Here is a 57,671-nt window from a genome sequence, read left to right as displayed (position 1 = left end):
CAATCATAGACTTGGACTTGATGATTGTTTAATGCTAAAAGATACTCACTTAAGAACAATAAGTAATTTAGAAGAGTTTATAAAAAAAGCAAGAAAAAGAATTTCTTGGGTTACAAAAATTGAAATAGAGTGTGAAACTTTTGACCAAGTAAAAGAAGCTATGCATGCTGGTGGTGATATAATAATGTGTGATAATATGAATATTGAACAAATAAAAGAAGTTGTAGAATTTAGAAATGCAAATTATCCTCATATTTTACTAGAAGCTAGTGGAAATATAAATTTAAGAACAATAAAAGAATATGCAACAACAGGTGTTGATGCAATTAGTAGTGGAAGTATTATTCACCAATCAACTTGGCTTGATTTTTCAATGAAATTTGATTAAAAGAAGTTTGATTAACTTTTTGTTAGTAAGTTTTTGTTAGATTTAAATTTGTTTAGAAAGGAGAAGGATGAAAAAAGATTTTATAATAAGTAATAAAGTTGATATGTCAGAATATACAAAAGCTTTAGAACTTATAGAAAAAAGTAGATATATTTTGATTATTACTCATGTAAATCCTGATCCTGATTCTATAGGTTCTGCATTGGCTTTATCAAATTTGTTTTATGAAAATAAGATAAAACATAAAGTTTATAATATAAGTTCAGATTTACCACAAAATCTTGATTTTATTCCAAGATTTGAAAAAATAACAGATCAATTACCTGCATTTTTTGATTTAGCAATTAGTGTTGATTGTGGAACTTATAAACGATTAGGCTTTGAATTAGATTCGTCAATTCCGCTTATAAATTTTGATCATCACAAATCAAATAATAGTTTTGGTGTAGTAAATATAGTTGATCCTCTCAAAAGTTCAACAGCAGAGTTAGTATATGAATTTTTTAAACATAATGGATTGTATATTACAAAAAATTCTGCAACTGCATTATATGTAGGAATTTATGATGATACTTTAGCTTTTTCTTTAAATAGATGTGATGAAATTACATTTGAAAAGATTAATTTTTTAGTTGAATGTGGAGCAAGTCCTTCTGAAATAGCAAATAAGCTATTAAGAAGAGATTCTTTGGCAAAATATAGAATTATTCCTAAAGTATTAGATAGTCTAGAATTATATAAAGAGGGAGAAGTTGCTTCTATCATTGCAAAAGAAGAATGGTTTAAAGAGACAGGAGCCCATAATAGAGATTGTGAAGATGCTCTTGATATGGTGATGAGTATAGCAATTGTAAGAATAGCTTTTTTTGTAAGAATAGTAAATGGAGTATCAAGAGTATCTTTGCGTTCTAAAGGTAAAATTGATGTATCTGCAATTGCTTCTCATTTTGATGGTGGTGGGCATTTTAATGCTGCTGGATGTACGTTGGATCTACTTGATGTTGAAAAAGCGAAAGAAATAGTTTTAAAGGAAATTCTTGAAATTTACAAATAATAAAAATAGTATTAAAGGATTATGGGTTTATATAGTTCTATTTGTATTAGTTGCGATAGTTGGTTTTTTATTTTTATCTCCTACTTTTGAGAGAAATGCACCAAAAATAACTGCGGAAGATGAAATTTATTGGAATTTACAAAAACCAATAAAAATAAATATATCAGATGATTATGGTATTAAATCTTATGAAGTATTATTTGTTGATGGTGACAAACAAGTTAGGCTAGATACTAAAGTATTAAAAGATGAAAATGGTTCAATAGATTTAGAAATTACTCCACCTGTTTTTGATGAATTTTATAAACCAACAAGCGGAAGTTTACAAATCCAAGCTTTTGATACAAGTAAGTGGAATTTCTTTAGAGGAAATGAATCAATTAAAAAATCAAAAATAATTATTGATAAAAGAAGTCCTATTGCAAATGTTGTAACAAATTCATATTTATTAAGACAAGGTGGTAGTGGAGTTATTGTTGTCGAAATTAATGATGAAAACTTAAAAGATTATTATATAACATTTAACGATGAAGAAATTTTTGAATTATTCCCTTTTTATAAGAAAGGTTTTTATATTTCTATTATTACTTGGCCAATTGATATAAAAGAATTTAAAAGGGTAAATTTAGTTGCAGTTGATATGGCAAATAATAAAACAGTTACTAAAGTTCCATTTTATATTAAAAGTTTTAAAGAAAAAATCGATGATATAAAAGTATCTGATGAATTTGTAAATAATGTTAGTAAACATGTTTTAGAAAATAGTAATATGACTGTTCCTTCTGATACGATTGAGGCATTTGTAAAAACAAATAAAGAATTAAGAGAAAAGAATGTTAAAACTATAAAAGATGTAGTTAGAAAAAATTTAGCAAATAGTGGAAAAATACCATTTGATGTAAAAACTTTTGTAAGAATGCCAAATGCAGCTACATTTGCACAATTTGGAGAAAGAAGACATTATTATTATAATGAACAAAAAATTGATGAAGCTTGGCATTTAGGAATGGATTGGGCAAGTGTTAAAAGAGCTGATGTAAATGTAACAAATCCAGGAAAAGTTATTTTTAAAGATTATTTAGGAATTTACGGTGATTCAATTATTGTTGATCATGGATTAGGACTAGCTACTTTATATGCTCATACAAGTAGTCAAAATGTTGAAGTGAATGATGAGGTAAAAACAGGACAACTTATAGCTAAAACTGGTTCAACTGGAGCTGTTTTTGGAGATCACTTGCATTTTGGAATTTTAGTTCAAGGTATAGAAGCAAATCCAAATGAATGGCTTGATAATGATTGGATAAAAGTAAATCTTACAAAAACAATGAATGATGCAATTAAAATAATAAATGGAAGCAGTAAATGAAACAAAGAACAATAGCAAAAAGTGTTGAAATTGTAGGAATAGGTCTTCATAAAGGTGTTCCTGTAAAAATGAGACTAGAACCTCTTGATAGTAATATGGGAATAGTTTTTTATAGAGTTGATGCAGGAGTTACTATTCCATTAAAAAAAGAGTTTGTTGTTGATACAAAAATGGCTACTGTTATTGGTAAAGATGGAGTTGTAATTTCAACAATTGAACATTTATTATCTGCTGTTTATGCTTATGGAATTGATAATTTAAGAGTTGTTGTTGATAATGATGAAGTTCCTGTTCTAGATGGAAGTTCATCAGGTTATTGTATGCTAATTGAAGAAGCTGGAATAAAAGAGTTAGATAAATCAAAAAAAGCTATAAAAATCAAAAAACTAGTTGAAGTTACAACTCCTGATGGGAAAAAAGTTTGTTTAAAACCATCTGATAGAATAGTATATGATTTTGAAATAAATTTTGAGCATCCAGCAATTGGAAAACAAAAATTTCATTTTGATTATTCAATTGCAGAATATAAGGAAAATATAAGTCGAGCAAGAACATTTGGATTTTTGCACGAAGTTCAATATTTGAGAAGTATTGGATTAGCTCAAGGTGGATCAATGGAAAATGCAATTGTACTTGACCAAACAAAAGTTTTAAATCCAGAAGGATTAAGATTTGATGATGAATTTGTTAGACATAAAATTTTAGATGCAATAGGAGATATGGCTCTTTTAGAATACACACTTGTTGGTGAATATGATGCAATTGCAGGAAGTCATCATTTAAATCATTTACTTACAAAAAAACTTTACGAAGATGAATCAAATTATGAAATTATTGATTTAGAAGAAGCTAGTAGTGAAGCTGTTGTGTTTGAAATGGCTTATTCAAAAGTAGAGAATTAAAACTTGATTGAAGTGTTAGTTATTACAATATCAAATCCATTGTTAATAGGTATTTATGAAAATAAAAAATTGATAAAAGATTATAAACTTGATGGTAAAACTTCTGATTTGCTACCTAACTTATTTAAAAATCTCTTAAATGACTTTGATATCCAGAAAATTATTTATGTAAATTCACCTGGTTCTTTTATGTCAATTAAAGTTGCATATATATTTTTAAAAACAATATGTATTTCAAAAAATATTGAATTTAATGCTATTGAAGGTTTTGAGTTTAATAATAATTCCCCAATTAAAGCTTTAGGTAAAAAATACTTTATTAGAGTAGAAAATAAAATTAAAGTAGATTTTTTAGAAAAAGATTGTATAATCCACGACTTTGAATTACCAATGGGTATAGAAAAATACAATTTTAAAGAAGAAACACTGCCAATATATAATTTACCAGCAGTTTAAGAAGGAAATGGATGAAAGTAAGCGTTCCAGCTACTAGTGCAAATTTAGGACCAGGATTTGATTGTTTAGGTCTAGCAATTTCTATGAAAAATCAAGTTATAATTAGACCATCTAAATTTCATAGTGTATCTTTAAAAGGAGAGGGTGCTAACAATCCAGCCTTGAAAGATAACAATATGTTTATCTCTATTTTTAATGATTTTTATCATAACTTATCACATAAAAAAAGACACTTTAGATTTGAATTTCAAAATGAAATTCCTTTATCAAGAGGTTTAGGAAGTTCATCTGCAGTTATTGTTTCTGCAATTGCAAGTGCTTATGCAATTGAAGGAATAAAACTTGAAAAAGATAAACTACTAAATCTTGCACTTGCCTATGAAAGCCATCCTGATAATATTACACCAGCTGTAATGGGTGGATTTAATGTTGCATGTGTACAAGAAAATGAAGTAAAATACATTAATAAAGCTATACCAAAAACTTTAAAAGCAGTAATTGTTGTCCCAAATAGAGCAATTTCAACTCAAATGTCAAGAAAAACATTGCCTTTTAAATATTCTAAAGAAGATACTGTTTTCAATATTTCTCATTCCTCTTTATTAACTGCAGCTTTTATGGCAGAAGATTGGGAAATGTTGAAATACGCATCAAATGACCAAATCCATCAAAAATATAGAATGAAACAAATGCCTGAACTTTTTGACGTACAAAAAACTGCACTTAAAGAAGGTGCTTTAATGAGTACATTATCTGGTTCTGGGTCAACATTATTTTCGATGACTTATTCTGATGATAGTAAAAATTTAGAAAAAGCATTAAAACTTAAATTTCCTCATTTCAGAGTATTCACTGTTGATTTTGATAATGTTGGAGTGAGAATAGAAATTTGATTATTTTTGATATTAAGTATAATTTGGGTATAATAATTGGCTAGTTTGAAAAAAATCTTAAGAACATGCATAATATGTAAGGCTAAGTTCGAACAAAAAGAGCTATTAAGATTAAAATGTGAAGATAAAAAATTGTCTCTGTATGACAATAAAGGTAGAAGTTTTTATATTTGTAGTGAATGTAAAGTAAATTTACAATTAGATATAAATGGAAAAGATTATAAAAAATTTGAAAAATCACTTTGTAAAGAGTGTAAAAATAAAGATAAGTATGTCACACAACTTAAGGAGATGCTAAGAGATGTCAGATAAAGTAAGAGTTTATGAAATTGCAGAAGAAGCGGGAGCAAGTAGCCAAGATGTTATTGCAAAAGCTAAAGATTTAGGAATAGAACTAAAATCACCGCAAAGTGCAGTATCATTTGAAGATGCTGAAGAAATTGCAACCTATATAATGACAGGAAAAAGTTCAAAAATTTCTAATAAACCAGCTTCAAAAGAAAAAAAAGTAATTAAAAAAGAAGAAAAGATAGAAGAAGATAAAAAACTAGAAAAAATAGTTGAAAAAGAAGAAAATGTTGAACTTATAGAAAAAAAAGAGAATGAAGTTAGAAAAAAACCTGAATTAAAAAAAGTAATAATCTCTAAGCCTGTTTCAAAAACTCCTTTAAGAACTCAAGATGAGATGGAAAAACCTGACGTAAATCCTGATAATGCAAATAAAATTATACCTAAAAGAAGAGGTTTAGTAATTATTAAAAAGAAAAAGCCAAAAGAAAATGTAGAAATTAAAACTTCTTTTGATGCAGAAACTCAACCAAAAAAACAAATGAAATCTTTAAGTGAAATTTTAGGTGGAAATGAAGAAGATGAAAAATTCAATAATGACAACTCTTTAAGTGCAGAAGAATTAAGAAAAGCTAAAAATAAAAAAGAAAAAAAGAAAACTATTGTAAAACCTCAAGATCATGGGAAAAAACTTGATGTAAATAGAGAATATTCAGATGATTTTGTAAGTTCTGATGATTCTTTACTTGGAGAAGAAGTAGTTTTACTTGATATGGACTTAGGTGATTCATTTAAAATTTTTGATGAACCAAAACCACAAAATCCTGCAAAACAATCAAGAAGTTCAAGACCTGCAGCATTTGGAAATACTCCACAAGGTTTAAAACGAGGAAAAAGAAAGAAAAGAATTTCAAGAACACAAGAAATTGCAGAAATTAAAGAAGTAACTATTCCTGAAGATATTAGAGTTTATGAATTTGCAGAAGCTTGTGGTAAATCACCAGCTGAAGTTATTACAGTACTATTTAGTTTAGGAATGATGGTTACAAAAAATGACTTTTTAAAACAAGATGAGTTAGAAATTCTTGGTGAAGAATTTGGAATAGAAGTAACTGTAAAAGATGCTTTGGAAGATGTTAATTATGTTGAAGATTACTTAGGTGAAGATATAGATGAAGGTTCATATGTAACAAGACCTCCTGTTGTAACAATTATGGGTCACGTTGATCATGGTAAAACATCTTTATTAGATAAAATAAGAAGTTCTAAAATAGCTGCTGCAGAAGCAGGTGGAATTACACAACATATTACTTCTTATACTGTTACTAAAAATGGACAAAAAATTACTTTTGTTGATACTCCAGGTCACGCAGCTTTCTCTGCGATGAGAGCAAGAGGAGCTAATGTAACAGATATTATTATTATTGTTGTAGCTGCTGATGATGGTGTTAAAACACAAACAGAAGAAGTTATTTCTCATGCAAAAGCTAGTGGTTGTCCAATTATTGTTGCAATGAATAAAATGGATAAAGAGACTGCTAATCCAGATATGGTAAAAGCTCAAATGGCAGAGCATGATTTAACACCTGTAGATTGGGGTGGAGATACAGAATTTATTGGTGTATCTGCAAAAACTGGAGCAGGTATTGATGAATTATTAGAAAATATTTTAATTCAAGCTGAACTACTTGAACTTAAAGCAGATCCAACTGCTAAAGCAAAAGCTACTGTAATTGAGTCTTCTTTAGAAAAAGGAAGAGGTCCTGTTGCAAATATTATTGTTCAAAATGGTACCCTAAGAATTGGTGATAATATTGTTTGTGATACTACATTTGGAAGAGTTAAAGCAATTACTGATGATAGTGGAAGAGCTGTTAAAGAGTTAGGGCTTTCAGAAACAGGAACGGTTTTAGGACTTAATGAAGTTCCAACAACTGGTTCATTTATGGTTGCAATGGATTCAGATAAAGAAGTTAGAGATATAGCAACAACAAGAGCTGAACATGCACGAGCAAAAGAACTATCAAAATCTACTAAAGTATCATTAGAAGAAATGAGTGGATTAATTGCTGAAGGGAAAATAAAACAATTACCAGTTATTATAAAAGCAGATGTTGGTGGTTCTTTAGAAGCTATAAAAGGATCATTAGAAAAAATTGCAAATGATGAAGTAAAAGTAAAAGTAATTCATGCAGCTGTTGGTGGAATTACTGAATCAGATTTAGTTTTAGCTGGTGCAAGTGACGGTTGTATAATATTAGGATTTAATGTAAGACCAACTGGTTCAGTTAAAGCAAAAGCAAAAGCAGATGGAATTACTATTAATACTTATTCTATTATTTATGATTTAATTGATGATATTAAAGATGCATTATCTGGTATGATGAGTGCAGTTATTAGAGAAGAAAATACTGGACAAGCAGAAGTTAGAGATACATTTGTTGTTCCAAAAATTGGAACAGTAGCAGGATGTTTAGTAACGGATGGTAAAGTAATTCGTGGTGGGCATGCAAGAATCATTAGAGATGGTGTTGTAACATATACAGGGAAAATTTCATCATTAAAAAGATTTAAAGATGATGTTAAAGAAGTTGCAAATGGTTATGAATGTGGTATTATGTTTGAAAAATTCAATGATATAAAAGTTGGAGATTTTATCGAAACATTCATCCAAATCGAAGAAAAAGTATCTGTAGATAATTAATGAAAAGTATTAATTTACAAAGAACAGAATCTTTACTTATGGAGTTGATTCCAGAAGCTTTATCAAATTTGGCAGATGCTAGGATAAATTCACTTCCTATAACAGGAATCAATTGCAAAAACGGAAAATATGATGCAATTGTATATTTTGATGGTTCTGACTATGATAAAAATGAAATAAAAGAAATTATATCATCTTTAATAAAAGCTAATGGAAGATTAAAAACACATATATTAGCAAGTACAGGTTGGTATAAATGTCCAAATTTTACATTTGTTAATGATACATCTTTGGAAAAATCAAAACATATAGAAGATTTATTTGCCCAAATTAGAAAAACAACAAAGAGTGAAGAATAATGAATTTAGAAGAATCAATAAAATTAGCAGTTGAAAGTTTAGGCGCAAACTTGTATGACATAACAACTGCAAGAGAACATGATAAAAATATTTTTAGAGTTTCTGTTACAGCTGATGGTGGGATTAGTTTAGATAAATGTGCTGAAATTTCTAGAATGATTTCTCCAATATTAGATGTAAATGAACCAATGAATGGAGAATATGTTTTAGAAGTAAGTTCTCCAGGAATAGAAAGAAAGTTAAAAAAGAAAGAACATTTTATTGCATCAGTTGGTGAGAAAGTTAAAATAAAAGATTTTTCAACTGAGGTTTATAAAGGGGAATTGATTTTTGCAGATGATGAAAAAATCATAATTAAAACTGAATTTGGCGAAGATGAATTAACATATGACTCTATATTAGCAGCTGCTACTTATTTTGAATGGTAAAATTAGAAGAGTCATCTTTTCTAATTTTAACAACTAATTAAAACTACTTAATATATACTACTTTCCAAATTTAAATTAAAGCGAATATTATAATGAAAATAGATGATAATTTTTATATGAAATTAGCAATTGATGAGGCATGGAAATATCAACTTTTAACTTATCCTAATCCTGCTGTTGGTTGCGTAATTGTTAAAGATGGAAGATTACTTGCAATTGAAGCTCATAAAGAAGCTGGCATGCCACATGCAGAAATTAATGCACTTAAATCAGCATATTTAATTGAAAATCCAAACTCAATATTAAAAACAAAAAATAATTCACAAGAAATCCATAATTTTCTTATAGAAAATCACGATGGTTATTTTAATGATTGTGAAATTTTCGTAACACTTGAACCTTGCAATCACATTGGAAAAACTCCATCTTGTGCAAATTTATTAAAAGTATTGAAACCAAAAAGAGTAATTATTGGACATGAAGATATAAATAAAATTGCGTCAGGGGGCATACAAACGTTAGAAAGTGCTAATATTGAAGTTAGTCTAAGATGTATGGAAAAAGAAGCATATAATCTTTTATATCCATTTATAAAATGGAGTAATGGAACATTTATTTTTTATAAAATGGCACAAACTTTAAATGGTTGTATAGATGGTACTATATCATCAAAGATGAGCCAATTATATGTACATACATTAAGAGATAAAGTAGACCTTATGCTTATTGGCGGAAATACTGTAAGAATTGATAAGCCAACTCTTGATGCGAGATATATAGGTGGACGGGCACCGGATATTATGATTTATAGTAAGAATAAAATATTTGATAATGCTATACCATTATTCAAAGTAGCTAATAGAGAAGTATTTATAAGTGATGATTTATTTAAATTACTTGATTACAAATTTGTTATGGTAGAAGGTGTCTATAAATTAATGAATATATTAAAAGAGAAGATTGATTATATTGTACTTATTGTTAGTCCAAAAATTAGAAATGGAATTAATGCTTTAAATGAAATTGATATAAATTTTGAGATAGTACATGAAAATTATCTTGGAGAAGAAAAAATTATATATTTAAAAAGAAAATAGTAGCAAAGCTACTATTTTACTTTTTCTAAGTATTCACCTGTTCTAGTGTCAACTTTGATAATATCACCTTCTAAAATATGGAAAGGAATTTGTACAACGGCACCCGATTCTAATGTTGCTGGTTTTCTTCCACCTTGAGAATCACCTTTAAAGTTTGGTGGTGTTTCTACAATTTTAAGTTCAACAACCATAGGAGGTTCAACAGTGATCGCTTTACCATTATAATACATCATATCAACATTCATTCCATCGATAATCCAATCAAATGCTTCACCAACTTGTTCATATGTTAAACCTTCTTGTTCATAAGAAGTTGTATCCATAAATTGTAATAATTCACCATCATCATATAAAAATTGCATTTGTTTTTGTTGTAAGTTAGGCACTTCACATTTATCACCTGCATGAAAAGTTTTTTCAATAACTTTTCCATTTAAAAATGATTTTATTTTACATCTAACAAATGCAGCACCTTTTCCTGGTTTTACATGTTGGTATTCTGTAATTTTATAAGGAACTCCATCAACTTCGATCTTTAATCCCTTTTTTAATTCACTCATTCCAATCGCCATATTCTCTCCTTAAATTTCGGCATAAGCAACAGCAATTGCTGCTTCTAAATTATCAAGTTTTTTTAATATATCTGAATTTGGTTTTTCATCTAAAAGTATTACAGCTAATGCACCATCTTTACCTCTTGATAATCTAAAGTCAGCAATATTAATATTATTATCACCAAGAATTCTACCAACTTCACCAATAACACCTGGTACATCGTTATTTCTCATGATAATCATTTTACCTTTTGGTTCAATATCTAATTGGAATCCACTTAATTCAACAATTCTTTGAACATCATCATTAAATACAGTTCCAGAGATTGTTTTTACGCCAGTTGGCGTTGTAATTTTAATTGAAACTTTGTTTTGATAGCCACTTAAATTTGATAATTCAGACATTGTTAATTCAATGCCTTTTTCTTTTGCAATAAAATTTGCATTAACATAATTTACTTCGCTTCCAGAACTAACAGCTAAAACACCTACTGTTGCAAATGTTTGTAAAGAGTCTAAATATTCAGAAATTTTACCTTCAGCTGAAATATTGATTGATCTAATTTCACTTTTACTAATTTGTGCTAATAAAAATGCCATTTTTTGTGTTAATTCAATATATGGTTTTACAAATGAAGGAATTTTACTTTCATCTATTGGTAAATTTAAAGCATTTGGATATGCAATTCCACGTGCAGATTCTATAGCATTATTTGCAGCTTGAATAGAAATCTCTTTTTGAGATTCTTTTGTATTTGCACCTAAGTGAGCAGTTACAGTTATATTTGGTAAATCTAGTAAAGGATTATTTATTGCAGGTTCTTTTTTAAATACATCGATTCCAGCCATTGCAATTTTTCCAGATTTTAGGTTCTCATATAATGCTTCTTCGTTATATAATCCACCTCTAGCACAATTTATTAAAATTACACCATCTTTCATTTTAGCAATTTCTTCAAAACTAATCATATCGATAGTTTCTTTATTTTTTGGAGTATGAATTGTAATAATATCACAAGCTAAAATATCATCAAAATTAGTTGTATATTTGATACCTAAATCAGTTGCTTTAGTTGAAGGAATATATGGATCGTATGTTACAACATCCATTTCAAATGATTTAGCTCTTAATGCAACTCTATGTCCAATGTTACCAAAACCGATAACTCCTAATTTTTTTCCATAAAGTTCATTTCCATACCAATCTTCTCTTTTCCAAACTCTATCATTTTTTAATTGATTATGAGCATATGGAAATTTTCTCATACAAGATAACATATGAGTCATTGTTAATTCTACTGCTGCAATTGTGTTTGCAGTAGGAACATTCATTGCAATAATTCCTCTTTTACTACATCCATCAATATCAACATTATCATATCCAACACCAGCTCTAATAATAGCTTTCAAATTTGTTGCTGCATTTAAAAATTTTTCATCTACATCAGTTGAAGATCTTGTGATTGCTACATGAGCATCTTTTATAATATTTAACAGCTCTGTTTTATCTATATCTGCTGCATATACATAATTTACATCTTCAGTATTTTGAAGTATTTGTAAACCAGCCTCATGTATATGGTCACAAACTACTATTGTATGTTTACTCATTTAAATAATCCCTATTATTTCATTTGATCTTTTAAAATATCACCTAAAGTCATAGATGAATCATCATTAACAGATTTTAAAACTTCTCTTTCTTGTTGTTGCTCTAATCTTTTTACTGATAATCTAACTCTATTTTTTTTAGTATCAATATTTACAATAACAGCTTCAACTTCGTCACCATTTTTAATATCATCAGGATTTAATGGTCCAAAATCTTCATTTCTAATTAATCCATCAAGATTATTTTCTAATTTTATAAAAATACCAAAATCTTTTGTATCTTTAACAGTTCCTTTTACAATATCACCAATTTTATATGTATCTTGGAATCTTTTTGCTGGAGAATCAGCTATTTCTTTTACTGATAATGAAATGTTTTCTTTTTCTTTATCAATTTTGATAATTTTTACTTCAACTTCATCACCTTTTTTAAAGATAGTTTTACATTTAGCATTTGGCTCCCAAGAAGCTTCTTCATTATGTAATAAACCATCAACTTCACCAATTGAAACAAAAGCTCCAAAATCAGTTAAAGTTGCAATTTTACCTTTAATTACATCTCCAACTTTGTGCTCATTAGTAAATTTAGTGAAAGGTTTTTCTTGTAAATTTTTTAGTGATACTCTTAATCTTTTTTGCTCAACATTTAATTCAATAACTTCAACATTGATTTCTTCACCAATTGTTAAAAGTTCTTTTGGATTTTTTAAGTTTTTATTCCATGAAATTTCAGAAATATGTAATAATCCTTCAATATCATTTCCTAAATCAACGAATGCACCATAAGATTCAAAGTTAGAAACAGTTACAGTAATTGTATCACCAACTTCTAATTCATCTTTTATTTCTTCCCAAGGATTAGACAGTGCAGCTTTAATTGATAATGATAAGTGTTGTTTTGCTTTGTCATAAGATAAAACTACAACAGAAACTTCATCACCTTCATTGTAGTAATTTGCAGGATTAACAGGACCTTTATAAGAAATTTCATTGTAGTTTACTAAACCATCAATTCCACCTAAATCAACAAACATTCCATAAGAAGTAATTTTCTTAATGATACCATTTACAGGTTCTTTATTTTCTAAAATTTCTGAAACTTTATTGTCTTTTACAGCTTTTGATTCTTCTATTAATTTTTTTCTTGATACAATAATTGAATTTTGAGCTTTATTTACCTTGATAACTTTAGCTTTTACAGTTTTTCCAATTGCACCTTGTGCTTTTAGATAAGATTGTGCCATAGGCATGAAATATTCACAACCATCAGCATCTTCAATTATAAAACCACCTCTTTGTTTAACAGAAATGATTTTACCTTCGATTGTTACATCTTCAAAATCTTCACCATGAGCTTTTACAAAAGCATCAAATTTTTCTTTTTGTAAAACTTTTTTATGTGAAATACTTGGTCTTTCCCCTCTATTTCCCATTAACATAACAGGGATAGTGTCTCCAACTTTATATTTTATTTCACCACCAATTGTAATTTCTGAAATAGCTAATTGACCTTCAATTTTTTGACCAACATCAACTAAAACTCTTTCATTAGTAATTTCAACAATTACACCATCAACCACAGAATTATTTTCTGCATTCTCAAAAGACTCATTTAGCATTTGCTCAAAATCAAAGTCTTCACCTAAATCAATATCTTCGATACCCATTTTATTCCTTCATATTTACCAGTTTTATTAAATGGGAAGATTATACAGAAAATTGACTTAAAACTCTTATTTGAATGATTTTATTTTATCTACAACTTGTTGAATAATCCAGTCAGGAGTACTTGCACCCGCTGTTATACCACACAATTTTTTATTTTCAAACCATGAATTATCTATTTCTATTTCATTTTCAATTAAATATGAATCAGGGCAATTTTCTATACAAATAGAGTGTAATTGTTTTGTATTTGATGAATTTTTACCACCTATTACAATCATAATATCTACTTCTTTTGATAGTTCTCTTGCTGCATCTTGATTTTCAAATGTTGCATCACAAATTGTATTAAATACTCTAACTTCTTTATTTTTTAGAATCAGTGCATTTACAATTTCAAGATATTTTTCTTTTTTTTTCGTTGTTTGTGCAATAGTTGCAATTTTATTATTTTTAAATACAATTTTATCTAAGTCTGAAGTTTCAAGTACAATATGAACATCTTCTTGGTCTTCTCCATATGATTGAACACCTTTTACTTCAGGATGATCAGCATCTCCAAAAATAAGAATAGAATATCCTTCTCTTGACATTTTTTTTACTATTTGTTGAGGAGTAGTTACAAATGGACAAGTAGCATTTATAACTTTAGCATTTAGTTTTCTTAAATTTTTTAAATCATTTTTTGGAATACCATGTGTCCTAATAATAACTGTATCATTCTCTTTTACATCATTTAAATTTGTGTATAAACCAACATTAAAATCATTTTTTAATCTATTTATTTCATCTTGATTATGAATTAATGGTCCCATTGTTGAAGAATTTTTGTAATCTTCTGCAATTTTTATGGCTCTTTTTACACCAAAACAAAATCCATAATTAGATGCTAATTTTATTTCCATTATTTACCTTATTTATATAACGAATCTACAATCTCTTTAAAATTTGGAAAAGAAGTTTCTATACATTGAGTATCTTCAATATCCATATCACAATTTAATCCAGCAATTGCAAAACTCATTGCAATTCTATGGTCACCATGAGAATTTATTACAGCTTTTTTCATAGTTCCACCAATAATTTCATAACCATCTTCAAATTCTGTATATTTAACACCACAAAGTTTCAGATTATTCACAACACTAGAAATTCTATCGCTTTCTTTTACTCTTAATTCTTTTGCATTTGAAACTTTTGATTTTCCATTTGCTAAACTCATTGCAATTGAAAGAGCAGGTAATTCATCAATTAACCAAGAAATATTTTCACTAACTTCAACTCCATTTAATTCATTATTAATAACTTCAATATCACCTATTGGTTCATAAATATTTTCTTTTTCAATAAAATTAACTATAACACCCATTCTTTTTAAGACTTCATAAGCTTCAATTCTTGTTGGATTCAATGTTACATTTTTTATTAAAACTCTTGCATTTTTTGTAATTGCTGCTGAAACTGCAAAGAAAAATGCTGAACTAGGGTCAGTTGGAACAGTAATATTTAAAGGTTTTAAATGACCTGTTAGTGGATGAATGTTAATAAATCCTTCAGAATCATTTTCTAAAGTTGCACCCATACCTTTTAGCATTCTTTCTGTGTGGTCACGTGTAAGTTCATTTTCTTTATATCTTGAAATACCATTTGCTCTTAAAGCTGCAAGTATCATTGCTGATTTTACTTGAGCAGAATCTACTGGTGAGTGATAAGTAAATGGTTGAAGTTTTTTTACTCCTCTTATAAATAAAGGAGCTTTATTTCCATTTTCTCTTCCATCAATTAATGCACCAATACTTCTTAAAGGATCAGCTACTCTTTTCATTGGTCTATTTCTTAAATATTTATCACCTGTTAGTGTAAATGCTCCATCAACACTAGCTAATAAACCACAAAAAAGTCTCATTGCAGTTCCAGAGTTTCCACAATCTAAAACATCTGATGGCTCAGTTAATGTTTGTGTTGGAGTTATTTCAACATAACTTCCATCTCTTTTTATTTTTGCACCAAGTTGTTCTACAATACTTAAAGTATTTAAAGTATCTTCGGCTGTTAAATAATTCTTAATATAAGAAGTTTGAGAAGAAAAAAGTGAAAACATCGCACATCTGTGAGATATTGATTTATCACTTGCGATAGAATCTATTTCTATATTAAATGGTTTTGTTAATTTTTTTATACTAAATTTTTCCACTCTTTTCCTTTTTTATTATCTTAATCCGATTGACAATTTCTCATTTAAAACTTTTAAAATCGAATTCATTGTTGTTGTGATATCTTCTTCTTCCATTGTTTTTTCATCATTTTGTAAAACAAATCTAATTGTTAAGCTTTCATTTTCACCTAGTTTTTCATCATTATAAATATCAATTAAATTAAATTGTTTGATATTTTTATCATTTAATGAATCAATTACTTTTTTAATCTCTTTGTATTCTAATGATTTAGGTGTAATAATACTTAAATCTTTTTTTGATGATTGGAATTTTGAATATGAAGTTGTTTTAATAATGTCATTTTTGATTGCTTCAAAATCAATCTCTGCAATAAAAGTGTCACTTAAATCATAATCTTCACAAACACTTGGATGTAATTTTGAAATAAATCCTACAATTTTTCCATCAATTAAAACATTTGCATTTTGATATGGATGAATAAAAGAATTATCTATTGAAATCATCGCTTCTAAATCAAATTTTCCAATTGTATTTAATATTTTTTTTGCAAATGAAAAGAAATCAATATTTTTAGGTTTTCCAGCATTTGAAAAATCTTCAAGTTCAGCTGAACCTGTTTGGATAAATGAGATTTTTTTGCTTTCTTGTCTATTTTCATCAAAAACTGTTCCTATTTCAAAAAATGCAGTTGAACGTGCTCCAATTTTAAAATTATTTGCACAAGCTTCAACAAGATTTAAAAGTATAGTTGTTCTAAATGTATTTAACTCTTTTACAATTGGATTGATTAAATCTAATTCATCTCTTACAGTTTTAAATTTATATTTTTCTAAATTTTCTTTTGAAGAAAAAACATAAGTTAATGTTTCAAAGAAACCATTCTCAATAGCTTTAAATCTTAATTTATTTTTTTTGATTAAATCATTTGATGTTTTATTTACTCTATTTACTTCATCAATTTGTAGTGGTTTTGAAATAATATTATCAATACCAATTATTCTAACTATTTCTTCCGTAATATCTGCAATATTTTTTATATCATGTCTATAATAAGGAACTTTTACAACTAAAATATTATCAATTGTATCTTTTACTTCAAATCCTAAAGAAACTAAAATTTTTTCTATATCAATTTTACTTATTTCTTGACCAATAATTGAATTAACTTTTTTAATACTTACATCTAAAGTTAATTTTTCTTTATCTTCTATAAAAGTTTCACTTCCTCTATAAATCAAAGCTCCTGATTTTGAAATAAGGCTAGATAAATAGTCAATTCCAAAATCAATATTGGGTTCACTTCCTCTTGAAGCTTTATAATAAACTTCTCCAGTTTTTACTTTGTTTTCAAAAACTTTTTTTGATATTAATTCTGGATTTACATAAGAAGCTTCAATAATAAAATCTGTATCATTTTGATCAATATCATTATGTTCAACACATATTTTACTCAAGGATTCTATTCCATAAACAGTATCAAATCCCTTTTCATCTTTTTTTATATTTAAAATACTTAAATTATTATTTTTTAAAGTTTTTTCTTTTGAGTAGGCATTTAATATCACACCTGTTGAATGTGTAACATAAGTTAAAACATTTTTAATTTCATTATTATCTTGATATTTTCCAATAATCGCAGTTCTAAATTTATATAATAAATTTAATTTAAAATTTGAAAAATCAACAGCTTTAAATGATAAAGATGAATCAATATTACTGTCACATTCTATTTCAAAAACTTGACCAATTCCTAATTCATTATAATTTATTTGTTTATCAATTTCTAATAAAGGGATGTTATAATAAGCACTTAATTCTCTAGCAATTCCATAAATACTTAAACAATCTCCTCTGTTTGCTGTTAATCCAATCTCTATTACTGAATCGTTTAATTTCGAGTATTCTTTTAGCTCTTTTCCAAGAATTAATTCTCCAATTGAATTATCCAAAACTAAAATTCCATCATTGATTTTAGGAAGATTAAGTTCAGTAGATGAACAAATCATACCATTTGATTCAACACCTCTTAATTTTGCTTCTTTAATAATAAAGTTATTTCCTAAATCACATCCAACAGTTGCAACTGGAACAAATTGATCTACATCTACATTTTTTGCACCACAAACAATTTGTACAGTTCTATCACCTAAATCAACTTGACAAATATTTAGTTTATCTGCATCAGGATGCTTAACTTTTTCTAAAACTTTTCCAACAACAACTTTTTCTGCAACTGAAAAATTTTCTACACTATCAACTTCAAGACCAATAGAGTTTAATGTTTTACAAATTTCATCTGATGAAATTTTAGAAATATCAATAAATTCTTCTAACCAACTTTTTGTAATAATCATTTGAATTGTCCTAATAATCTTGTATCACTTTCAAATAGTGATCTTAAATCTCCAATATTGTGAATTAGCATTGCAAATCTTTCTATACCTAATCCAAAAGCATAACCTGATTTATTTTCATAGCCAACAGCTTTGAAAACATTTTCATCGACAACACCACATCCTAATACTTCAAGCCAACCTGTATGTGAACAAACTCTACAACCTTCTCCTTTACAAAATACACAAGAAATATCAACTTCTGCACTTGGTTCTGTAAATGGGAAAAATGAAGGTCTAAATCTAACTTCAACATCTCCAAACATATGCTGTAAAAATTCAACTAAAACATGCTTTAAATTTGCAAATGAAACTTTATCTGCTTCATCTACAACTAACGCTTCAATTTGATGAAACATTGGTGTATGTGTAATATCAAAATCTCTTCTAAATACAGTTCCTGGCGCAATCATTCTAATAGGAGTTTTTTGGCTTAACATTGTTCTAATTTGTACAGGAGAAGTATGAGTTCTTAATAATGTGTAATCTTTATTATAAAATGTATCTTGCATATCTCTAGCTGGATGATATTTAGGTAAATTTAAAGCTTCAAAATTATGAAAATCATCTTCAACTAAAGGACCTTCTTCTACTGCAAAATTTAAATTTTGAAAATATCTAATTATTCTATCCATAGTTTCAACAACAGGATGAGTTGCTCCACAAGATAATTCATTATTAAATCTTGTTACATCAATTTTTTCTTTTTCTAATTTTTTATTTAAAGCTTCTTTTTCTAAAACAATTTTTTTTGTTTCTAAAGCTTCAGTTATTAGGCTTTTTTGTTTATTTAAATTTTCTGCAAAAATTTTTTTTTCTTCGTTTGGTACACTTTTCATTTTAGCAAATTCTAAAGTTAAAATACCTTTTTTACCTAAAGTATCAATTCTTAAATTTTCTAACTCTTCAAGTGAAGCTGCATTGGCAATTTTTTCAATCCACTGTGTCACTTTTTTCTCCCTAAATATATAAATAATTATTGTTGATTTAAATTATTTGTATCTGTATTTTTGGGATTATACTTAAAGATTTATTAGAGTTTGGTTATAATATTTTACTATTTAATTTCAAGGAAAAAGAATGTGTATATTCTGTAAAATTGTAAAAGGTGAAATACCAAATCAGACTATTTTAGAAGATGAAAATTTTTTAGCATTTAATGATATTAATCCAACAAGAAAAATTCATGTTTTAATTATTCCAAAAGAACATTACGATTCATTTGACGTTATTCCCCCAAATATTATGTCTGGTATGACTGAATTTATCCAAAAAGTTGCTTTAAAACTAGATGTAAAAGAGAGTGGTTATAGATTAATTACAAATATTGGTAAAGATGGTGGACAAGAAGTACATCATTTACATTTTCATTTAATTGGAGGAGAGCCAGTTGGAAGGCTTGTAAGAGATAGACAAGATATGTAATTCTTGTCTATGTTATTTTTCTTCTTGAAAAGAACCTAAGTTCATTATTTTTTCATATTTTTTTTGAGATCTTTGCGCTGGAGTTAATTTTTGTAATTCTTCTAAAGAAGTTAAAAAATACTCTTTTAGAGCTAATATTGCTTCATCTTTTTGTCTATGTGCACCGATTAGTGGTTCATTTATAACATCATCAATTAAATTTAAATCTTTTAGATTTTCTGCTGTTATCTTTAGTGCATTTGCTGCTGTTTCAACTTTTGCAGGATCATTCCATAAAATTGCACTACAACCTTCTGGTGAAATAACTGCATATACTGAATATCTCATCATTGCAAGTTTATCTGCAACTGATATTGCTAATGCTCCTCCTGAACCACCTTCTCCTATTACAACAGAAATAGTTGGTGTAGTTAAGTCAGCAAATTCATAAAGATTTTTAGCAATTGCTTCACTTTGATTTCTTTCTTCTGCACCAATTCCTGGATATGCACCTGGAGTATCAACTAATAATAATATAGGAATTTGAAATTTATCTGCCATTTTTGCAGCTCTTAATGCTTTTCTATATCCTTCAGGACTTGGCATACCAAAATTTCTGAAAAGTTTATCTTTTGTTCCTCTTCCTTTTTGTTCTCCAATAACTAATACTTTCTGTGTTCCAATATATCCAAGATAACATACTATTGCATGATCATCAACATAATGTCTATCACCATGAATTTCATAAGAGTCTGTTAATAATCCAGAAATATAATCTAATGCATAGGGTCTATCTGGATGACGAGCAAGTTGTAATTTCTGATAGTCATTTAAGTTTTTAAAAGTTTTTTCAACTTCTTTTTCTAATTTTTTTTCTAAAATCTCTACTGCATGTTCATCAGCTTTAGTTTTAGCAATTATTATATCTTCTTCAATTTTTTTGATTTTATCTTCAAATTCTAAGTAAGCTGCCAAAGTTTTTCCTTAAAAAAAAAAGAGCCAATTTTAAATTAGCTCTTTAATAGTTAGGTTTGTTTAAATTTATTTAATATACTTTTTAAAAATAACAGAACCGTTTGTTCCACCAAAACCAAAATTATTACTCATTACAGTAGTTAATTCAGCTTTTCTTGCAATGTTAGGTACAATATCTATATCACAATCAGGGTCTTGATCATCAACATTAATTGTTGGAGGAATAATACCATCATTTAATGCTTTTATAGCCATAATAGCTTCAATAGCACCAGCCGCACCTAAACAATGACCAATTTGTCCTTTTGTTGAAGAAACTGGAGGACAATTTTCTTTTCCACCAAATAATTCTTTAATTGCTGCCGTTTCATTTTTGTCTCCAACAGGAGTTGATGTACCATGTGCATTAATATAATCAATTTTTGGATACTCTCCCGTAATATTCTTAACCATTTCAAATGCAGCTTTCATTGCTCTTAGTGGACCATCTACAACAGGAGAAGTAATATGATTTGCATCACCTGACTCTCCAAATCCAATAATTTCACAATAAATTTTTGCATCTCTTGCTAATGCAGATTCTAAGTCTTCAATTACAAGTGCCCCTGCACCTTCTCCCATAACAAAACCATCTCTGTCTTTATCAAAAGGTCTTGAAGATTTTTTAGGTTCATTATTTCTTGTTGATAATGCTTTCATTGCAGCAAATCCACCAACTCCTGCACCACAAATTGCACTTTCTGCACCAACAACTAAAATTCTATCTGCACCATTTAACATAATAGTTTTAACACCATCATTTAATGCATGAGTAGAAGCTGCACAAGCTGTAACATGAGCTAATGAAGGACCTTTTAGATTATGTTCAATAGAAATAAATCCACTTAACATATTTGCTAAAGAAGAAGGAATGAAAAATGGTGATATTTTTCTTGAACCTTTTGTTTCACAAACTACTGAGTTTTTTTCAATTGTTGATAATCCTCCAATACCTGAACCAGAAATAATACCAAATCTTTCAGCAATTGATGAGTCAACTTTTTTATTTTCTTGTGTTACATATCCTGAATCAATCATAGCTTCAAGCGCTGCTTTTATACCTAGTTGTATAAATCTATCAGCTTTTTTAACTTCTTTTTTATCCATAACTGTAGTTGGATCAAAATCTTTTACTTCTCCAGCTATCTGAACTGAGAAATCACTTGCATCAAATAGTGTTATAGTATCTATACCACAAACTCCATTCACAACTGCTTCGAAAGAATCTTTTACGTTATGTCCTGTTGAATTAATAGTACCTATACCTGTTACAACAACTCTTCTCATTTAAATATGCTCCATGTTAATTATTTGAATTATTCAATCTTTTTACAAAAAACTCAATAGTTTAAATATAAATAGAAGAGGTTATCTTCTATTTAAAGCGTATAAATTACGCGTTATTTTCGATGTATTTTATAGCATCAGCAACAGTTAAGATTTTTTCAGCATCTTCATCTGGGATTTCAATGTCAAATTTCTCTTCTAAAGCCATAACAAGTTCAACTACATCTAGTGAATCAGCACCTAAATCTTCAATGAATTTTGAATCTTCTTTTACTTCTGCTGGATCACAATCTAATTGCTCAACAACTACTGCTTTTACATCATCTAATAATGCCATATTTATTTCCTTTTATAAATTTATCTTTGTATTATAACAAAAAAGTTTTTAAAAACTCTTTTAAATTATATATTTAAACTTTTTAATAAAATATTAAACGTATAATCCACCATTAACTTTTAGTATTTCTCCTGTAATATATGAAGAATGATCACTTAATAAGAATGCGACAGCATCAGCGATTTCACTAGGGTTTCCAAATCTTGAAAGAGGAATATTTTTTTCATATTCTGCTTTTATTTCTTCTTTTAATTCATGAGTCATATCTGTTTGAATAAATCCAGGAGTTACAGCATTATATCTAATACTTCTAGCTGCAGCTTCTTTTGCAAAAGATTTAGTCATGGCATTTAGTCCACCTTTTGATGCTGAATAATTAGTTTGTCCAGGATTTCCCATTTCTCCAACAATTGAAGAGATATTAACAACTGAACCAAATCTTTTTTTCCCCATTACCTTTAAAGCTTCTCTACAACCAATAAATGCAGAAGTTAAATTTGCATTTATTACATCATTAAAATCAGCAACACTCATTCTTAAGGCTAATTTATCTTTTGTAATACCTGCATTATTAACTAAATAAGATAATTCTCCATCTGCGTCAACAATTGTTTTAATTGCATTTGAAAACTCTTCTTCATTAGTCACATCTGCTTTTATAATAGCTGCTTTTCCGCCTGCTATTTCAATATCATTTTTGATTTTTTCAGCAGCTTCAGCTCCACTTCTGTAATTAATCCAAACTTTTAGTCCAAAATTTGCAAGTGTTTTTGCTATTTCTGCCCCAATTCCTCTACTTGCACCTGTAACTAATACATTAGAACCTGAAAATTTCATTTTAATCCTTTTATTTTTACATAAACTATATATTATAGCAATAATTTACAAATAAATATATTAGGAGTTTAAACTCCTCTTTTATTATTCCAAACTCTTATATGTAATCTATCACAATATTTATATCCATTTTCAATGGCCATATTTATTACATCTTCACAATTTTTATTTATTTCATCAGCTGTATCACCTAGTGGCATTAAATAAACTTCACATTTTGGAATATCATTTAAAATATCTTTTATTTCATTTTTTGCATTATTTAAAAAATCTTTTCCAATTACAAATTTTAAATAAGAATCATTTGAATTAGTAAGAATTTTTGTTAATGTTTCTTTATTTATTCTTTTTTTTAAAGGTTCTAATGAATTACTTAATTTTACGCTCATAGAAAAAAGAATATTTCTTTGGTAGTCATATTCAAAGTTTAAGTTTAAAGAAGCATTTGTTTCAATAGTAACTTTATGACCTTCATTTATATAATGCTTAATTAATTTCTGAAATTCTTCTTTATTCCAATATAGTAGTGGCTCTCCACCAGTTATTACAATATCTATTTTGTAATTATAAGGGAATTTATTTATTAATTTATTTACTTCTTTAACTATTTCTTCATAAGTTTTATATTTTGTCCATGTATCTTTAAATTCTGTATCAACGGCAAAATACGAATCACAAGCACATTTTTTTATACCACTTGGAGTTTCATATTCAACAGCAAATCCTTCACATTTAAAATTACATTTTCCAAATCTTATAAAAATTGAAGGTGTACCTACTAATTTACCTTCACCTTGGATTGTAGGTCCAAAAATCTCATTTATTTCAAGCATAAAATGTACTTTTACTTTTTGGAGTTTCTAAAAATTCTACATGAGAAACTTTTATTCCTAATTTTTCCATTTTATTTTGAACAATATTTAAAAACCATGCGGATAAATTTTCACTCGTAGGAACAAAATTTACTATTACATAACCTTCATAAAGTTCTTTTATATGCGATTCTAGATTTTGGAATTTTGTTAAATTTACTAAATAATAATTTTCATCATATTTAATTAATTCATTTTTGTCTATGTGTGGAAGTAAAGTTGAAAATAAAGGATCATTTATATCTAAAATAAATTTATGATCTAATACATCATCTAAAAAAGCTTTAAACCAATTTAGATGTTTAAAATCTGTAACCATTCCATCATTAAGTTTTGTTGCTTCAAGATATACTAAAATTTTTCCTTGATGTCCATGTAAATGTCTACATTTTAAACATCCATCTAACGAAAATTCTACATCCAATGTTTGAGACCAAACTCTGTGTCCATAACAAAAATCAAACTCTTTTGATATTTTCCACATCATTATAAATTTACCTTATAAGTAATAGGATCAATTTGATTTGCTAAGTTAAATCCATTTAATCTTAATCTACAAGAATCACAAACCCCACAGGCTTCATCTTCTTCTTTATAACATGACCAAGTATGAATTAATGGAACATTTAATTTCAAAGCTTCTTCAACAATTTGCGCTTTTGATAAATGAACTAATGGAGTTTTTATTTCGATTGAAGTTTCTTCTCTTGTTCCTTGATTTATTGCTTTTGAAATATCATTTATAAACTCTTCTGTACAATCTGGATATCCTGAACTATCTTCTTGTACAACACCAATATACATTGCTGTTGCTTTTTCTTTTTCTGCAATTGCAGCTGTAATTGAAAGAAAAATTCCATTCCTAAATGGAACGTAAGTTATAGGAACACCTGCTTCTAATCCATTTGTGGGAACATCTATAGATTTATCAGTTAAGGCACTTGCACCAATTTGAGTGAAAAATGGAATATCAATTTCATATTTTTCTAAAATTCCCAAATCATCACAAATATCTCTAAAAGCTTTTAATTCTCTATTTTGTGTTCTTTGTCCATAATTAAAATGAACAGCAATTATTTCATATCCATCTTTTTTAGCAATATAAGAAGCAAGAGTTGAATCCATACCTCCACTTAAAATACAAATTGCTTTTTTAGTTGTTTTGTTATTCATATGTTAAAAAATCCTTTTTATTATCCGTAAAAAATTTCCAATTTATTGGTAATATTTTAATAATGCTATTTTTATTTATTTTTTCAACGTCATCGTTTATTACAATGATTGAATTTGAAGTGCTTAATGTAGAAACCATACCTGGCGATCTTTTTTGTGATATATTAAAATATTCACCATCAAAAAAACCTGGTAAAACAGTAATTCTTCCTTTTTTAGTTTTAAAATCTTCTGCCATTTTAGCAAAAATAAAATTATGATAAATATTTTTTGAACCTAAAAGTTTTTGAATAATTAATTTTCCAAATAATTCAAAAATTAAAGCAGAAGCCAATGGATTACCCGGTAGATTTAGAATGTAAGAGTTTTTTATTTTGCCAAAAACTGTTGGTTTGCCAGGTTTTATTTTTATACCATCAAAAATAGTTTCAAAATCTAGTTCTTTAAATGCTTCTTTTGTAAAATCTGCATCTCCTACTGAAACTCCACCAGAAGTTATAATTAAATCTGCATCTAACGAATTTGTTATTAATTCTTTTATTGCTTTAATTGTATCTTTTGCTTGTCCTATAAATGTAACATCACAACCTAACTCTTTTGCTCTTGCTATAAAAGTTGGAGTATTTGAATTGTAAATCTGATAATCTTCTATTTTTTCATAATGAAGTTTTAATTCTTCACCACTTGAAAAAACAATAATTTTAGGTTTTTGATAAACTTTTATATGAGAAGTTCCTTGACTTGCAAGAAGAGTTATTTTAGAAAAATTTATTTCTTCGCCTTCTTCTATCAAAATTTCATCTTTTTTAATATCTTCTCCAATATATCTAATATGTTGAAATTTTTTTATATTTTGTAAAATTTTTATTTTATTGTTTGACAATTCTTCCACATCTTCTTTTGGAACAATAGCTGTTGTATTTTCAGGAATTTTTGCTCCGGTCATTATTTTAATACAAGTGTTTTTTTCTATCAAAGTATTGTTGTTATCACCTGCAAAAATAGTATCAATTATTTCTAATTCTTCTTTTTTATCTTCATAAATAATTGCATAACCGTCCATTGCTGAATTATTATATTTTGGTAAAAAACTTGTCGCGATTATCTGGCTAGCACAAATTCTTGATAAACAATTTTCAATAGGTAAAATTTCATATTTCAAAACTGTTTTGATATTTGAAATTAGTTCTAATGTATTTTGTACTGCTAGAGCCATATTTATCCTTTTTAGTTAAAATAAAAACTTATGACAAGTTAGATATAATACCAAAATTTTTTAAAAGTGAGATAAACAAATATGGAATTAATGCAAAGCGCAATTCAAAGCCATGTATATTCAATATATTTTTTTTTAGCAATTATGTTATTTAATTTATATTCAGTTACAAGAGAGAAAAATTTCATAATTTTAGCAAAAAGACTAAAATTTATGACACCTTTATATCATCTAACAAATGCTATAGTTATTTATACGGGGACAATAGTTGCTTTTTATGCACAAACTTTTAGTTTTACAATTGCTTTAATGATTCCTACATCAATTTTTTTATTGGTAATTGAAATAAAGAGATATAAAAAGATGAGAGTTATTAAACATGATCAAATTGAACTTCAAAATGATTTTTATAAATATGCAAAAAAAATTTATACAATTGAAATTTCATTATTAATTGCTGTTTATATTATAAGTAAGGTGTTTTAATGCAATTCACTTATGATGAATTTTGTGGTGGGAATATTTTAGAAATAAAAGATGAAGTTTATAACTATTTAATAAAAGCAAGACGTCATAAGATTGATGATGAAATATATTTTAGAAATTTGAAAGATGAAAATATATATTTGTACAAGATTGTTTTAATTGATAAAAAAAAGGCAGTTTTAAATTTAATTTTTAGTGAAAAAAAAGTTTTAATAAATCAAAAAAAGTTACATCTTGGTTGGTGTGTTATTGATCCAAAAACTATTGAAAAATATATACCTTCATTAAATGAATTAGGAGTTGATAAAATTACTTTTATATATAGTGATTTTTCTCAAAAAAATTTTAAAATTAATATTGAAAAATTAGAAAAAATTCTTATAAATTCTTCTTCTCAATGTGGTCGTTCAGATATTATAAAACTTGATATTTGTAAAAATTTAGATGAATTTTTAAAGAACAATAAAAATATATATTTTCTAGATTTTTCTAATAAATTAATTGATGAAAAAAAAGATGAAATAAAAACATTGGTTATTGGTTGTGAGGGTGGTTTTTCTAAAAACGAAAGAGAAAAGTTTAATATAGATTATGTTGTTGGATTTGAATCAAATTTGATATTAAGAAGTGAAACAGCAATAATTGCAGCTACTTCCAAAATAATTTTATAAATAAAGAAGAAGATAAACTTTATGTTTATCTTCCTAAGCTTTTTACCAATTTCTTACAATTGAGTGACAGCTTGAACATGCATTTAACATATCTGAATAAGAATTTGTAGCATTTATAAATGCTTTATTTTCAATGTTAGCTTCTAAGCCAGCAATATCTAAAGCTATTCTTTTTGAAGCATTTTCTGCAACATTTACCATATGTTTTTTATTTTCAGGTAAATATTCAGTAATTATTTTTTTATCTGAAAAAAGAGCATTTCCTTCTTTTACAAGTTTAGTTCCTTCTTTTACTAATTCAAGATTATTATTTAAAAAACCTTGTTGAATTTGAGTCATACCTTTTTCCATAATCGACATAGATTTTTGCATAACATCATTTGCACTTAATGATACAAATGCTAAAGATGAAGCAAGTAATATTTTTATTAATTTCATTTATTTTCTCCTAATTATAAAGAAAAGTTCTTAATGAACTTCTCTCCATTTACTTGCTTTCCATAAGAATGCAAAGATTGCAAAAATTACAAGATAGATTAAGAATTTAGGTCCTAATTCTTCTCTTTGAGCTTTTTTACTATCACCAACTTCTTCTAAATATGCAACAACTTGAGCTTGAGATTCTTCTGTTAACCCAACTCTAGGCATTGCAGTACCTTCTAGAAGTTTTTGTGGATCATTAACAAATGTTTCTAAATAGTGATGACCTCTACTTCTAATCATTTGTGATAAATCAGGAGGTAATTTACCCATGTAATGTTTAATATTATCATTTGGAGTAAATGCAGCCATTGATCCACCTTTCATATCAGCATATTTGATAGAGTGACATCTTTGACAAGCATCTGTAAATACTTCTTTATTTGTCATTTCTTTTGGTGCAATCGATTGTAAATAAGCTACCATATCTGCAATTTCTTGTGGTTGCATCCAGTTGAATTGAGGCATTGGATGAACTTTTCCATCAACAAATTTATGAGCTGTTTTTGATGCTTTTGCTGGATCTTTAATAAATGCAGCTAAATAATCAGCATTATAAAGTTTTCCTGCACTTCCTAAATCAGGAGGAGTTACACCATAAGCTGCAGATGAACTTGCATTATCCATAACTTGTGGAAAACCTTTTGATTCAATTGAGTGACAAGCAGTACAATTTGAAGTAACTAGAACTTCTCCATTTGCAACATTACCTTGTAAACCTTTAACATCAGCTACATCTTCTTTTGTATCAGAAAATGTAAAATCTGCAGGAGCAACATGAGGATGCATAACTGAATGAGCATATGGCTCAACTCCCCAGTAAGTAATAAGTGTTAAAACTACTACTACTGCTAGTATTTTTAATTCTCTCATAGTGAACCCCTTTTCTTAGCATCAATTTTACTGATAATTGGTAATATAATAAATAATAAGATAAATGAAACTGCTGCAAAGAATCCTACCCATGCATTTGTACCTGTTGGAGGTAATTTTCCATAAACAGTTAATACAATTAAGTCAACCATTAATAACCAGAACCAAACGAAGAAAGCTGGTCTTTTATGTGCTGGTAAAATTTTTGGATCTCTATCTAACCAAGGTAATAATAAGAAAATAACATTTGCAAAAGCAAAAGCGATTAATCCAATATCAAATGCTTTAAATCCTGCAATATCAAAGAAGAAACCTCTTAATACTTCATATGACCATAAGAAATACCATTCTGGATAAATATGAGCAGGTGTAACCATGTTATCTGCTGGATCAAAGTTTACTGGATCCATTGCAAAGTTATAATGGAAGAATACTAAGTAAAAATAGAAAATTAAGAAAATTCCTAGAACTGCTAAATCTTTAGAGATAAATATTGGCCAGAAAGGAATAACTTTTGATTCTTTTTTATTTCCAGATAAATATTTTTCAGCTTCAGCATCAAAATCAAATTCATCAGAAGATTGGTTGTTAACGTGAGGAATTCTTAACGTATAGAAGTGTAAACCAATAATTCCCATAATAGTAATTGGTAATAAGAATACGTGTAACATAAAGAATCTTGTTAATGTAGCATCAGCAACGTTAAAGTCACCTCTAATCCAAACAACAAGTGCATCTCCAATAACAGGAACTCCACCAAATAAGTTAGTAATAACCATTGCAGCCCAGTAAGACATTTGTCCCCAAGGTAACATATATCCAGAGAATCCAGCAGCTGAGAATGTCATAAATAATAACATACCAGAAATCCAAATCATTTCTCTACCTTGTTTGTAAGAACCATAATAGATTCCTGTAAACATGTGAATATAAATAATTAAGAATACAACAGAAGCTGCAACACCATGCATATGTCTAAATAACCAACCAAATGCAACTTCTTGCATGATTGTATAATTTACAGAATCAAATGCTAAGTTAACATCTGGTTTGTAATACATCATTAAGAATAAACCTGAAATTACTAAAATACCAAAAGTTGTAGCTAGTAATACTCCCATCGCCCATAAGAAGTTAATATCTTTTGGAATCCAATATTCAGTCATCATAACTTTGTTGAATGTAGTTAGATTTAATCTTTGGTCTAACCATTCTCCAACAGAGTTAGCTTTTTCAAATTTTGCCATTCATAACTCCTTATGCTTTCAATGTTTCAGCAATTTTTTTATATTCAGGTCCTTCTTCTCCTAAAACAATAGAAGTTCCATTAACACTAAATGGTGGTAAATCAAGTGGTCTTGGTGGTGGTCCAAATGTTTGTTTTGCACTTGAATTATATTCTCCTCCATGACATGCACATTTCCATGTATCTTTTTTCCATGCAGGAATACAACCTAAGTGAGTACATAACCCAATTGCAATGATAAATCTATCTTCTCCAATGTGTAAATCTCTAGTAGATTGTTCCATTTCAGCAGTTTTCTTTAATACAAATATAGGTTTCCCTCTCCATACAAAAGTTTCAGGTTCTCCAGCTTTTAGTGTAGTAAGATCAACAGTTGTAAATCCACCAGCTAATACGCTTGGAAGAGGATCCCATACTTGTTTCATACCAACAAGTGAGGCTGCACCACCTACTGCAGCAACTGCAGCAAATGAGTAACCAAGAAAATCTCGTCTATTTGTTTCTTTAGACATATTTGGCTTCCTTTTTTTTAATTTTAGAATTTGACTATTATATTACGGAATTACTTAAAATGTATTGATTTAAGTCATAACAGATGGTTTTTATAGTATTTTTTGTGAAAAAATTACACACTATTAAATAAGTGTTTTTGAGGATTTTTATTAGAAAATCTTATGATTTTCTAATAAAATTAACTATTTCAGATTCAATATTTTCTTTATTAATAACTAAAGAGTGATTGATTTTTGCATTAAATAAGTCTTTAATACTTTGAGGTAAATTTGCATTATATTTTGTAGAAATTTCTTCTAAAGCTTCTTTATCAGCATATTTAAGAGAATTCTGATTTAATGCATTTAATACAGTTGGTGAGAATTTTGTCCATTCTGCAGTTGAATAAATAACTGTTTTTAAAGGTTTTTCTCTTAACTCATTATATGCTTTTATACAAGTCGCAGTGTGAGGATCCATTAGATATCCAGAGTCTAAAAACTCTTTTATTGTTCTTGTACCAAAAGTATCATCAGAATAAACAGCTGAGAAGTATTTTTTTACTTCATTTGTTTCATTTTCACTCATTTTGAAGATTTTTTTCTCATTTAAATCTTCCATTAACTCTTTAGTTCTATTTGCACCAAATAAAGAATAAATTACTCTTTCAATATTTGAAGATTTTAAAATATCCATTGCAGGAGATTTTGTCAGTTTAAGTTCTTTATCTCTAATATCATAAACACCAGTATTTATCCATTCTGTAAGTATATTGTTTTCATTTGAAGCTACTAAAAGTTTTTCGATAGGTAATCCCATTTCTAAAGCATAAAATGCTCCTAAAACATTTCCGAAGTTTCCACTTGGAACTACTAAATATATTTTTTCACCTAATGTAATTTCATCTTGTTTTAAAAGTTGAATATATGACCAGAAATGATAGATTATTTGGAATATTATTCTTCCAAAGTTTACTGAATTTGCAGCACTTAGTTTGATATTGTCTTTTTCTAATTCTTCTTTAAAAGTTTTTGAAGCAAGTAGATTTTTAAGTGCACTTTGGGCATCATCAAAGTTTCCTTTTATTCCTAAAACTTTTAAATTTTTTCCATCTTCACAAACCATTTGTAATCTTTGAACATCAGAAGTTCCACCATCTGGATATAAACAGACAACTTGAATGTTTTCCTTATTTTTAAAAGTATTAAGAGCAGCTGGCCCTGTGTCTCCTGAAGTTGCAGCAAGAATTAGATATTTTTCATTTCTTTTTTTTGCAATTGAAGAAAGAATTGAACCAAAAGGTTGTAAAGCCATATCTTTAAAAGCTCGAGTTGGTCCATGGTATTGCTCATGAACAAACAAATCTTTTTTTACTTTTATAACAGGACAAGGATTTTGTGGATTGTCAAAATTATCATATAAATCTAAAGCTTTATTGATTTCATTCTCATCAATATCAATTTCAAAAGCTTTTAAAATATCATAAGCTAACTCTTTGTAGCTTTTATTTACGTGATTTTGAATAAAATTTTCTTCTAATTTAGGTAAATATTCAGGTATGTATAATCCACCAAAAGATGTACTTGGATTTAATATTGCTTCACTAAATGGTACTTTAATTGGTTTAATACCATCATTTCCTCTTGTTTCTATAAAATTCATAATGCCCCTTAATTTTCTAATAATTTTTCTAAATCTATACCATTATTTGGATTATCTTTTCTGATAAATTGTGTTCCAATTCCATCACTTGTAAATAACTCTAATAAAATTGAGTGTTCAACTCTTCCATCAATAATGTGAGCTTTATTTACGCCATTGTGTATAGCATCAATACAAGAATCAACTTTTGGAATCATTCCACCAGCGATTGTTCCATCTTTTTTATAGTTTTCAACACTCTCTTTATGTAAAGTTTGAATTAATTTTCCTTCTTTATCTAAAACACCAATAGTGTCAGTTAAAAATAAAACTTTTTGAGCGCCAACAGCAACAGCAATTTCACAAGCTGCAACATCAGCATTTATATTAAATCCAGGATGATTTGGTTCAGCACTATCCGCAATTGGTGCTATTACTGGAATAAATCCTTCTTTTATAAGATTATTTATAAGTGTGCCATTTACTTTTGTGATTTCTCCTGTATAACCAAATCTTCCACCATCTTTTGGAATAGCATTTATAATACTAGAATCTTTTCCTGAAATTCCAATAGCTTTTGCTCCATGATGATTTAATAAAGAAGTGATATTTTTATTGATTTCTCCACTTAAAACCATTTCAACAACTCTCATACTATCTTCACACGTAACTCTATGTCCATCCACAAATGAAGAAGGGATATTTAATTTTGTTAAAAGTTCAGTTATCCTTGCTCCTCCACCATGAACAATAATAGGTTTTATTCCTAAAAGAGATAATAAAACTATATCTTCAGCAAATTTATCTTTTAAATCAGGACTTGTTTGTGCTGAGCCACCATATTTAATAACGATTGTTTTTCCGAAGAATTTTTTAATATATGGAATTGCATCAAGAAGAGTTTTAACTTTATAATGTTTATCTATTTTATCTATCATATATAATCCTAAAAGATTTTTAAAGCAAGATTATATCTAAAAGTATCTTATTAACTAAAATGAAATAGTTACTTTAGTATTATTCTTTTATGAAAAAATATTTAGCTTTAAAAGCCAGTGCAGGAAGTGGTAAAACATTTGCACTTACGGTTCGTTATATCACTTTGTTGTTACTTGGCGCAAAACCAAATGAAATTTTAACTCTGACATTTACAAACAAAGCTGCAAATGAAATGAGTGAAAGAATATATAAAACACTTCTTACTTTAGGTGATGATGAAGCATATTTAAATGCTATTATTGAACAATCAAATCTCTCAAAAGAAGAGATTTTAGGGAAAAAAAGTTTTTTAGTAAAATCATTTTCAAGTGCGAATTTATCAATATTTACTATTGATAAATTTGTAAATAAGATTTTAAGAGAGTTTTGTGGATATATTGGTATTTCAGATGATTTTGAAATAAAAGAAGATGATATTGAAACTCTTAGTTTAAAATTTTTAGAATCACTTGATTTAAAACAGTTTGAAACATTGATTGATTTTTCCCATTATGAAAAAAAGAAATTTAATTCACTTTTTGAACTTTTTAAAACACTTTTAGAAAAAAATGAAAAAATAAATATTTTAAATATTGATGCTAAATTAATAGATTTTCAAAAAGAGAAAGTTTTAGAAAATGCTTTTAAAATAAAAGAGTTTATTTTAAATTGTACTGTTGCAAGTCCAAGTGCTAAAAAAGCTGTAGATTTTGAAAAATTTGATGATTTATTTGGAAGAACATGGCTTGAAAAAGATTGTTTAGCTGAATATTCTTATTTTAAAAAATGTGCAAATGAAACAATTGAATCATATTTTATAGAGTTAAAAAAAGAGATAACAATATATTATAAAATAAGGGCAGGGTACAGTTTAAATAAATTATTTGAACTCTATTTAATGTTTAAAGATTTTAAATTTGAGTTTAACAAAAATAAAAACTATTTAGAATTTAACGATATTTCAAATTTAGTTTATGAATTATTATCAACAAAAATTGATAAAGATTTTTTATATTTTAGACTTGATTCAACATATTCACATATTTTGATGGATGAGTTTCAAGATACTTCACTTTTACAATATAAGATTTTAGAACCTTTAATAAAAGAGATACTTTCAGGTGATACAACAAAATTTAAAACATTTTTTTATGTTGGGGATACAAAACAATCTATTTATAGATTTAGAGGTGGGAAAAGAGAACTTTTTGATTATGTAGCAAATACAAATAAAGTTTTAGAAGTTGAAGTTTTAAATACAAATTATCGTTCATGTGAAAATATCATTTCATATGTAAATTCACTTTTTTTAAATCTTGTTAATTATGAATATTATGAACAAGAATCAGTTGCAAAAGATGGTTATGTTGAAGTTTTTGAAGATGAAGCATTAGATGAAGAAGAAAAATTTGTAAACATTGCAAAAAAGATTGAAGAGTTGATTAATTTGGGAGTTAATCCAAATGATATATCAATTTTAACTTATACAAATGATGATGTTTTATCTTTATATTATTATTTAAAACAGAAGTTTCCTGATATGAAAATATCAACTGAAATGACTTCAAAATTAATAAATCAACAAAATGTAAAAGCAGTTATTAATGCTATGAAATATCTTTATTTCAAAGAAGAAATTTACAAAGAGAATGTAAATGCACTTATTGGAAAAGAGATATTAAATGAATTGGATTTACAAATTGAATTGGAAGAAAAATCTGTTCAAGAAATTATAAAAGAGTTATCAAAAAAATTAAAAATCATAGATGAAAATGTTGTTAAATTAATTGAAGTAAGTTCAAGTTTTAATAATATCGTAGATTTTGTTTATGAGATAGATAAATTAGATGCAAATATGGAAAATAGTGAATCAGTTGGACTTCAAATATTAACTATTTTTAAATCAAAAGGTTTGGAGTTTCATACAGTTATTTTACTTGATAGAATTAAAAGAAAAAATGTAGATAAATCTTCACTTTTATTTGAGTATGAAAATCTTGAACTAAGAAATATTTTTTACAAAATAAAAGGTTATGAAAATTTTGATAGAGATTATGAAAAAGCAATAGCAAAAGAAAAGGCATTAAGTCTTGAAGATGAGATAAATATTTTATATGTTGCAATGACAAGAGCTAAAAATAATATAATTATCTTTAAAAAAGTAAAATCATCTGTTTTTGATATTTTAAATATGAAAGTTTGTAAAATTGGAAAAATAAAAGAGAGTATTAATTTATCAATAAATAAAGATGAAAAAAATATTGTTTCATATACTCCATTAGATTTAGGAACACAAGAAAAACAAATCTCAAAAGAAAAAGAGTTAGAAGTTGACCATTTGCATGCAAAATATTTTGGATTGGCAACTCACTATTGTTTAGAGATGATGAATGAATTTGATGAAAAAAATTTAGATTATTCTATGGATTTAGTTCAAACTAGATATTCAAACTATTTAAGTGAAGATGATTTTTTTGATATAAAAAATAGATTGAGATTTTTATTGAATGATTCAACTTTTAAATCTTTATTGGAAAACTCAATGTTTATTTCAGAGCAATCTTTGATTTATAAAGAAGAGATAAAGATAATAGATTTACTTTTATTTAAAGAAGATTGTTTTTATATTATTGATTATAAAACAACAAAAGAGGAACTTGATGAACATAAAGTTCAAGTTTCATATTATAAAAAAGCTATAAAAGAGATATTTCAAACATCAAATGTGAAATCATATCTAGTATATTTAAAACCTAATAGTTGTACACTAAAAGAGATTTAAACAAAATATCTAATAGAAGCAAAACCATAGGCTTTTGTATTTTCTATTTTAGAGATTTGTTCTTTTGAAACTATTCCTCCAAGAGCAATAATCTTTATATCTTTATATAAGTTTGTTGCCTCTTCTAACTTTTCTATTCCTTTAGGTTCACCCTTATTTGGTGTATTAAAAATAGGAGAAAAAGTAATCGCATCTGCTTTTAATTTCATAGCTTCTTCAATCTCTAAAAAAGTGTGACAAGAGATAATTGTAAAAAGATTTTTTTCTTTTGCTTCTTTGATTTTATCAAATTGTTTTGAATTTAAATGAACTCCTGATGCACCTAGCTTTTTAGCCAATAAATAATTTGAATTTAGAAGTATTTCTTTTACATTAAATTTTTTACAAATTTCTATAAAGATTTTTGCCAATTCTTCAAAGTTTTTAGATTCTTTATCTCTAAAACATGCAATATCAATTTTATGTTTAGTTAAAGCTTTTATCAAAGTTTTTCTAAATATTTTTATATCATTACTATAATATTGAGGGTCAGTTATAAGATATTTTTTCATTAGTCTTTCTATTTAAATATATAAAAAAAGGGAATAAGTAAAAACTTATTCCCTTTTCAAAATTTTTTATCAAAATTTTTAGTGTTCTTCGTGTTCCATCATAATAGAACCAGCAATATAAACATAAGTTAATATACTGAAAATAAACGCTTGTAAGAAACCAAACGCAGTTAATAAGAAGAACCCAGGAAGAGGTAATAACCAAGGTACTAACATTAAGAGTACCATTAAGAACATATCATCTCCTCTGATTGAACCAAAAAGTCTGAATGATAATGAAACAATTCTTGATAAGTGAGAAATAATTTCAATTGGGAACATTAATGGAGCTAATACAGGCATAGGTCCCATAAAATGTTTAAAGTAAGCAACGAAACCATTTTTCTTAATACCTAAATAGTTATAGTAAACAAATACTATTAAAGCTAAAGATAATGTAAAGTTAATATTTGAAGTTGGAGCTTCGAAACCAGGGATAACTCCAATCATATTACTAACAAAAATTACTAAAGCTAAAGAACCAATTAAAGGCATATAAGTTCTAGCGTTTTTTTCACCCATTGTATCAGTTCCCATTGCAACGATACCACCTACGAACGTTTCCATTACATTTTGAGATCCAGTTGGAACTAATTGTAACTTTCTAGTAGCTGCTCTTGAAATTAAGAAAATTATCCCAATAACTAGAACAAAGTGTGATAAGATTATCCACTCTTGCCCGTGCCCACCAATTGCACCCAAGAATGTAAACAGTCTTCCTTCCATTTTCTTCCTTTTTTTTTGTTTCTACATGTACTAAATTATGCGTGTATTATAGTATTTATTTTCTAAAATCTTTCTAAAGACAAAAAATTAACTTAAATTTGTTTATATCTGTAACCATTTTGTTTCAAATTTTCTCTAATCAGTTCTTGGTGCTCTTCACCTTTTGTTTCTAATGAAATAGTTACATGTGCTTCACCAAACTCCAGTTTTATAGAGTTTCTATCATAATCTATTTGAACAATATTTGCTGAACAAGTTGTAAAAATTTCAGTTAAATGCATCAATGCACCTGGTTTATCCATAAGTGTTACGATTAGATTCATTTTTCTAAATGATTTTACTAATCCTTTATCAATAATCAAAGATAACATTGTAACATCAATATTTCCACCACTTACAATTGCACATACTTTTTCATTTTCAATATTTACTTTATTATGCATAATTGCAGCAGTTGCAACAGCACCTGCACCTTCAACCATAAGTTTATGTTTTTCTAATAAAAATAAAATTGCATTTGCAGTTTCATTATCACTTACTTCTACAATTTCATCTACATATTCTAAAATGATTTCAAGTAATTTTGGTGTCACATCACGAACTGCAATTCCATCAGCAATTGTTCTAACACTTGAAGAATCTATAGGAAGTCTTGCTTCAAAAGAGTCTTTCATTCCTCTTGCTCCACTTGCAACTACACCTGTAATTTTTATATTTGGATTTATCGATTTTGCTGCAATGGCAATTCCAGAGATTAAACCTCCTCCTCCAATTGGTACAATAATATGGTCAATATCTTCAATTTTTTCTAAAATTTCTAAAGTTAATGTACCTTGTCCTGCAATAACAGCATCATCTGCAAATGGATGAATAAACTCTTTATTGTTTTCTTTTGCAAATTTTGTAGCAGCAGCGTACGCTTCATCAAAATTTTCGCCAGTTAAAACAACGTTTGCACCATAAGATTTAACTCCTGAAACTTTAGTAAGTGGAGTTGCCTCTGGCATAAAGATTGTTGCAACACATCCAAAATGTTGTGCTGCAAATGCTAATCCTTGTGCATGATTTCCTGCACTTGCTGCAACTACACCATTTTGTCTTTTTGTATCATCTAACATAGCAACTTTATTAAATGCACCTCTAATTTTAAAACTTCCTGTTATTTGAAGATTGTCTTCTTTTAGGTAAACTTCTGCATTTAAGTTTTTACTCAAAATTGGAGCTTTCATCAAAGGAGTTGTTAAAACTGTATTTGTTAATCTTTTTTTTGCTTCTTTTATATCATTTAATGTAATCATGGCTTCTTTTCTCATTTTTATAATTCTCGAATCTTATCTAAAAATATGTTTTATCATAATTAAGTTATAACAAAACATATTCTTATTATTACTAGAGCAAAAGCTCTAGTAATTTTTTTCTTTTACAATTTTTACTGCTTCAACCATATTTTTAAGGCTTTGTTTTACTTCTGGCCATTTTCTAGTTTTTAATCCACAATCAGGATTTATCCATAATTGTTCTTTTGGTAAAACTTCAATTAAAGCTTCAATTTGATTTACCATTTCTTGTACACTTGGAACTCTTGGACTATGTATATCATAAATTCCAGGACCAATTTCTTGTTTGTAAGCTACTTCTTTAAAGATTTTTAAAAGTCTATTTCCACTTCGTGCTGTTTCTATAGAAATAACATCAGCATCCATTGCTTCAATAGTTTTTATAATGTCATTAAATTCACTATAACACATATGCGTATGAATTTGAGTATTTGCTTTTGCACTACTAACACTTAGTTTAAAATTATCAACTGCCCAGTTTTCATAAGCTTTGATATTTTCAATTCTAAGTGGATAACCTTCTTTAAATGCAGCTTCATCAACTTGAATCATTTTTATTCCAGCATTTTGTAAATCATCAACTTCTTTATTTATAGCAAGTGCGATTTGACGAGCTACTTCACTTCTTGGTAAATCATCTCTTACAAATGACCAGTTTAAAATAGTTACAGGTCCTGTTAACATTCCTTTCATAACTTTTTTAGTTTTACTTTGAGCATATTTTATCCACTCAACAGTCATAGGATTTTCTCTATTTACATCTCCATAAATTAAAGGTGGTTTTACGCATCTGCTTCCATATGATTGAACCCAAGCATTTTGAGTAAATGCAAAACCATCCATTAATTCTCCAAAATATTCAACCATGTCATTTCTTTCTGGTTCTCCATGTACTATTACATCAAGTCCAATTTCATCTTGGAAAGCTACGCAATCATCTATGTATTTTTTAATCTCAGCTTCATATTGTTCTTTTGAAATGGCATTTGCTTTATATTGTTTTCTATTTTCTCTAATCTCTGGAGTTTGAGGAAATGAACCAATAGTTGTTGTTGTTAAGAAATCATAGTTGAAAAATTCTCTTTGAACTTTGATTCTATCTTGAAATTTATCTACTCTTTCAAAGATTTTTAAATTTTTTAGTTCATCTTGAATTTTAATGTTGTGAATTTTTGAAGATATTTTTCTTTGACTATTATCTTCAATATTTCTTTTTATTGTTGATAACTCTTCTAAATTTAGTTTAAAATCAAAAAATTGTTTAGATACTAGTGATAACTCTTTTAATTTTTCATTTGCAAATGCTAACCAAGATTTTATCTCTTTGTCTAATTTTTCTTCATAATTTAAAGTAAAAGGAACATGTAAAAGTGAGCAAGAAGTTCCAACTATGATATTTTCTTTATTTACAACTTTTGAAATTTTTTCAAGTAGTTCTACTTTATCTTGAAAATTACTTTTCCAAATATTTCTTCCATCTATTACTCCTGCAATTAAAACTTTATTTGAGTTTTTAATAAGTTCTAAAACTTCAAGATTTTTATTTCCATGAATAAAATCTAAACCTAATGCCCAAATTGGAGTATTAACTAAAATTTTTGTAGCTTCATTTGAGTGTTCAAAATATGTTGTTACTACTATTTTTATATTTGGTGCAACATTTGCTAGGGCATCATAAACAGGTTTAATCAATGATAAAACTTTTGAATCTAAATCTTTTACAAATAGTGGTTCATCAAATTGAACAATAACTTCATCATTAAGTTTTGAAATTTCTAACAATAACTCTTTATAAATTTCAACTACATTATTTATATGTAAAAAAATATCACTATTATCTACACTTTTTGAAAGTCCAAGATATGTAATTGCACCAATTAAATTTATTTTTGTATTTATTCCTAACTCAAGTGCTTCTTTATATTCTTCAATTACTTTTTTACTATTTAATTTAAATTTTGTATCTTTAGAAATTTCAGGAACAATATAATGGTAGTTTGTATTAAACCATTTTGTCATTTCCATAGCTACACAAGAGTCATTTCCTCTTGCCATTGCAAAATATAGTTCTTCATCTTTTAAGTTTTCAAATCTTTTTGGAATGGCACCTAATAATATAGAAGTATCTAACATATTGTCATAATATGAAAAATCATTTGAAGAGATAAAATCTATTTTTGCTTCTTTTTGATAATTCCAATGTCTTTTTCTCAAGCTTTCTGCTACAAATTTAACTTCATTGAAATCAGTTTGTTTTGACCAATATTTTTCTAAAACTTTTTTAAGTTCTCTTTTTTCTCCAATTCTTGGAAATCCTATTACATAATTTTTTTGCATAATTAATCCTTTTACAAATGGTTCCCATTTTAAAGGAACCAAATATATTTGTCTACTTTTTAACAAAATTTGTGAAAATTTTTAAAAGTAGCAAAAACTAAAAAGCTTTAAGAATAAAGCTTCTAACAGATGGTAGTAACTTTTGTAAAGTAAAATTAATTAAGTAATAGGAGGATGAACACCAGTTCTTCTAAAAGCAAAAAATGTGCAATAAAATGGACATCTAGGAATAAATTTAAATAAGCTTACTGCTAGTGCAGTTCTTCTTCTAAAAAAACAATCACAGTGGCAAGGTTTTGAATTTAATAAAATTGGTAATGATAAATTTTCTTGTAAATTTGGAGGAGATTCTTCCTCTTCATTACAATCAGAAGATAGTAATAATTTTTTATTTAAATGATTTTTACAAGATGTAACTATACTTTGCAATTTGGGAGCAACAGCATAAGCTTGTATTGATGACAATGTGAAATATTTTTTCCCAAAACCATTTAGTAATTTCAAATAAAAATCCTCTATAAAAATAAGGAAGAAGTGTAAATCAATAATGCTTAATTGTAAATAAAAATAAATATGTTATTATTCCAATAAAAAAAGGTAGATTTTATTTTGAAATTTACATTTGTTACACTTTTTCCAAATTTAATTGAACCATATTTTCAAGATTCTATTTTAAAAAGAGCAGTTGAATCAAACTTTATATCTTATGAGTTTTATAATCCAAGAGATTTTACAACTAATAAACATAAAAAAGTTGATGATCAGATGGTAGGTGGAGGAGCAGGTATGCTTCTTTTTTGTCAACCATTATTTGATTGCTTGGATGAAATAAAAAAGAAAAATGAAGATGCTTATATTATATTTCCACTAGCAGCTGCAAAGCCATTTAGACAAAATGATGCAAAAAGATTAGCAAAGAAAAAAAATATAGTATTTGTAAGTGGAAGATATGAAGGAATTGATGAAAGAGTTATTGAAAAATATGCAAATGAAGTATTTAGTATAGGAGAATATATTTTAACAGGAGGAGAATTAGCTTCTACAGTAATGGCAGATGCAATTTCTAGAAATGTTGATAATGTACTTGGAAATGCTGATTCTTTAGAGGTTGAAAGTTATGAGAACAATATGCTTGAAGCACCTTCTTTTACAAAACCTGAAATTTTTCAAAATTTAAGTGTTGTTAAAGAATTTTTAAAGGGAAACCATAGTAAAATTGCCGACCTAAAAACCAATCTGGCTATTTGCAAAACAAAATACTTTAGACCAGGTTTAGTTACAAACAAAAAATTTAAATAAAAGTGTGATACCCCGCAAGTTGCAAATGCGGGCACTTTCGCCAAAGGGAAATACAATGAAAAATAGATACATTGCGAGCTTCGAAGCAGCGCAAATTGCAGAAAAACAAATTCCTCAATTCAAAGCAGGAGACACAGTTAAACTTGGTGTTGAAATTAAAGAAGGTGAGAAAAAAAGAATTCAGCTTTTTGAAGGTATTGTTATTGCTAGAAGTGGAAATGGTGTAGATTCTACTTTTACTGTTAGAAAAATTGGTGCAAATTCAATTGGTGTAGAAAGAATTTTCCCATTATATTCTGAGTCTTTAAAATCTTTTGATGTTGTAAGAAAAGGAAGAGTAAGAAGAGCTAAACTTCACTTCTTAAGAGGATTAAAAGGTAAAGCTGCAAGAATTAAAGAGCTAAAAAAATAGTAAATTAAGGCATCGCCTTAATTTTAATTTTATGTCTCAAATTTTAATTCATACAACGTCAATAATCGAAGCAAAACCGATTATTGATTTTTTTAATTTACAAAAATTAGAAAACTCTAACAAAAATGAAATATACTCTAATAATGATATTTTACTTATAATATCTGGAGTAAGTAAAGATTTAATAGTTAAGTCTTTAGATTATATTTTTAAAAATTATTCTATATCAAAAGCATTTGATTTAAGTATAGCTTCATGTAGTGATGGAAGTATTGCTTTAGGAACTCTATTTTGTACAAATAGATTCATTGGAGGCTTGAATTTTGCAAATGTTACAACTGTCGAACAGTCCCTTGAAACTGATGAAAATTTAGATACTTTACTTGTTGATAAGCAAGCTTTATTTTTTTCTCAAATATGTAAAGAAAATATAAAAGATTTTTATATTTTAAAAATAGTATCTGACTATTTTGATGAAGTTGAACCTACAAATGAAAAAATCTTTGAACTTATAAATAACTCTATATTAAAGTGGAAGAACTTAATCTAAAGGAAACCTTTGTTAGAAAATATAATAAATTTTATTGTTGAAACAGTTGGTAGTTTAGGATATGCTGGTATCTTTATAATGATGTTTTTAGAAAGTTCATTTTTCCCTTTTCCATCAGAAGTTGTTATGATTCCTGCTGGATATTTAGTATTTAAAGGTGAAATGAATATTTATCTTGTAATTCTTTTGGGAATACTTGGTTCTTTATTTGGTGCATTATTTAACTACTATTTAGCAATAAAATTTGGAAGAAAAGTTTTAATAAAATATGGAAAATATTTTTTTATAAAAGAAGAAACTATTATAAAAATGGAAGAGTTTTTTAAGTCTCATGGGCATATTTCAACTTTCTCAGGAAGATTGATTCCTGGTGTAAGACAATATATCTCTTTCCCTGCTGGATTAGCAAAGATGAATTTATTAGTTTTTTGTATTTATACAAGTTTAGGAGCTGGGATTTGGGTCATAATCTTAACTTTTTTAGGATATTTTTTAGGAAATAATGAAGTTTTAATCAAAGAATATCTTCATACAATTATCATAGTTATTTTGATTTTTTTAGCTATGTTAGGCTTTTTTTACTATAAAAATATAAATAAAAAAAAGAAAATATAAATAAAATGTATAAAAAAATATTAAATTTCTGTTTAATTTTTTTAGTATTTATTTATATAATTTTTGAAGAATTAATTTGGGAAAAATTTGCAAAACCTATCATTTTGTTTATATCTGAATTACAAATTTCTAAGAATTTAACTCCCAAAATTTTAAGTTTAAATCCTTATATAATTTTATTAATCTTTATTATTCCTTTTATTCTTGTGGAATTGTTAGGGGTTTATGCTGGAATTATTTTTATTTCAGGACATGTGATTTTTGGAATCTTTTTGTATCTTTTAAAGATTCCTATTGCCGCACTTATTTTTTGGTTTTTTAATGTAACAAAAGAAAAATTATTGGAATTTACTTGGTTTAGTTTTATTTATGAAAAATTGATTTTTTTGATAAATAAAATAAAAATGTCAAAAGCATATTTATTAATAAAAGAAAAAACAATGATTCTAAAAAAAGAGTTGAAAGAGGAAATTTTTATATCTAAAAACAGGTTAAAAGAAAAAATAGTAAGAATTTATAGATTATTAAAGAATAAATTTAAGTTATAAAATAAGAGAAAAATCTCTTATTCTATAAACAACTTTTTATAAGTTTTATACCTTTTTCAATTTGTTCAAAATTTGAGTGAGTATAGTTAAATCTAATTTCTGGATTAGGTACTTTATCTATATAAAATTGATTTCCTGGAACAAAAACAACTTTTTTCTTTAAGCATTCTTGAACTAATGCAAATGTATCAATTCCTTCTTCAAAACTTCCATATAAAAACATTCCACCTTTTGGTTTTTGATGTTTAAATTCAGGCATAATTTTATTTAATTGTTCTGAAAAATAGTTTGCTTTTTTTGCATAATCATCTCTAATTTCTTGAAGATGTCTTTCATATTTTTCTTCATCTTTTAAGTATTCAGCTAAGATATATTGAGAAATACCACAAGAGTGTAAATCTATGCTCTCTTTTATAATCATTAATGATTTTAATAATTCCTCATCTGCTCTAATCCAACCGATTCTTAAACTTGGAACTAAAGTTTTTGAAAAACTTCCTAAATGGAAAGAATTTTTTGGTAATTTTGAACTTATAGCTATATTTTTTTTATCAAAAAATAGTTCACTATATGGACTATCTTCTATTAAAATTCCATCATATTTTTTTACAATTTTTGCAATTTCTTCTCTTTTTTCATCACAATATGTTGTAGCTGATGGATTTTGAAAATCTGGAATTAAATATGCTAATTTTGTTTCTTTAAAACTTTTTTCAAATTCTTCTACATTTATCCCATCATCTTCAAGTTTAACCCCAAACATATTTAAATGATTTAATCTAAATATATTCATTGCACCTAAATATGAAGGTTCTTCAATAGTAATATCTTTACTTTCAAAGAATTTTGCAAGAATATACATAGCTTGTTGACTTCCTGTTGTTATTAAAATATTATCTTTTGTTGTAGGAAATCCTTCTTTTGTGTATCGTGATGCTATTTGCTCTCTTAATTCATTAATTCCATTGCTAATCCCATATTGATAAATTTTTGGATTATCTAAGGCTGTTAAAGTTGCAACTTTTAAATCATCTCTTGGAAATAGTTTTTCACTTGGAAGTCCACCTGCAAATGAAATAGTCTCTTCATCAATTGCTTCAAGGATTTCTCTAATAAATGATCTTTTCATAAATCTCCTTTTTATTTGTGAAAGAATACACGAATTTGATATTTTATTCTTTACATAAAATGCTTTTATTATTATCTATTTTTGCTAATTTTATGTACTTTTGTTGCTATAATATTATTATGAAAAAAGAGACATATGAAAAACGAGCAAGAATTGCAAATGATGTTATGAATTATATATACAAATATATAGATACTAATATTAATATTGATGAATTAAGTGTGGAATTAAACATAAGTAAATTTCATCTTCATCGAATATTTAAAGAAGAATTTGGTAAAAATATTTATGAAAGTATAAAAGCAATTAGACTTGAAAAAGCTGCAAATTTACTTATAACAAATAAATATTCAACAATTACAGATATTGCTAAAATGACAGGTTATAGCTCTCAAACTTCATTTTTAAGAGCTTTTAAAGAAAGATTTTTAATGACACCTAAAATGTGGAAAAATGGTGGTTATAAAGAGTATTCAAATAAAATAGTTGAAAAAATATCATCAAATAATGAAACAATAGATTTTTCAAAAATAGAACCAAGTATAGTGAAAATGCCTGAAATTAAAGGTTACTATATAAGACATAAAGGATATGATAGAACAATTAAAAAAACATGGCAAAAATTACAAACTTGGATTTATACAAATGATATAAAAGAGTATAAACAAATGGCTCTGCATCATGATAATCCAATTATTACTCCACTTGAAGATTGTCAGTATATTGCAATAGCTGCAATTGAAAATGAACAAGAGTATTTAAAAGATTTGTCTCTTCCAACTTTGATAATCCCAAAAGGAATATATGCAAAATTTTCATTAACTGGAAAATATGGAGATGTAATAAAACTTATTCAATGGGTATATCATACTTGGTTGATAGATAGTGGATATGAAACAACACCAAGTCCTTCATATACAATTTACCAAAAGAATCATTTTTTAAGTTTAGATGAAGAGTTTATTTTGGATTATTACTTACCTATTCGATATGTTTAATTTTAATTTGTCTATAATTACTTTTGATTTTAAAGGATTATGATGAATACAAGTTTAGAAAGAATAGGGTGTTTTGACACCGTACTTGATCCATATAATGGAATCACAATAGAATCAAAAGATTTACCATCAACTAAAGAAGAGTTTGAAATAAATTTAGACTTTTTAATAAATGAAGTTGAAAATAAAAGAAATCTAATTTGGATATATATAGATATTAAAAAATCAGATTTTATTCCAATTTGTACACAAAGAGGTTTTATTTTTCACTCTTGTGATGAAGATTATGTGTTAGTTGTAAAAAGATTAAAAGAAAATGCAGTCATTCCAACTTGTGCAAATCATACTTTAGGAGTTGGTGCAGTTGTAATAAATGAAAATAATGAACTTCTAGTAATAAAAGAAAAAATTTCAAATATTGGATATAAACTTCCAGGTGGTCATATAGATAATGGTGAAATGATTTCAACTGCTGTTGTAAGAGAAGTTTTTGAAGAGACAGGTATAGAAGTTGAATTTGAGTCTATTATATCTTTAGGGCATTTTTTTCCTCATCAATTTCACAAGTCAAACTTATATGTATTATGTACTGCAAATCCTAAAACTTATGAAATAAATATTCAAGATACTCATGAAATAATAGATGCAAAATGGGTAGATGTAAATAAATATTTAGAAGATGAAACTGTACTTAATTACTCAAAAGCAGTTGTTTTAGCTGCACTCGAGTATAAAGGTTTTATTAAAGCAAATCATGAGGTCTTATGTCATATCAGAAAAGATTTTGAACTATTTTTCCCAATAGAAAGTAAGAAGCTTGTATAATACCAAAAATTAAAATTGAACTATTAAAAAAGGATAAAAATGAAAACAATAATTTCAACATCAAAAGCACCAAGTGCAATTGGACCATATAATCAAGCAACAGCATTTGATAAACTAATTTTCACTTCAGGACAAATTGCACTAGACCCAACAACTATGGAAATAGTAAATGGTGGAGTTCAAGAACAAACAAAACAAGTTATGGAAAATCTAAAAGCAGTTTTAGAAGAAGCTGGAAGTTCTTTTGAAAATGTTTTAAAAACTACTTGTTATTTATCAGATATGGATAATTTTGTAGCTTTCAATGAAATCTACGGTCAATATTTCAAAGGTGAAACTGCACCTGCTAGAAGTACAGTTGCTGTTAAAACATTACCAAAAAATGTTTTAGTTGAAGTAGATACAATCGCTTTTAAAAAATAATTAATCTTACTTAAGTTACTTTTTCTTTTTAGTAAAGAAAAAGTAGCAAAAAGAAAAGCGTTCGCGAAGCTTCAAAATAGCTAAAAAAATTATAGAGATTCTAAAATTTGCTGTGCTTGCACTCTCTTTGAGAAAATTCGACTCCATGCCTTCGTCTCAAACAGTTCAAATTTCTTTACGAATTTATATAAATTTTTCTTTACGCTATTTTGAAAATGCTCACATTTTAAAACGGTATTTCATTTTCATCAAAATCTACTATTTGATTTGTAACCTGAGTTTTTTTCATTTCGAATGTATCTTGATTTTTATTAATCCAATTCCAACCTAATTCTGTAAGTTGATAAGCAAAATATTCATTTCCATTATAATCTTGATATGGTGTATATAGAATAAATTTTTTTTTCTCTAAACTTTGTAATCCAAGAACACAAGCCATTTTTGTAAAACCACTGTTTTCTACATCTTGTTTTATACTATATGCAGCTACATTACTATTTGGTTCATCTAAGTTTTCTACTATAGAAACAATTGTAATTAACTCATGTTGTGATAATCCTTCAACCTTAGCGATACTATCTGATGAAATTTTAGAATAAGTCTCTTGCTTTTCTAAAAGTGCTTTAACTTTTTTTTCAATTTTTTCTTGGAGTTCTGTAAAATCTCGCATAGAATCTTTTGAATATCTGATAATTGTTCTATGTCTAATATCAAATGGAAATTTATCTCTTTCTTTAGAGCAGATTAGTATAACTTGTTTATTTGCAGAAAATGCATACCCTAGTTCATACCAGACATTTGGATTATCTTCACTTATATCAGCTAAACAAATTACAGAATCTCTAATCCCTTTTTCAATATTTTCTATAGGCACGATAGTGCTGTGATCTTCATCAACTCTATATGGGGTTAATCCTAAATTTTTGATGGCAGGTTCAATTGTATCTTTGTATCTTTTATCAAATTGTCCATTATCAAATGGCTGAATTATAAAACATGTTTGCATTTATGTACCTTTTCATTATAATTATTATAGTATTAAAATAATTCTTAAATAATTACTTTAAACTCAACCCAACCCGCTGTTTCTCCAAATCAATACTAATAACTTTGATATTTTTCAACTGTTGATTTATGCTTAAAACATCCATTGGATGTGAAATTCTTTTTTCGCTTATTTGTGAGATGTGAATTAAACCGTCATTTTTTAGGCCTATATCTACAAAAGCTCCGAAGTCAGTGATGTTTCTTACCACTCCACTTATTATGAATCCTTCTTTTAGGTCTTCTATTGTTTTAATATCTTTTGAAAACTCTACTGTGTCAAATTCACTTCTTACATCGTAGCCAGGTTTTAGAAGTTCTGCAATAATATCTTTTAGAAGTAAAATAGGGCAGTTTAACTCTTTAGAAATTTCTTCAATTTGATTATCTTTTATCTCTTCTATTTTGTATTTTTTTTGCAATTTCTCAACTACATCGTAGTTTTCTGGATGAATTGCTGTATTATCTAAGATACTTTTTCCATCTTTGATTCTTAAAAATCCAACTGATTGTTCATAGGCTTTTGCTCCTATTCCTTTTACTTTTAGAAGTTCTGCTTTTGTTTTGAAGTTTTTGATTTTTTCTTTGTGTTCTATTATATTAAGGGCTAGTTTTTCTGAGATTCCAGAGATAAATGAAAGCAGTTTATATGAAGCTGAGTTTATATCAACTCCCACTTTATTTACTAAATCCACAGTTACATTTTCAAGTTTTTGTTCTAATTCTTTTTGATTTACATCGTGTTGATATTGTCCAATTCCTAGTGATTTTGGGTCTATTTTTACTAAAGCTGCCATTGGGTCACGAAGTCTTTGGGCTATTGAAATTGCACCTCTTATTGTTACATCTAGATTTGGATATTCCATCATTGCTATTTTTGAAGCTGAATAAACACTTGCTCCTATTTCACTAACAACTGCATATTTTACATCTAAGTTATTTTCATTTATCAATTTTGATATAAATGCTGCTGTCTCTTGTGAAGCTGTTCCATTTCCTATTGCTATTGAGTTGATTTTATATTTTTTGATTAACTCTAAAACTACTTTTGATGAGTTTACAAAATCCTCTTTTGGTTTGGTTGGATAAATCACATTTGAAGCTAGATAATTTCCATTTTCATCAATTACTGCTAATTTACAACCACTTACAAATCCCGGATCCATTCCTAAAATCACTTGATTTACAAGAGGAGGAGTAAGAAGTAACTCTTTTAGATTTTTCCCAAAAAGTGTGATTGCTTCACTTGAAGCTTTCTCTTTTAGTTCACTTAGAGCTTCTCTTTTTAGACTTGGAAGAAGTAATCTTTTTAATCCATCTTTGTAGGCTTCAAAAACTAACTCTTTTGAGCTTGAGGCACTTGCTGGGATTTTATATTTTTTTATATTTTCTAAGATATAGTTTTCATCAACTTCGATTTTTACTGTTAACTCTTTTTCATTTACAGCTCTATTGATTGCTAAAAATCTATGTGATTTTATATATTTCACTTTTTCACTAATATTTGCAACACTTACATAAACACCATTTTCATTAAATGTTTTTGTTTTTTTAGTTTCTATTATTCCATAGTTTAAAACAATATTTCTAATCACTTCTTTTGTTCTAAAATCATCGGCATATCTTTGTGCGATAATATCACTAGCTCCATTTATTGCATCTTCTATAGTTGCTACTTCTTTATTTAAAAACTGTTTTGCTTTTTGATTTATTTCATCAAGTGAGTATTTCATACTTTGAATAATATTTGCAAGAGGTTCAAGTCCATTTTCAATAGCTGTTGAGGTTCTTGAAGATTTTTTGTCTTTAAAAGGTGCATAAATATCTTCTAACATTTGTAAAGTTGTTGCATTATTTATGTAATTTTGGATTTTTTCATCTAAAAAATTTCTCTCTTTTAAAATAGAGATAATTTCTTCTTTTCTATTTAAAAGTTTTAATGAGTAGTTATAAATCTCTTCAAAATCACGAAGTTGTTCATCTGTTGCATTTGAAGTTAAATCTTTTCTATATCGAGCAATAAAAGGAATTGTACATCCATCTTCTAAAAGTTTTAATATGTTTTGAATTACACCTTTAGAAAATGATGTTTTTTGCTCTAGTAAGTTTATTAAATTATCAGTCAAGTATTACCTCTTTAAAATCACTTCTTGTGTTGTTTGTTGGTTTGTTTGAAGCAGCTCTAACTGTGTAAACAAAAGATATTTTTGGAGTATCTGTTGTATTTTTATTTGCATGATGAAGTGTTTTACAGTGAAATAATACAACATCTCCTTTTTCTAAATTTGTATGATTTCTTGTTTTTATAAGTTCAATATTTTTAGGATGTTTATCTAAAAAATTGCTTTTTTCATCAAATTGTTCTTTTTCAAAAGTAATTTTATGAGAAGCAGGAATAAACTCCAATAATCCATTTTTGAGATTTTCATCACCAAGTGCAAGCCAAACTGAAACTAAATCATTATTTTCAAAATTCCAATAACGTCTATCTTGATGCCAATAAGTTCTAGTGCTTTCTTTTGGTAATTTCGTCATTATTGAATTATGATGAGCTAAAGTTAAAACAGGAGTATCATTTAATATTTGTTTTAAAATAGGTCTAATTTTTTCATTTGTCATCCAACTTCTAAAAACTTCTTCTCTATCATAAACTTGTCTTAATCTTCTTACTGTAATATTATTTTCATCAAGATTCATATATTCTTGTTCACTCTCGATGGGAGCTTGTTTTTTAAGTAAATGTTCTTTTGCTTTTTCTAAAATTGCATCGCAAAAAACTTCATTTACAAATTTCTTAAGAACTAAAAAACCATTTTCATGGAACTCTTTTAGTTGATTTTCATCTAATGTCATTTTTTCTCTTAATATTAAAAATTTTTGTAATTATAGTCAAATTAACTTTCTTCTTTGTTGATGCACTTTAATTCTAATTTATGATTGCATTATGCCATTGAACTAGACTTATTCTTCTTCCTTTTATTACTTTTAAAACTTCATGTGTAAAATAGGGATTACTTAAAAAGACCAACATCATTCCTGCTTTTGGTTCTATTTTTATTTCATTACCATTTTTATCAAACAAAAAATTAAATAAAAGTTCTCCTCCTGTAAAACTATTATCACTTGCAACTTTATTAGTTGATGTTGTAAATAGTACACTCGAAACTTTTCTTTGTTTGGCAACTGGTACAAAACCTATAAGTTCATTATCTTTATATATCATACTTGAATCATCACTATGCATTGCGTAAAAAGAATCTTTTATATATTCTAAAACTTGAATATTTGTTGATGTTGTTAGTGCTAACTTGAAATATTCTTCTATTATTGGTTGATAGTTCAAAAATTTTTTTGTATAAATTTCTAAATATTTCTCATTAAGAGAGTAGATATTTGTTTTTCTAATTTTTTCATTTATCTTTGCTGTTGTAATAAGTTTTTGTATTTTTATTTGCGCTTTTTGATAATCATCATCTTCTTTTACTTTTTTATTTATTTCATAACACTCATTTTCATCCAGAAAGTTTTCAATAATTAAAAAAGGATAATCATAATAAGGATTAGGTAATAATTTAGTTTCAATATCAAATGAAATTAAAAAATCAGAGCAATAAATTTTATTGCTAATTTGAGTCAAATGCTTCCTTTCATAAACGTAAGTTTATGAAAGTTGCTTGATAAGAGTTTTTAAATCACCAAGTACCCAAACGTCTATAATCTTGCCATCTTTAAATTTGAAAAAAGATGCTCCATTATAAGCGATTTTATTGTTACTTGGCTCAAAGTCAAATAACTTACCAGTATGTCTACCATTATACAATGCTTTAACCGCAATAGTATCACCTTCACAAATCATAGTAATAATACTATGGAAAAGATTTGGAATACCTGTTAAAATAGTATCCATATACTCTTCGAACTGTTTTTTGCCTTTTACATCAATGTCCAAAGATCCGTGAAAAGTTATATTATCATCAAATAGAATATCAATATAATCTTTATTTTGTTTATTCCATAATTCATCATAATATATTTTTACTAATTCTTTATTAGTCAATTTCTTCATAATTTCCCTTGTGACTAGGACTGTAGTCGTCATCAAAATCATAGTTATCATATTCATCATAATCTACAGTGAATATTTTAGGATAACCTAACTTTACAAGTTCTTTATCAATATTCTCTTCAGTCAATCTATTTTTTACTCTACTCATGATTAATTCAATATGCTCTTCGCTTACATCGTTTGCTCTTAATTCATAAATAATAGCTAAATCCATAATTTCAAATTCCTCTAAATTAATATAGTTTTATTTTTGTATTTAAGCACTTTTTTCTATATATAAACTGCTTAATATATATAAAATTGTTTTAACAGACTTTATTGATGCTGTTTCTTCAACTGTGTGATAACCTGTAGTTGGTATTTGTAATGTTGCACCTTGGATATTTCCACGTGATTCCATAACAATTCTTCCAAGTTCAGTACTACCTAAAGTTAATAGTGGTAAACCTTTTTCTTTTCTTATTTTATTTTTTTCTTGTATAAAAATATCTTTACAAGAAAAATCAATACCATTTTTATGACAAAAATTTTTAAGTTGTTTTAAAATAGGAGATTTAAATCTAGCATTCGCATCTCTATTTCTTAAAACTACTTGTTGAACATCTGCTTCAATTCTAGTATCATAAGGACTTGTATCTAATACCAATAACTCATTTGTTGTCACGTTATTTTTTTTAAACCATTCATATACGTATCTCCAAGATTTACCAGCTTCTTCTTGTGCTGTAAAAAATGCTGTTCCTTGAAAACCATTTTGATATAAATAAATTATTATTGCTGCTGAAATTACATTGTCAAGTTGTGCTGATATTAAATCATCATCTCTTTTCAATTTATCACTAAATGCAATAGGTGTTCCTGGTTGTAAATGAGATAATCCTTCTATTTTAAAAATAAGATTATTAACCTCTTCACACATATAAGCATCACAAATTTTACCAATTCCAAGATAGCTACCACTCCATGGCTCATAAGCTTGAACTTGTTGATTTATATATCTTTTTGCAATTAATTGATAAGTTTGTTCTGATAATGAGTTTCCTCTTAAATCTGAACGGTTTTTAGCAAGAAATGCTGCAAATTGAAATTCATTTGGTCCTGTACAAATTACACCATGTCTATCAATATGTGCACTTAACATTCCTTTAGTAGGATTTTTGCCTTGTGCAACTAATAGACCATCATAATATTGTGTTTTTATACCAATTTCTTCTAACTCTCTTTTTAAATATAATAAAAAAGAGTGTTCTGCTCCAGTTACTGAAGGAACTCTTATTAATTGTTTTAATAAGTCAAGAAAAGGTACAAAATTTTTAGGCTCATTTGTAAATGAAGCACCCAATTTATTCTCCTGAAAAAAGTAGATAGAATAAGACCGTAGTAAGATTCAAAATCATCTAAGATTATATTCTTATTCTATATTGCAATTATAAACCATAAAAAAACGAAATAATCTGAAAGAAATCTTAAAGAAAAAAATGTTTTTAAAAAAGCTTATTTTATGGGATTTTTTAGTTGAAAATTAATACGGTACATTTCATGATATGCATAATAATTGATAAAATATTTTTTTATTTTTGATAAATTTTATTATTTAAATATGTAAGTAAAATAACTATAGTAATTTAATCAAGATTAATTTAATTTATTTTTTATAAATCTAAGATATAATTTCTAAAATAAAATGATTTTGAGATATTATATATTTTTAAAATTTTAGGAGAAAATTATGGCAAAAGAGTTATCTGCATTAGAGCAATTAAAAGCTTCAAGAAATCCTTTAAGAGTTATTGATGATATTTATAAAGAAGCAAAAGAAGGCATTCCTTTAAAAGATGAATATATTGGTTTATTAAAATGGTATGGAATGTATCCTCATGTAAATAGTGATGGCAGAGAAGATAAAAAATATTTTATGAAAAGAATCAAATTAGTTGATACTAAAATGAATTTAGCTCAACTAAAAGTTATGGCACAAATAGGTCTTGAATATGCACAAGGATTAGTAGATTTCACAACAAGACAAAATGTTCAATTTCACTATATTCAAATCAAAGATATGCCAGCAATTTTTGAATTATTACAAAGTGTGGGTTTAACTTCAAGAATGGCTTCAGGTGATGGACCAAGACCAATTATGACTTGTCCAGTGAGTGGAATTGATGAAGGTGAGATTTATGATGTAAGAGAACTTGTAAAACAAGTAGATACTTACTTTGATAAAAATGATGATAGATTTTGTAACTTCCCAAGAAAATATAAAATAGGTATTAGTGGATGTAAATGTCATTGTGCAGCACATGAAATCCAAGATGTTGCATTTACTGCATTTAAAGCAGATAATGGTGAAGTTTTATTTGATTTAACAATTGGTGGTGGTTTATCAAAATCAAAACAAATAGCTACACGTGCAAATAGATATGTAAAACCAGAACAAGTTTTAGATGTTGCAGTTGCATGTGCTGAAATTTTTAGAGATAATGGAAATAGAGATAATAGAAATAAAGCAAGGGTTAGACACTTATTAAATGATTGGGGAATTGAAAAATTCGTTGATGAAATTGAAAAAGTAATTGGATACAAATTACAAGAAGGTTTAGTTGAACCAAAAATTGCTTCATTTGAAAATAGAAATCATTTTGGAATTAATAAATCAAAACAAGAGGGATATTCTTATGTTGGTTTTGCAACTAATTCAGGAAGAGTTCCGGGAACTGATTTTGCAAAAATGTATGAAATTTGTGAAAAATATAATGCAGAAGGTTTAGCTTTAACAGCAACTCAAAATTTTGTAGTTTATGGTGTTAAAGATGAGGTAGTTCAAGCTTTAGCTGATGAATTTGTAGCTTTAGGATATCCATATCAACCAACTCCTTTTAGAGCAAGATTACAATCTTGTACAGGAAAAGAGTTCTGTAAATTTGGTATTACTGAAACAAAAGAGTTTGCAAAAAAAGTTGTTGTTGAACTTGAAAATAGATTCCCAGAATTTATTGAAGATGTAACTATTTCATTCTCAGGATGTGGAAATGGTTGTTCTCAACCACAAATTTCTGATATTGGATTTGTTGGTGGAATGATAAGACATGAAGGTGAAAGAGTTGAAGGTTATGAAGTTCTTTTAGGTGGAAATTTAGAAGGAACAAGTAAAAGTAGACTTTCAAGAAAAATTGGAGTAAAAGTTCCAGCTACAGGTGTTGTTGATTATGTTGAAAAACTTATAAATGATTACAAAGCAGATAATTTAGGTCAAACAAGATTTAAAGATTATTTAGCAGCTTTAGAGCCAGTTGGTGCAATTGAAGAAGAATAATAAAAAGAATTAATCTTTTGATTGATTCTTTTTTAGTTTTTTATAATTGGCTTTTGCTATATACATTGATTCATCTGCTTTTTTGAGTAATGAATCTAATGTATCATCTTTTTCATATTCTGTAAATCCAAAGCTACAGCTAATTTTTAAAGATTTGTCAAATTCAAATTCAATAGTATTTAAATTTCTTTCTAATCCAAAGATTATACTTTTTGTTTGTTCTTTGTTTGTTTGAGGTAAAACAATCAAAAATTCGTCTCCTCCCCATCTTCCAAAACTATCAGTTTGTCTTATATGTTTATTTATAATTTGAGCGACTTTTATTAAAACAACATCACCCATATGATGACCAAATTTATCATTTATTAGTTTGAAATCATTTAAATCAAAAAATATTATTGAGAATTGAGTAAGGTATCGTTTACTTCTTAATAGCTCATGTTCACAAATTTCTTCAATTTTTCTTCTATTATAGATATTTGTTAAACTATCTTTATTTGCAAGTTTTAAAAGTTCTATTTCAGCTTTTTTTCTTTTCTCAATCTCTTTTTTTAGTCTTAGGTTGAAGAATAAAAAAATGAATAATAATAGAACTAAAGGAAGTATGAATTTTAAAATTTGTAAATAAGTAATACTATCATGATACAAAATTTGTTGATAATTATTTAATATAGATTTTTGTTCGTTTTTAGTCAATTTACTTATGGTATAGTTTACTAACTCAACAAATTCTTTATCTTTATTTTCTACTTGTAAAAACATATTTAAAAAGTAATTTAAAGTGGTGTTTATTTTTAAATTATGAAGTTTATTTTTATTTATATTATGAGAAAGAGCATAAATATTATCTATAAATCCAAAAATTTCATTGTTCTTCAGTTTATAAAAACCATTGTCAATAGAATCAATTTTTACAAATTTAATATTTGGATATTCTTTTTCTAATATTGGAATTATTTTTAAACTATCAAATACTCCAATTTTTACATTTTCTAATACTGATAAATCACTAATATAATTTTTGTCATTTTTTGTAACTATGGCTATTGGAATTTGAGCAATAGAATTACTTAATATATATTTATCACTTGTAATTTTTTTTAAGCTATAAACAAATCTTGCCTTTATTGTATTTGAGAAAATATTAAATAATTTATTGCTGATAGTCTCTTCTAAATTAAAAGGTTTATTTAATTTTTTAGAAATAAAATCCCAAAAATCAATTTCTATACCTTTAAATTCATTTGTTAATTTAAAGGAAAAAGGTATTTTATTATCTTCAACTAAAAGAGTAAAATGATTATTTCTTAAATAATCTAATTTCTCTTTATT

59 protein-coding genes (2 of these 59 cut by a window edge) are annotated in these 57,671 nt (G+C 27.0%); 24 read left to right on the top strand and 35 right to left on the bottom strand.

The window, feature by feature from the left end:
- The 11 genes from nadC to ribD form a co-directional block, all read left to right on the top strand.
- Window positions 1-388: the end of a carboxylating nicotinate-nucleotide diphosphorylase gene (gene nadC / locus ABLL_RS13075; RefSeq protein WP_014475261.1), read on the top strand. 434 nt of this gene lie to the left of the window's left edge; 388 of the gene's 822 nt are visible here — the last part of the coding sequence; the start codon falls outside the window, past its left edge; the stop codon is at window positions 386-388.
- A 67-nt stretch (window positions 389-455) separates the two neighbouring features.
- Window positions 456-1,442: a bifunctional oligoribonuclease/PAP phosphatase NrnA gene (locus ABLL_RS13070; protein ID WP_014475260.1), complete on the top strand. Its 987-nt coding sequence runs from the start codon at window positions 456-458 to the stop codon at window positions 1,440-1,442.
- Complete coding sequence (locus ABLL_RS13065) at window positions 1,426-2,811, top strand: M23 family metallopeptidase (protein ID WP_014475259.1); 1,386 nt, start codon at window positions 1,426-1,428, stop codon at window positions 2,809-2,811. The genes ABLL_RS13070 and ABLL_RS13065 overlap by 17 nt, the downstream gene beginning before the upstream one ends.
- Window positions 2,808-3,713, top strand: a complete 906-nt coding sequence (gene lpxC, locus ABLL_RS13060) for a UDP-3-O-acyl-N-acetylglucosamine deacetylase (RefSeq protein ID WP_014475258.1) — start codon at window positions 2,808-2,810, stop codon at window positions 3,711-3,713. The genes ABLL_RS13065 and lpxC overlap by 4 nt, the downstream gene beginning before the upstream one ends.
- A 12-nt stretch (window positions 3,714-3,725) precedes the next feature.
- Window positions 3,726-4,169, top strand: a complete 444-nt coding sequence (locus ABLL_RS13055; protein WP_258239374.1) for a hypothetical protein — start codon at window positions 3,726-3,728, stop codon at window positions 4,167-4,169.
- An 11-nt stretch (window positions 4,170-4,180) separates the two neighbouring features.
- Entirely contained in the window at window positions 4,181-5,062 is an 882-nt protein-coding gene (thrB, locus tag ABLL_RS13050; protein WP_014475256.1) for a homoserine kinase, read from the top strand.
- A gap of 45 nt (window positions 5,063-5,107) precedes the next feature.
- A complete protein-coding gene (locus tag ABLL_RS13045) occupies window positions 5,108-5,374 on the top strand; it encodes a DUF448 domain-containing protein (protein WP_173363180.1) in 267 nt (88 codons plus the stop codon).
- Window positions 5,364-8,054 carry a translation initiation factor IF-2 gene (gene infB, locus ABLL_RS13040; RefSeq protein ID WP_014475254.1) on the top strand — a complete coding sequence of 897 codons (2,691 nt, stop codon included), beginning with the start codon at window positions 5,364-5,366 and terminating at the stop codon, window positions 8,052-8,054. Before ABLL_RS13045 ends, infB begins: the two co-directional genes overlap by 11 nt.
- On the top strand, window positions 8,054-8,413 hold the full coding sequence (gene rbfA / locus ABLL_RS13035) for a 30S ribosome-binding factor RbfA (protein WP_014475253.1): 360 nt from the start codon (window positions 8,054-8,056) through the stop codon (window positions 8,411-8,413). Before infB ends, rbfA begins: the two co-directional genes overlap by 1 nt.
- The gene (rimP, locus tag ABLL_RS13030; protein ID WP_014475252.1) at window positions 8,413-8,841 is read left to right on the top strand and encodes a ribosome maturation factor RimP; all 429 of its coding nucleotides are present in this window, start codon (window positions 8,413-8,415) and stop codon (window positions 8,839-8,841) included. Before rbfA ends, rimP begins: the two co-directional genes overlap by 1 nt.
- 92 nt (window positions 8,842-8,933) lie before the next feature.
- Entirely contained in the window at window positions 8,934-9,938 is a 1,005-nt protein-coding gene (ribD, locus tag ABLL_RS13025; RefSeq protein ID WP_014475251.1) for a bifunctional diaminohydroxyphosphoribosylaminopyrimidine deaminase/5-amino-6-(5-phosphoribosylamino)uracil reductase RibD, read from the top strand.
- A gap of 11 nt (window positions 9,939-9,949) precedes the next feature.
- Here the strand turns inward: ribD and efp are convergent, their stop codons facing one another.
- The 7 genes from efp to pheS all read right to left on the bottom strand — a co-directional run bounded on the left by efp (window position 9,950) and on the right by pheS (window position 19,288).
- A complete protein-coding gene (gene efp, locus ABLL_RS13020) occupies window positions 9,950-10,510 on the bottom strand; it encodes an elongation factor P (protein ID WP_014475250.1) in 561 nt (186 codons plus the stop codon).
- A 9-nt stretch (window positions 10,511-10,519) separates the two neighbouring features.
- On the bottom strand, window positions 10,520-12,103 hold the full coding sequence (gene serA / locus ABLL_RS13015; RefSeq protein ID WP_014475249.1) for a phosphoglycerate dehydrogenase: 1,584 nt from the start codon (window positions 12,101-12,103) through the stop codon (window positions 10,520-10,522).
- 14 nt (window positions 12,104-12,117) lie between these two features.
- On the bottom strand, window positions 12,118-13,770 hold the full coding sequence (locus ABLL_RS13010) for a 30S ribosomal protein S1 (protein WP_014475248.1): 1,653 nt from the start codon (window positions 13,768-13,770) through the stop codon (window positions 12,118-12,120).
- Window positions 13,771-13,836: 66 nt separating this feature from the next.
- On the bottom strand, window positions 13,837-14,673 hold the full coding sequence (locus ABLL_RS13005) for a 4-hydroxy-3-methylbut-2-enyl diphosphate reductase (RefSeq protein ID WP_014475247.1): 837 nt from the start codon (window positions 14,671-14,673) through the stop codon (window positions 13,837-13,839).
- Window positions 14,674-14,681: 8 nt separating this feature from the next.
- Window positions 14,682-15,962 carry a 3-phosphoshikimate 1-carboxyvinyltransferase gene (gene aroA, locus ABLL_RS13000; protein WP_014475246.1) on the bottom strand — a complete coding sequence of 427 codons (1,281 nt, stop codon included), beginning with the start codon at window positions 15,960-15,962 and terminating at the stop codon, window positions 14,682-14,684.
- A gap of 15 nt (window positions 15,963-15,977) precedes the next feature.
- A complete protein-coding gene (gene pheT / locus ABLL_RS12995; protein ID WP_014475245.1) occupies window positions 15,978-18,299 on the bottom strand; it encodes a phenylalanine--tRNA ligase subunit beta in 2,322 nt (773 codons plus the stop codon).
- A complete protein-coding gene (gene pheS, locus ABLL_RS12990; protein ID WP_014475244.1) occupies window positions 18,296-19,288 on the bottom strand; it encodes a phenylalanine--tRNA ligase subunit alpha in 993 nt (330 codons plus the stop codon). The genes pheT and pheS overlap by 4 nt, the downstream gene beginning before the upstream one ends.
- Before the next feature lie 130 nt (window positions 19,289-19,418).
- On the opposite strand from pheS, the gene ABLL_RS12985 reads away from it, so the two are divergent.
- Window positions 19,419-19,763 carry a histidine triad nucleotide-binding protein gene (locus ABLL_RS12985; RefSeq protein ID WP_014475243.1) on the top strand — a complete coding sequence of 115 codons (345 nt, stop codon included), beginning with the start codon at window positions 19,419-19,421 and terminating at the stop codon, window positions 19,761-19,763.
- Between the two features lie 12 nt (window positions 19,764-19,775).
- On the opposite strand, the gene accA is transcribed toward ABLL_RS12985, so the two are convergent.
- From accA to ABLL_RS12945, 8 genes are all read right to left on the bottom strand, one after another.
- A complete protein-coding gene (accA, locus tag ABLL_RS12980) occupies window positions 19,776-20,717 on the bottom strand; it encodes an acetyl-CoA carboxylase carboxyl transferase subunit alpha (protein ID WP_014475242.1) in 942 nt (313 codons plus the stop codon).
- A gap of 66 nt (window positions 20,718-20,783) precedes the next feature.
- The gene (locus ABLL_RS12975) at window positions 20,784-22,043 is read right to left on the bottom strand and encodes a beta-ketoacyl-ACP synthase II (protein ID WP_014475241.1); all 1,260 of its coding nucleotides are present in this window, start codon (window positions 22,041-22,043) and stop codon (window positions 20,784-20,786) included.
- A 106-nt stretch (window positions 22,044-22,149) separates the two neighbouring features.
- On the bottom strand, window positions 22,150-22,380 hold the full coding sequence (gene acpP, locus ABLL_RS12970) for an acyl carrier protein (RefSeq protein ID WP_004510944.1): 231 nt from the start codon (window positions 22,378-22,380) through the stop codon (window positions 22,150-22,152).
- Between the two features lie 93 nt (window positions 22,381-22,473).
- Window positions 22,474-23,217 carry a 3-oxoacyl-ACP reductase FabG gene (gene fabG / locus ABLL_RS12965; protein WP_014475240.1) on the bottom strand — a complete coding sequence of 248 codons (744 nt, stop codon included), beginning with the start codon at window positions 23,215-23,217 and terminating at the stop codon, window positions 22,474-22,476.
- Window positions 23,218-23,285: 68 nt separating this feature from the next.
- On the bottom strand, window positions 23,286-24,050 hold the full coding sequence (locus tag ABLL_RS12960; protein ID WP_014475239.1) for a 7-carboxy-7-deazaguanine synthase QueE: 765 nt from the start codon (window positions 24,048-24,050) through the stop codon (window positions 23,286-23,288).
- Window positions 24,043-24,576, bottom strand: coding sequence for a 6-carboxytetrahydropterin synthase (locus ABLL_RS12955; protein ID WP_014475238.1), 534 nt, complete (start codon window positions 24,574-24,576; stop codon window positions 24,043-24,045). The genes ABLL_RS12960 and ABLL_RS12955 overlap by 8 nt, the downstream gene beginning before the upstream one ends.
- Entirely contained in the window at window positions 24,576-25,262 is a 687-nt protein-coding gene (gene queC, locus ABLL_RS12950) for a 7-cyano-7-deazaguanine synthase QueC (RefSeq protein WP_014475237.1), read from the bottom strand. The genes ABLL_RS12955 and queC overlap by 1 nt, the downstream gene beginning before the upstream one ends.
- Entirely contained in the window at window positions 25,255-26,478 is a 1,224-nt protein-coding gene (locus ABLL_RS12945) for a molybdopterin molybdotransferase MoeA (protein WP_014475236.1), read from the bottom strand. The genes queC and ABLL_RS12945 overlap by 8 nt, the downstream gene beginning before the upstream one ends.
- A gap of 81 nt (window positions 26,479-26,559) precedes the next feature.
- Here ABLL_RS12945 and ABLL_RS12940 point away from each other — a divergent pair, with 81 nt between their 5' ends.
- Both ABLL_RS12940 and ABLL_RS12935 read left to right on the top strand, forming a co-directional pair.
- Window positions 26,560-26,964: a hypothetical protein gene (locus ABLL_RS12940; protein ID WP_041654912.1), complete on the top strand. Its 405-nt coding sequence runs from the start codon at window positions 26,560-26,562 to the stop codon at window positions 26,962-26,964.
- Complete coding sequence (locus ABLL_RS12935; protein ID WP_014475234.1) at window positions 26,964-27,635, top strand: 16S rRNA (uracil(1498)-N(3))-methyltransferase; 672 nt, start codon at window positions 26,964-26,966, stop codon at window positions 27,633-27,635. The genes ABLL_RS12940 and ABLL_RS12935 overlap by 1 nt, the downstream gene beginning before the upstream one ends.
- A gap of 42 nt (window positions 27,636-27,677) precedes the next feature.
- On the opposite strand, the gene ABLL_RS12930 is transcribed toward ABLL_RS12935, so the two are convergent.
- The 6 genes from ABLL_RS12930 to argB form a co-directional block, all read right to left on the bottom strand.
- Complete coding sequence (locus ABLL_RS12930) at window positions 27,678-28,073, bottom strand: hypothetical protein (protein ID WP_014475233.1); 396 nt, start codon at window positions 28,071-28,073, stop codon at window positions 27,678-27,680.
- A gap of 30 nt (window positions 28,074-28,103) precedes the next feature.
- Window positions 28,104-28,988 carry a c-type cytochrome gene (locus ABLL_RS12925; protein WP_014475232.1) on the bottom strand — a complete coding sequence of 295 codons (885 nt, stop codon included), beginning with the start codon at window positions 28,986-28,988 and terminating at the stop codon, window positions 28,104-28,106.
- Window positions 28,985-30,235 carry a cytochrome bc complex cytochrome b subunit gene (locus ABLL_RS12920; RefSeq protein ID WP_014475231.1) on the bottom strand — a complete coding sequence of 417 codons (1,251 nt, stop codon included), beginning with the start codon at window positions 30,233-30,235 and terminating at the stop codon, window positions 28,985-28,987. The genes ABLL_RS12925 and ABLL_RS12920 overlap by 4 nt, the downstream gene beginning before the upstream one ends.
- 10 nt (window positions 30,236-30,245) lie before the next feature.
- Window positions 30,246-30,746, bottom strand: coding sequence for a Rieske 2Fe-2S domain-containing protein (locus ABLL_RS12915; RefSeq protein WP_014475230.1), 501 nt, complete (start codon window positions 30,744-30,746; stop codon window positions 30,246-30,248).
- Between the two features lie 160 nt (window positions 30,747-30,906).
- On the bottom strand, window positions 30,907-32,388 hold the full coding sequence (gene thrC / locus ABLL_RS12910; RefSeq protein WP_014475229.1) for a threonine synthase: 1,482 nt from the start codon (window positions 32,386-32,388) through the stop codon (window positions 30,907-30,909).
- Between the two features lie 8 nt (window positions 32,389-32,396).
- Complete coding sequence (gene argB, locus ABLL_RS12905; protein ID WP_014475228.1) at window positions 32,397-33,305, bottom strand: acetylglutamate kinase; 909 nt, start codon at window positions 33,303-33,305, stop codon at window positions 32,397-32,399.
- 89 nt (window positions 33,306-33,394) lie between these two features.
- Here argB and ABLL_RS12900 point away from each other — a divergent pair, with 89 nt between their 5' ends.
- Complete coding sequence (locus tag ABLL_RS12900; RefSeq protein ID WP_014475227.1) at window positions 33,395-36,127, top strand: RecB-like helicase; 2,733 nt, start codon at window positions 33,395-33,397, stop codon at window positions 36,125-36,127.
- Here the strand turns inward: ABLL_RS12900 and ABLL_RS12895 are convergent.
- From ABLL_RS12895 to ABLL_RS12875, 5 genes are all read right to left on the bottom strand, one after another.
- A complete protein-coding gene (locus tag ABLL_RS12895; protein ID WP_014475226.1) occupies window positions 36,124-36,678 on the bottom strand; it encodes a thiamine phosphate synthase in 555 nt (184 codons plus the stop codon). The two genes, ABLL_RS12900 and ABLL_RS12895, sit on opposite strands and share 4 nt — an antisense overlap.
- Window positions 36,679-36,756: 78 nt before the next feature.
- Window positions 36,757-37,443, bottom strand: a complete 687-nt coding sequence (locus ABLL_RS12890) for a F0F1 ATP synthase subunit A (protein WP_014475225.1) — start codon at window positions 37,441-37,443, stop codon at window positions 36,757-36,759.
- A gap of 92 nt (window positions 37,444-37,535) precedes the next feature.
- Complete coding sequence (gene ilvA, locus ABLL_RS12885) at window positions 37,536-38,741, bottom strand: threonine ammonia-lyase (protein WP_014475224.1); 1,206 nt, start codon at window positions 38,739-38,741, stop codon at window positions 37,536-37,538.
- Between the two features lie 105 nt (window positions 38,742-38,846).
- Complete coding sequence (gene metE / locus ABLL_RS12880) at window positions 38,847-41,117, bottom strand: 5-methyltetrahydropteroyltriglutamate--homocysteine S-methyltransferase (protein ID WP_014475223.1); 2,271 nt, start codon at window positions 41,115-41,117, stop codon at window positions 38,847-38,849.
- 159 nt (window positions 41,118-41,276) lie between these two features.
- Window positions 41,277-41,621 (bottom strand): hypothetical protein, encoded by a 345-nt coding sequence (locus ABLL_RS12875; RefSeq protein ID WP_014475222.1) that lies wholly within the window; start codon window positions 41,619-41,621, stop codon window positions 41,277-41,279.
- Window positions 41,622-41,726: 105 nt separating this feature from the next.
- Between ABLL_RS12875 and trmD the strand changes: the two genes are divergently transcribed.
- Genes trmD through ABLL_RS12850 form a run of 5 tightly spaced genes read left to right on the top strand, consistent with a single transcriptional unit; the run spans window position 41,727 to window position 44,541 of the window.
- Window positions 41,727-42,416: a tRNA (guanosine(37)-N1)-methyltransferase TrmD gene (gene trmD / locus ABLL_RS12870; protein ID WP_014475221.1), complete on the top strand. Its 690-nt coding sequence runs from the start codon at window positions 41,727-41,729 to the stop codon at window positions 42,414-42,416.
- A gap of 55 nt (window positions 42,417-42,471) precedes the next feature.
- Complete coding sequence (gene rplS, locus ABLL_RS12865) at window positions 42,472-42,828, top strand: 50S ribosomal protein L19 (RefSeq protein WP_014475220.1); 357 nt, start codon at window positions 42,472-42,474, stop codon at window positions 42,826-42,828.
- A 31-nt stretch (window positions 42,829-42,859) separates the two neighbouring features.
- Window positions 42,860-43,378 (top strand): hypothetical protein, encoded by a 519-nt coding sequence (locus tag ABLL_RS12860; protein ID WP_014475219.1) that lies wholly within the window; start codon window positions 42,860-42,862, stop codon window positions 43,376-43,378.
- 9 nt (window positions 43,379-43,387) lie between these two features.
- The gene (locus ABLL_RS12855) at window positions 43,388-43,993 is read left to right on the top strand and encodes a DedA family protein (RefSeq protein ID WP_014475218.1); all 606 of its coding nucleotides are present in this window, start codon (window positions 43,388-43,390) and stop codon (window positions 43,991-43,993) included.
- Window positions 43,994-43,998: 5 nt separating this feature from the next.
- On the top strand, window positions 43,999-44,541 hold the full coding sequence (locus ABLL_RS12850) for a hypothetical protein (protein WP_014475217.1): 543 nt from the start codon (window positions 43,999-44,001) through the stop codon (window positions 44,539-44,541).
- A 22-nt stretch (window positions 44,542-44,563) separates the two neighbouring features.
- Here ABLL_RS12850 and ABLL_RS12845 read toward each other — a convergent pair whose 3' ends face one another.
- Window positions 44,564-45,670 (bottom strand): PLP-dependent aminotransferase family protein, encoded by a 1,107-nt coding sequence (locus ABLL_RS12845; protein ID WP_014475216.1) that lies wholly within the window; start codon window positions 45,668-45,670, stop codon window positions 44,564-44,566.
- Window positions 45,671-45,789: 119 nt separating this feature from the next.
- Between ABLL_RS12845 and ABLL_RS12840 the strand changes: the two genes are divergently transcribed.
- The 3 genes from ABLL_RS12840 to ABLL_RS12830 are packed head-to-tail and all read left to right on the top strand — an operon-like array spanning window position 45,790 to window position 47,916.
- Entirely contained in the window at window positions 45,790-46,668 is an 879-nt protein-coding gene (locus tag ABLL_RS12840) for a GyrI-like domain-containing protein (RefSeq protein WP_014475215.1), read from the top strand.
- A gap of 42 nt (window positions 46,669-46,710) precedes the next feature.
- Window positions 46,711-47,493, top strand: a complete 783-nt coding sequence (locus ABLL_RS12835) for an NUDIX domain-containing protein (protein ID WP_014475214.1) — start codon at window positions 46,711-46,713, stop codon at window positions 47,491-47,493.
- 39 nt (window positions 47,494-47,532) lie between these two features.
- Entirely contained in the window at window positions 47,533-47,916 is a 384-nt protein-coding gene (locus ABLL_RS12830) for a RidA family protein (RefSeq protein ID WP_014475213.1), read from the top strand.
- Between the two features lie 226 nt (window positions 47,917-48,142).
- Here the strand turns inward: ABLL_RS12830 and ABLL_RS12825 are convergent, their stop codons facing one another.
- The 7 genes from ABLL_RS12825 to ABLL_RS12795 form a co-directional block, all read right to left on the bottom strand.
- The gene (locus ABLL_RS12825; protein ID WP_014475212.1) at window positions 48,143-48,922 is read right to left on the bottom strand and encodes a hypothetical protein; all 780 of its coding nucleotides are present in this window, start codon (window positions 48,920-48,922) and stop codon (window positions 48,143-48,145) included.
- 52 nt (window positions 48,923-48,974) lie between these two features.
- The gene (locus tag ABLL_RS12820) at window positions 48,975-51,086 is read right to left on the bottom strand and encodes a helix-hairpin-helix domain-containing protein (protein ID WP_014475211.1); all 2,112 of its coding nucleotides are present in this window, start codon (window positions 51,084-51,086) and stop codon (window positions 48,975-48,977) included.
- Complete coding sequence (locus tag ABLL_RS12815; RefSeq protein ID WP_014475210.1) at window positions 51,079-51,813, bottom strand: phytanoyl-CoA dioxygenase family protein; 735 nt, start codon at window positions 51,811-51,813, stop codon at window positions 51,079-51,081. Before ABLL_RS12815 ends, ABLL_RS12820 begins: the two co-directional genes overlap by 8 nt.
- A gap of 73 nt (window positions 51,814-51,886) precedes the next feature.
- Entirely contained in the window at window positions 51,887-52,597 is a 711-nt protein-coding gene (locus ABLL_RS12810) for a 2OG-Fe(II) oxygenase (RefSeq protein ID WP_014475209.1), read from the bottom strand.
- 24 nt (window positions 52,598-52,621) lie between these two features.
- A complete protein-coding gene (locus tag ABLL_RS12805; RefSeq protein WP_041654906.1) occupies window positions 52,622-53,026 on the bottom strand; it encodes an ester cyclase in 405 nt (134 codons plus the stop codon).
- Complete coding sequence (locus ABLL_RS12800; protein ID WP_014475207.1) at window positions 53,010-53,240, bottom strand: hypothetical protein; 231 nt, start codon at window positions 53,238-53,240, stop codon at window positions 53,010-53,012. The genes ABLL_RS12805 and ABLL_RS12800 overlap by 17 nt, the downstream gene beginning before the upstream one ends.
- A 42-nt stretch (window positions 53,241-53,282) precedes the next feature.
- Window positions 53,283-54,368 carry a hypothetical protein gene (locus ABLL_RS12795; RefSeq protein ID WP_014475206.1) on the bottom strand — a complete coding sequence of 362 codons (1,086 nt, stop codon included), beginning with the start codon at window positions 54,366-54,368 and terminating at the stop codon, window positions 53,283-53,285.
- Between the two features lie 387 nt (window positions 54,369-54,755).
- Between ABLL_RS12795 and ABLL_RS12790 the strand changes: the two genes are divergently transcribed.
- Window positions 54,756-56,339, top strand: a complete 1,584-nt coding sequence (locus tag ABLL_RS12790; RefSeq protein WP_014475205.1) for a nitrite/sulfite reductase — start codon at window positions 54,756-54,758, stop codon at window positions 56,337-56,339.
- A 9-nt stretch (window positions 56,340-56,348) separates the two neighbouring features.
- On the opposite strand, the gene ABLL_RS12785 is transcribed toward ABLL_RS12790, so the two are convergent.
- Window positions 56,349-57,671, bottom strand: partial view of an ABC transporter substrate-binding protein gene (locus ABLL_RS12785; protein WP_014475204.1) — the 3' portion only. Its footprint extends 963 nt past the window's final position; 1,323 of the gene's 2,286 nt are visible here — the last part of the coding sequence; the start codon falls outside the window, past its right edge; the stop codon is at window positions 56,349-56,351.

This window comes from Arcobacter sp. L, from assembly GCF_000284235.1.
Lineage (GTDB): Bacteria > Campylobacterota > Campylobacteria > Campylobacterales > Arcobacteraceae > Aliarcobacter > Aliarcobacter defluvii.
This window is presented reverse-complemented; position numbering and strand designations above follow the sequence as displayed.

Excerpts from the sequence above, each read along its gene's own strand:
- ABLL_RS13070 (WP_014475260.1), top strand. The coding sequence starts at position 456 with ATGAAAAAAGATTTTATAATAAGTAATAAAGTTGATATGTCAGAATAT.
- lpxC (WP_014475258.1), top strand. The coding sequence starts at position 2,808 with ATGAAACAAAGAACAATAGCAAAAAGTGTTGAAATTGTAGGAATAGGT.
- thrB (WP_014475256.1), top strand. The coding sequence starts at position 4,181 with ATGAAAGTAAGCGTTCCAGCTACTAGTGCAAATTTAGGACCAGGATTT.
- infB (WP_014475254.1), top strand. The coding sequence starts at position 5,364 with ATGTCAGATAAAGTAAGAGTTTATGAAATTGCAGAAGAAGCGGGAGCA.
- rbfA (WP_014475253.1), top strand. The coding sequence starts at position 8,054 with ATGAAAAGTATTAATTTACAAAGAACAGAATCTTTACTTATGGAGTTG.
- rimP (WP_014475252.1), top strand. The coding sequence starts at position 8,413 with ATGAATTTAGAAGAATCAATAAAATTAGCAGTTGAAAGTTTAGGCGCA.
- ribD (WP_014475251.1), top strand. The coding sequence starts at position 8,934 with ATGAAAATAGATGATAATTTTTATATGAAATTAGCAATTGATGAGGCA.
- efp (WP_014475250.1), bottom strand. The coding sequence starts at position 10,510 with ATGGCGATTGGAATGAGTGAATTAAAAAAGGGATTAAAGATCGAAGTT.
- serA (WP_014475249.1), bottom strand. The coding sequence starts at position 12,103 with ATGAGTAAACATACAATAGTAGTTTGTGACCATATACATGAGGCTGGT.
- ABLL_RS13010 (WP_014475248.1), bottom strand. The coding sequence starts at position 13,770 with ATGGGTATCGAAGATATTGATTTAGGTGAAGACTTTGATTTTGAGCAA.
- ABLL_RS13005 (WP_014475247.1), bottom strand. The coding sequence starts at position 14,673 with ATGGAAATAAAATTAGCATCTAATTATGGATTTTGTTTTGGTGTAAAA.
- pheT (WP_014475245.1), bottom strand. The coding sequence starts at position 18,299 with ATGATTATTACAAAAAGTTGGTTAGAAGAATTTATTGATATTTCTAAA.
- ABLL_RS12985 (WP_014475243.1), top strand. The coding sequence starts at position 19,419 with ATGTGTATATTCTGTAAAATTGTAAAAGGTGAAATACCAAATCAGACT.
- ABLL_RS12975 (WP_014475241.1), bottom strand. The coding sequence starts at position 22,043 with ATGAGAAGAGTTGTTGTAACAGGTATAGGTACTATTAATTCAACAGGA.
- acpP (WP_004510944.1), bottom strand. The coding sequence starts at position 22,380 with ATGGCATTATTAGATGATGTAAAAGCAGTAGTTGTTGAGCAATTAGAT.
- fabG (WP_014475240.1), bottom strand. The coding sequence starts at position 23,217 with ATGAAATTTTCAGGTTCTAATGTATTAGTTACAGGTGCAAGTAGAGGA.
- ABLL_RS12960 (WP_014475239.1), bottom strand. The coding sequence starts at position 24,050 with ATGCTTGAAATAAATGAGATTTTTGGACCTACAATCCAAGGTGAAGGT.
- ABLL_RS12955 (WP_014475238.1), bottom strand. The coding sequence starts at position 24,576 with ATGATGTGGAAAATATCAAAAGAGTTTGATTTTTGTTATGGACACAGA.
- queC (WP_014475237.1), bottom strand. The coding sequence starts at position 25,262 with ATGAATAACAAAACAACTAAAAAAGCAATTTGTATTTTAAGTGGAGGT.
- ABLL_RS12945 (WP_014475236.1), bottom strand. The coding sequence starts at position 26,478 with ATGGCTCTAGCAGTACAAAATACATTAGAACTAATTTCAAATATCAAA.
- ABLL_RS12940 (WP_041654912.1), top strand. The coding sequence starts at position 26,560 with ATGGAATTAATGCAAAGCGCAATTCAAAGCCATGTATATTCAATATAT.
- ABLL_RS12935 (WP_014475234.1), top strand. The coding sequence starts at position 26,964 with ATGCAATTCACTTATGATGAATTTTGTGGTGGGAATATTTTAGAAATA.
- ABLL_RS12930 (WP_014475233.1), bottom strand. The coding sequence starts at position 28,073 with ATGAAATTAATAAAAATATTACTTGCTTCATCTTTAGCATTTGTATCA.
- ABLL_RS12925 (WP_014475232.1), bottom strand. The coding sequence starts at position 28,988 with ATGAGAGAATTAAAAATACTAGCAGTAGTAGTAGTTTTAACACTTATT.
- ABLL_RS12920 (WP_014475231.1), bottom strand. The coding sequence starts at position 30,235 with ATGGCAAAATTTGAAAAAGCTAACTCTGTTGGAGAATGGTTAGACCAA.
- ABLL_RS12915 (WP_014475230.1), bottom strand. The coding sequence starts at position 30,746 with ATGTCTAAAGAAACAAATAGACGAGATTTTCTTGGTTACTCATTTGCT.
- thrC (WP_014475229.1), bottom strand. The coding sequence starts at position 32,388 with ATGAATTTTATAGAAACAAGAGGAAATGATGGTATTAAACCAATTAAA.
- argB (WP_014475228.1), bottom strand. The coding sequence starts at position 33,305 with ATGATAGATAAAATAGATAAACATTATAAAGTTAAAACTCTTCTTGAT.
- ABLL_RS12900 (WP_014475227.1), top strand. The coding sequence starts at position 33,395 with ATGAAAAAATATTTAGCTTTAAAAGCCAGTGCAGGAAGTGGTAAAACA.
- ABLL_RS12895 (WP_014475226.1), bottom strand. The coding sequence starts at position 36,678 with ATGAAAAAATATCTTATAACTGACCCTCAATATTATAGTAATGATATA.
- ABLL_RS12890 (WP_014475225.1), bottom strand. The coding sequence starts at position 37,443 with ATGGAAGGAAGACTGTTTACATTCTTGGGTGCAATTGGTGGGCACGGG.
- ilvA (WP_014475224.1), bottom strand. The coding sequence starts at position 38,741 with ATGATTACATTAAATGATATAAAAGAAGCAAAAAAAAGATTAACAAAT.
- metE (WP_014475223.1), bottom strand. The coding sequence starts at position 41,117 with ATGCAAAAAAATTATGTAATAGGATTTCCAAGAATTGGAGAAAAAAGA.
- rplS (WP_014475220.1), top strand. The coding sequence starts at position 42,472 with ATGAAAAATAGATACATTGCGAGCTTCGAAGCAGCGCAAATTGCAGAA.
- ABLL_RS12860 (WP_014475219.1), top strand. The coding sequence starts at position 42,860 with ATGTCTCAAATTTTAATTCATACAACGTCAATAATCGAAGCAAAACCG.
- ABLL_RS12850 (WP_014475217.1), top strand. The coding sequence starts at position 43,999 with ATGTATAAAAAAATATTAAATTTCTGTTTAATTTTTTTAGTATTTATT.
- ABLL_RS12845 (WP_014475216.1), bottom strand. The coding sequence starts at position 45,670 with ATGAAAAGATCATTTATTAGAGAAATCCTTGAAGCAATTGATGAAGAG.
- ABLL_RS12840 (WP_014475215.1), top strand. The coding sequence starts at position 45,790 with ATGAAAAAAGAGACATATGAAAAACGAGCAAGAATTGCAAATGATGTT.
- ABLL_RS12835 (WP_014475214.1), top strand. The coding sequence starts at position 46,711 with ATGAATACAAGTTTAGAAAGAATAGGGTGTTTTGACACCGTACTTGAT.
- ABLL_RS12830 (WP_014475213.1), top strand. The coding sequence starts at position 47,533 with ATGAAAACAATAATTTCAACATCAAAAGCACCAAGTGCAATTGGACCA.
- ABLL_RS12825 (WP_014475212.1), bottom strand. The coding sequence starts at position 48,922 with ATGCAAACATGTTTTATAATTCAGCCATTTGATAATGGACAATTTGAT.
- ABLL_RS12815 (WP_014475210.1), bottom strand. The coding sequence starts at position 51,813 with ATGACATTAGATGAAAATCAACTAAAAGAGTTCCATGAAAATGGTTTT.
- ABLL_RS12805 (WP_041654906.1), bottom strand. The coding sequence starts at position 53,026 with ATGAAGAAATTGACTAATAAAGAATTAGTAAAAATATATTATGATGAA.
- ABLL_RS12800 (WP_014475207.1), bottom strand. The coding sequence starts at position 53,240 with ATGGATTTAGCTATTATTTATGAATTAAGAGCAAACGATGTAAGCGAA.
- ABLL_RS12790 (WP_014475205.1), top strand. The coding sequence starts at position 54,756 with ATGGCAAAAGAGTTATCTGCATTAGAGCAATTAAAAGCTTCAAGAAAT.